This is a genomic window from Telluria sp. ZB4P34, assembly GCF_059686055.1.
Map to the genome: position 1 here is coordinate 1 of NZ_JCASIF010000025.1, position 44,432 is coordinate 44,432.

Here is a 44,432-nt window from a genome sequence, read left to right on the forward strand (position 1 = left end):
CGCAGCAAAGAAAATGTCCGCTCAAAAGCGCGTTAGCTCGCGCTAACCTGGGCAACCAAGCGGACATTTCAACTTTGCCAGAAGCGGACATTTCAACTTTGCCTTTACAGGGTGGGCAGGTTCCCTGCCCACGCGGTGATAGCCGGCGCCTGAGTTACTGCAATGGCGCTGGTATCCGATTACGCCTTGGCTTCCCCGCCCAAGGCTTCAACCACATCCGCCATCAGTTTGGCGAGTTCGCCCGTCATCAGCACGATGTCGTTATCGAAGCGCTCGTCATCGCTATACGTGACCGTTTCGCCTTCCTTGATCACGTCCAGCGGCTTGACGCCCTTGATCGCCAGCGATTCGGTCAGCACGAAGCTGATGCGGTCGTTCCAGGTCATGGCCAGGCGGGTGCACTGCTTGCCGGCGGCGATGTGGCGGCGGATGTCGTCCGGTTCCAGCGTGTGCTTCACGTAGCGCACGGCAGCGCGGCTCTCGCCGGTGGCGCGCAGTTCGGTGTCCTGGTCGATGGTGAAGCCGTAGGGCGCTTCGTCCGCTTCCAGCCAGCCGGTCATCACGGCCACCGGCGAGCGCTGCACGCGCAGCGATTCGAGCGGCATGCGGTCCACTGCTTTCAGCAGCAGCTTGATGACGTCGTCCGCCTTCGACGGGCTGGCGGCATCCACCACCAGCCAGCCGTTGACCGGGTCGATCCAGACCCACACGTTGCTGCGGATCGAGAAGGCGCGCGGCAGCAGTTCGTCGGCCACGCGTTCCTTCAGTTCCTTCATCGCCTTCTTACCCGGCGCGAAACCCTGCTGCTCTTCCAGTTCGGCGGCCTTGGCCTTGGCGACCTGGTTGATGACCGAGCTCGGCAGCAGCTTCTTCTCGGTGCCCAGCATCATCAGCATCTGCTTGTTGACGACATGGACCAGCTTGCCGTTGCCGCGTGGCGAATCCCAGCCCTGGCGCAGCAGTTCATTGCTGCTCGCGGGCGTGAAAGCCTGCGACTGCAGTGCTTCTTCCATCTGTTCCGGGTTGAATGCCCAGGGAGCGGGCAGGCGATAAATCTGGAGATTCTTGAACCACATACGCTGTTATCCGATTGTTTCTAAAAATTCTGGGGAACGACATTCTACGCTGCCGCGCGGAAATTTCGTCCCGCAGGTGGGGGAAAAAATTAATCTATTGCCGGGTCACCAACAAGCTCGACGATGGCGGCGGGTAGCGCATCCTCAAACAGGCGCAGTTGCTCCGCCGTTTCAGTGTCGCTCAGGCGCACGCCCACACCCAGCAGCCGCACCGGACGGCCATGGCGTGCCCAGCCGGTCTCCATCAGCCGCGCATAGGTCGGGATATGTGGCGCATAGCCAACACACTCGACCGTGGTCTGCTGGAAGTCCGAGAACTTGATCTTCACGAAGAGCTTGTTGATGAACTTGTCGGCGCCGTTGCGCTTGATGCGGCCGAGCAGGTGTTCGTAGAGGTCGGGCAGCAGGCGCAGGCAGGCATCCAGGTCGGGCACGTCCGGCGTGTAGGTCTCTTCCGTGCTGATCGACTTGCGCTCGCGCGAGGTGTTCACTTCGCGCTCGTCGATGCCGCGGCACAGCTTGTGCAGCCGGTAGCCGAAGCTGCCGAAATGCTCGGTCAGACGCTCGATGCTCCAGCTACGCATGTCGGCGCAGGTCTGCAGGCCGAGCCGGTTCATCTTCTCGGCTGTCACCTTGCCCACGCCGTACAGCTTTTTCACCGGCAGCGCGGCAACGAAGGCGTCCACCTCGTCCGGGCGCACCAGGAACAGGCCGTCCGGCTTGTTCCAGTCGCTGGCGATCTTGGCCACAAACTTGTTCGGCGCCACCCCGGCCGAGGCGGTGATGCCGACGGTCTCGACAATGCGCTGCCGGATTTCCTGCGCGATCAGGGTGGCGCTGCCCTTGCAGTGGGGCGAATCGCTGACGTCGAGGTAGGCCTCGTCGAGCGAGAGCGGCTCCACCAGTTCGGTGTAGTCGGCATAGATATCCATGATCTGGCGCGAGGCGATGCGGTACTTTTCCATCGCCGGCGGAATCACCAGCAGCTGCGGGCACAGTTTCATGGCCTGGGCCGTGGCCATGGCCGAATGGATGCCGTAGCGGCGCGCCTCGTAGTTGCAGGTGGCGACCACGCCGCGCTGGTCGGGACGTCCGCCGACCGCGAGCGGACGCCCGCGCAGCGACGGGTCGTCGCGCATCTCGACCGATGCGTAGAAGCAGTCGCAATCGCAGTGGATGATTTTACGGAGCGGAGCGTTCACGTGACGGCGGAGCCGACTACTGTAATTGCATACAGTATCCGTGGAAAGTGGAAATACTGCAAGCCGTAGGGTGGTCGGCTCTGCCGACCGCGCGTTCAACGCACTGTTGCGTTGTGGCAGCACATAATCTGTTTGAACGCGCGGCCGGCGAAGCCGACCACCCTACAAAACCAATTTGCCGGCGTCGCCACTAAAAAAGAACGCGCGGCATGCCGCGCGTTCCCGGATGAAGACGGCGCAGGGGAGCCGCGCCGCTTCGTCCTGAACTTACCAGTTGGTCTTCAGCGTGTACTTGCCGCTGGTCGAGCCGGTGCCGCCGCTGTAGTACACGACGCGCACGTAGCGGATCGACGCAGTGGTGCCGGTATTGGCCGAGCTCACGCTGTCGGCGGCGCCGGCGCCGTTTTCGCTACGGCCCAGCAGGCTACCCGCGCTGTTGTAGACGTACAGGTCGTAGTCCGAAGTCGAGTTCGGGGTCAAGGTCGCGCTCAGGGTCTTGCCTGCCGGCAGATCGACACGGAAGTAATCCGTATCGGTCGAGCTGCCCATGACGCCGTTCACGGTGGTGCCGGCGGTCGAGACCAGGTCGGCCGTGCCCGTGGTGTTGTTCGACTCGCTTTCGTTGATGGTCGGAGCGGTCGGCGTGGTGGCGCCGCCGATCGCCGCATTCACCGCCGCGGTCGCGTCCACGATGCCGGTGCCGCAGCCCGAGCAGGTCGCCGGGAAGGTGCGCGCGGTCGACTTCAGCATGCTCTCTACCTGGTCCGGGGTCAGGGTCGACTTGGCCGCGAACATCAGCGCGGCCACGCCGGCCACGTGCGGGGTCGCCATCGAGGTGCCCTGATAGCCGGCGTAGTTGTCCGAACCCGGCGACGACGTGCCCGAGTTCAGGGTCGAGATCACGCTGAAGCTGCCGTCGCCGCCGGGCGCCGCCACGTCCACCAGAGTGCCGTAGTTCGAGTACGACGCACGGCCGCCGGTCTTGCCGGTGGCCGCCACGGCGATGACGCCGGAGCAGTTCGCCGGGCTGGCATTGCTGACATTCATGTTGTCGTTGCCGGCTGCCACCACCACGACGGAACCGCGCGAACGGGCGCCGTTGATCGCGGTCTGGGTGGTGGCGTCGCAGGCGCCGGTGCCGCCCAGCGACAGGTTCAGCACCTTGGCGCGGTTGGCATTGGCCGGCACGCCGGTCACGGCGCCGCCCGAGGACCAGGTGATCGCGTCGGCGATGTCGGAGGTGTAGCCGCCGCACTTGCCGAGCACGCGCACTGGAACCATCTTGGCGTTGTACGCCACGCCGGACACGCCCAGGCTATTGTTGGTCTTGGCGGCAACGGTACCGGCCACGTGGGTGCCGTGCCAGCTCGAGCCCGAGGCCGGCGAGCCGGCGCCGCATTCGCCCGCGGCCACCCAGTCGCCCGGGTCGCTCGGATCGCTGTCGCGGCCGTTGCCGTCGTTGCCGATGGTGGCGCTGCTGATGAAGTCATAGCCCGGCAGGTGCTGGCCGCTGAGGTCCGCGTGCGGACGGTAGCCGGTGTCGATCACGGCCACGACCACCCCCAGGCCGGTCGACTTGTCCCAGGCGGTCGGCAAGCGCAGGCCGCCGGTGGCGTCAGTGTAGTGCCACTGCTGGGCATAATAGGGGTCGTTCGCCGTCGCCATGTGGGTCATGATGCGGTCCGGCTCGGCGTATTCGATGTCCGGGTCGCGCGCCATCATTTCGGCGGCCAGTTTCTGGATTTCTTGCAGGTGCTTGCGGCCATTGAGTTTCAACACATGGGCGCCGGTCGAGATCACGTGGCTTTCGGCGACGGTCATGCCGAATTCCTGGCCTGCACGATCAAGCTTCGCCTTGCGCTCGGCCTTCAAGGCTGCCTTGGCGGCCTTGGCTGCGCCCTTGCTGGCCGGCGCCGTGTCCTTGTACTTCACGATGATACGGTCAGTTTCAACAATGAACTTCTGCTCGGCCGCGCCAGCCGTGGCCGCCACGAGGGCGAGCGAGATTGCAGCGCACATCTTCAACATTGCAGGATGCATCGAATGCGATTGCTTCATGTTTCTTCCTTGTTTAGTGTTTTCCGTCAGGCGAAATGCGCCTCGCCTGTGTCGTTGGTTTCCGGTCATTGCCGGTGCCGTCTGTACGCGGCGAAAAGCAGCGTAATACGAAAGGAAGAGATCGTGCGTGACAATTCGATACAATTTCGGCGTATTCACAACACCGAATTGCACCGCTATTGCAGAAACATGTTTTCTTCGGCGAAACGTTAAACCAGGCAAATAACGTAAGCCACAAATGTGTTGACGTAAGTCAAGCTGCTTTATTCCTGGATAATGTAGAGCTTGCTACGATTGCCGGCGGCAATAAAAAGCTTCTTCACGGATGAGCGGGAAGCACGCCTGAAAGGAACAAAGAAGAGCTCGTGGCCTCGCGTTACCTGCCCAACTACCTGGGCTGGCGCCGCGCGCTCGATGACGACCGGGTGAGTACCGCAGAGCAATTGCTGCGCATTGCGATCGGGATCATCAAGAGATAACGCTGACAGAACCATTCGTTTCGCAAGCTCATGACAACACATCGGTTTCGATGACGATGGCGCGCACATCGTTGACATTGGTGCGGGTCGGTCCGGTCACGACCAGCTGCCCGAGCGCGCTGAAGAAGCCGTAGCCGTCGTTATCCGCCAGGTGCGCGCGCGCATCCAGTCCCTGGGCGCGGGCGCGCGCCAGCGTCCCCGGCGCCAGCCAGGCGCCGGCATTGTCCTCGGTGCCGTCGATGCCGTCGGTATCGACGGCGATCGCATGCACGCCGGGCAGGCCGTCGAGCGCCACCGCGAGGGCCAGCAGGAACTCGGCGTTGCGCCCTCCCCTGCCCCGGCCGCGCACTGTCACGCCCGTTTCGCCCCCGGACAGCAGGACGCAGGGCGCCGCCAGCGGCTGGCCGTGCCGTACGACCTGGCGCACGATGCCGGCATGCACCAGTGCGACCTCGCGCGCTTCTCCTTCCATGCTGGACGACAGGATCAGCGGCGCATAGCCGGCGGCGCGGGCGGCGCCGGCGGCCGCATCGAGGGCGTGCTGGGCGGTGGCGATGACGCGGGTGGCGTTGCGCGCCAGGCGCGGATCATCCGGCAGCGGCGCCGCCAGCCTTGGGTCGGCGAGCACGGCGCGCACCCCGTCCGGCACGGGGATGCCGTATTTCTCTAGGATGGCGAGCGCATCGAGACCGCGACTGCCGTCGGGCACGGTCGGCCCCGAGGCCACCACGGCCGGATCGTCGCCCGGCACGTCCGACACCACCAGGGTCAGCACCCGCGCCGGATGGCAGGCCAGGGCCAGCCGCCCGCCCTTGATGGCGGACAGGTGGCGCCGCACGCGGTTGATTTCCGCGATGGGCGCGCCGCAGCGCAGCAGTGCGCGGTTGAGCGCGCGTTTTTCCTCGAAGCTGATGCCGGGCGCCGGCAGCGACATCAATGCCGAACCGCCTCCCGACATGAGGCACAGCACCAGGTCGTCCGGCCCCAGCCCGGCGGCCATCTGCAGCATGCGCCGCGCCGCGTCCTCGCCGGCCGCATCCGGCAGCGGATGGCCGGCCTCGATCACCTCGATGTGCCGGGTAGGCGCGCCATGCCCATAGCGGGTCACCACCAGCCCCTCAAGCGACCCCTGTGGCCCCTGCCAGTGACGCTCGACCGCCTCGGCCATGCGCGCGGCCGCCTTGCCGGCGCCCAGCACCAGGGTGCGTCCCTTCGGCGGGGGCGGCAGGTGCGGTGCGATGAGGCGATACGGATCGGCGGCGGCCAGGGCGGCGCCGAACAGGTTCAGCAGCAGCGGATGGGCGTCGGGCATGGTCGGTCCTCGTCCGGGATAAGCCGTGATCTTTGCACAAAAGCGCCGGACCAGTGGAAAACCGGCCATTCCGCCCCTTCAATTTTTTTTGAAAAACCCTTGCACACCTCGAATCCCAGCCTCTATAATTCGGGCCTCTTCGGACGCAATGACAAGCGTCGGACGGAAAACCTCTGAATAGAGTATCGGGCGCTTAGCTCAGTTGGTAGAGCGGATCCCTTACAAGGATTAGGTCGGGAGTTCGAGCCTCTCAGCGCCCACCAAGCGATTCAGCAGGTTGATCGAAGTAATGATCAGATTAAACGGAGCGGTAGTTCAGTTGGTTAGAATACCGGCCTGTCACGCCGGGGGTCGCGGGTTCGAGCCCCGTCCGCTCCGCCAGAAACAAAGGAAAGGGTCCGAGAAGTCGGACCCTTTTTCTTTTCTATCAGAGCATTCGCCCCTGCGGGCGAATGCGGGCCGTGGGCTCGAAGGGATTCGCTTGCAAGCGAATCCGCGGCCGGCGGAACGTCGGCTAGCCCCGTCCGCTTTGCGGACCTCAAAGAAGAATGGCCCGACCAAGTCGGGCCATTCTTCTTTGCATTTCAGGTTTTAAAAGTCAGGCCCGCCGCTGCAACGCCCTCCCCGCCTCCACCCGATCCCTCCCCCCGCTCTTCGCCATATACAAGGCATGATCCGCCCTCGCCAACGCCATCCCCAGCGTCTCGTTCGGATCCATCACCACCACCCCCACGCTCACCGTCATCGTATACGGCGTCCCGCTGGTAATCACGACCGCCTCGCGCACCGCCATCCGCAGCCGCTCCGCCGCCTGCAAGGCGCCGCCCAGGTCCGTCCCCGGCAACACCATCGCGAACTCTTCGCCCCCGAGCCGCCCGATGGTTTCATGCGCGCGCAAGGTCTCGCGCGCAGTGCGGGCAAACACCGCCAGCGCCTCGTCGCCGGTGGCATGGCCAAAGCGGTCATTGATCTGCTTGAAGTGATCGATGTCCATCATGGCCAGCGCCAGCGGCTGGCGCTGGCGCACTGCAGCCTGGCATGCCGTCTCGGCGCGCTCCAGGAAAGCATGGCGGTTCGGCAGCCCGGTCAGGCTGTCGGTGGTGGCCAGGCGCGCCATGTCGGCATCGTCCTTCTGTTTGCACAAGAGCAGGAAGCCGAAGCCGTTGACGATCATCAGGAGGTAACCGGCGAGGTAGGCCGCCTCCTGGGCGCCGTGCTGGCCCAGCGGGATGTCGCTCCCCAGTCCGCTGGCTGCCCACAGCGCCACCGACAACGCGAACACGGCATCGTTCACGCCGATGATGCGCTGCAGGAGCGTGGCGCGGCGCCGCGGGCGCAACAGGATCCAGGCCATGGCCGCCGCGAACAGGGCAAGCACGCCGGCCACCAGCGCGGTGAGATACGCCGCCGGTGCGCCGGCGCTGCCGGCCGCCAGTACGATGGCCAGCGCCAGCGCGGACACCGGCAGCAGCACCCGCTGCCAGCGTTCGAAACCGAAGAACAGGCAATAGGCGGCCACTTCGAGCGATACCGCCAGCACCCAGCCGGCGCCTTCGAAGCCATGCAGGGCCGGAATGCCGAGATACGGCCGGGACCAGCCCAGCAGCTGGCACAGGCCCATGCCGCAACGCGCCCACATCCACAGGCGCAGCCCCGGACTGGCCGCGCCGCCATGGGTATAGCCCGCCATCAGCACGGCAAAGGCAAGATTGCCGACGCCGAGCGCCAGCATGAAAGAGGGGATGTCGATCACTTGCCTGTTCCTATGGATGAGCCACTACTGGCGGGGCGCGATAATGCAACGAGTTAATTTTTATTGCCGTAGAGAATTATCTTATCCCGTTTTTCTGATGAGGCATGCACAATTGAACAGACACCGGGCAAGCATGGATGAAGTACAACACTTTTTGAAACGACACTTCTCCGACACAGTTTTTGATGCACAGCAGCACATGATGGCGGATAATCATCAGACAACATACCAACGCACCGTTCTGGAGCAATCGTGATTTTCGGTTTCCTCAAGCCGCCCAAGATGTCGCCGCGCCTGCACCGGCTGAAGAACTCGGCGCTGTTTTCCGCGCTGACCCCCCTGGAACTGAAAATCGTCGACGGGCTGCTGCACGAGCGACACTACCTGACCGATGAAATCGTTTTTGACGAAGGCGAGGAAGGCCAGGCGCTGTACCTGATCATGAGCGGCCGGGTGGTCATCAACAAGCAGCACCAAGGCAGCAACCAGGTCGTGGCCGAGCTCGAACCAGGCAGCTTCTTCGGCGACCTGGCCCTGCTCGACAACTCGCCGCGCAACGCCCAGGCGCGCGCCATGGAACCCTGCGAGATGGCGGTGTTCTTCCGCGCCGACTTCCTCGGGCTGCTGGAAACCGACGCCGTGATCGGCTACAAGATCTCGCTGGCGCTGGCGCGCCACATCGGCCTGCGCCTGCGCGAATGGATGGGTACCGGCCGTCCCCAGCTGGAAGCCCTATGAACCGCAGCGAACGGGCCGGTCCGGTCGTCTGGACCGGGATCATCGCGGCCACCTGCGTGCTGCTGCTGGTGGTGCAGCAGATGCTGTGGCTGGCCCTGCCTTTCCTCTTCGGCGGGGTGCTGCACTACATCCTGGTCGGGCCCATGCAGCGCCTGGTGCGCGCGGGTCATAGTCGCAATGCCGCCGCGATGCTGGTCTGCCTGGGCTTCTTCGCCTTCCTCACGCTGGCCCTGACGGCCGCCTTCTCGTGGAGCCGCGGGCCGGAAGAAGACTCGTGGGAAAAGACGGTCGGGCTCTACCTCGACGGCGGCATCGCTTTCGTGCACAACACCATGACACTGCTGGAGAAGAAGTTCCCGCTGCTGGCCGAGATGCACCTGACCTCGACCGTGAACGGCATCTTCCGCACCCACACCGACAACTTCGCCGAGAAGCACCTGGGCGAGATCCTGGTGGCGGTGGCGACCTGGGTGCCATCGCTGCTGCTGGCGCCCTTCCTCACCTTCTTCTTCCTGCGCGACGGCCTGCGCTTCAAGAAATTCCTGGCGCGCGCGGTGCCGAACGCCTATTTCGAGCGCGCCCTTTACCTGCTGCACGAAGTGAACCAGACCGCGCGCCGCTACTTCGAAGGCCTGCTCAAGCTGACCGTGCTCGACACGGCCGTGCTGGCGCTCGGGCTGTGGACGATCGGGGTCTCGTCTCCCCTGCTGCTCGGCCTGATATCGGCGGTGCTGGCCTGGGTGCCCTTCGTCGGTTCGGTGGTGGGCTGCGTGCTGGTGGTGATCGTCGCCTCGACCGACGCGCCCAGCAATCCCTTTATCGCCTACGGCGCCATCGGCGTGTTCGTGCTGGTGCGCCTGCTGGACGACTTCGTGTTCATGCCGCTGACCCTGGGACGCAGCATCCGCGTGCATCCCCTGGTGACGGTCCTGATGATCTTCATCGGCGGCGCGCTGGCCGGGGTGGTAGGGCTGATGCTGGTGCTGCCGCTGCTGGGCGTGGTGATGGTCGTCGGCGAGACACTGGGGCGCCTCGTAACCAATCCGCGCCTGCGCGCGCGCCACCGTTATGCGCGGGCGCTGCGCACGCGCCAGGCCAGCGTGGACCTCGATATCGCACGCGAAAGGCGCGGCGCGCCGACGCCGAACGCCGGTTTATGACGAAATCGTAACGGTCTACGTCGCTACACCGGGGTCAGGTCTGACAATCGGACACAGCCTCAACAGCACGAATGCAGTGAACCTTTATGTCAAGGCTGAGTTCGTGTCCAAATGTCAGACCTGACCCTGGGGTTCCTGGGGTTCCTGATGCTGGTGCTGCCGCTGCTGGGCGTGGTGATGGTCGTCGGCGAGACACTGGGGCGCCTCGTAACCAATCCGCGCCTGCGCGCGGCACCGTTATGCGCGGGCGCTGCGCGCGCGCCAGGCCAGCGTGGACCTCGATATCGCACGCGAAAGGCGCGGCGCGCCGACGCCGAATGCGGGCTTGTCGCCACACCGGCCAGGCCGGCGCTGGCGTCGCCGGCCTGCTACATTTCGCTATCGTGTAGGAAAATTCTTACACAAGCGTTGCTACACGACATACACTGGTTCGGCATGACGCTGCGCGAGGTGGCGTCCTATTCCAAGAAAGAACGCCATGACCAGTCTTGCCAGTTTCTTCGACAACGTCCGCCTGCCCACGATTTCCGAGGTCGCCCACTCCCTGATCGCCACCCTCGATAACGACAATGCCTCGGCAAAAAGCATCAGCGCCATCATCGCGCGCGACCCGGCCCTTACCGCCAAGCTGATGCGTCTGGCGAACAGCGCACGCTTCGGCTCCAGCCGCAACGTCAGTTCGCTCGATGACGCCATTGCCCTGGCCGGCATGGCGCACATCCGCACGCTGGCCCTGGCCGCCTGCTTTGCCGATGCCTTCCCCAGCATGCCGGGTCTGGATACCGATGAGTTCTGGAAGAGCAGCATGGCCTGCGCCGGCTACGCCAAGTGGCTGGCCAACGGCGCCAATGCCGATGCCGGCGAAGCCTGGCTGGCCGGCATGATCATGCGCCTGGGTGAACTGCTGATCTATCAGGTGGAACCGTCGGCCTTTGCCGAGATCGAACAATTGCCGCACCTGCCGGGTGCGCGTTGGGAACGCGAGCAACGCCTGCTGGGACTGTCGGAAGGCCAGATCACTGCCGAGCTGTGCCGGCGCTGGAACTTCCCGACACGGATCGTGACGGCGGTAGAGCGCTCGTCCGACCCGATGGCGGCCATGCCGTTCTGCAAACTGGCCGGCATCGTGCACCTGGCCAGCCTGCTGGCGGATACGCCGAGCGACGACCCCGCCATCCTGAATACGCTGCCGGAGGCCGTGGTGACTGCGCTGGGCCTGAGCATGGACTGGATGCAGGCGCGCTTCCCGAGCCACGATTCGTTCGCGGCCGCCGCCTGAGCCAGCCGCCCAGCGGCCAATGCGGGATTATAGTAGGGTGGTCGGCTACGCCGACCGCGCGTTCAACTCACGGTTGATCTGCCAAGGCCGCGTTCATGCAAGCACTGTTTGAACGCGTGCTCGGCGAAGCCGAGCACGCTACTTGCGTCCCGCCTTCGGCTTGCTCTTGATGGTCGACAAAATCGAGGGCTTGACCTTCGACGGCGGCGCCATGAACGGCGTCGATGCCGGCTTGCGCTCGCTGCGCTCGGCAGTACGCGCGGCGCGCTTCGGCGCCACTTCGATGGTGCGGCCCTTCGGTACGCCGCCCGGCACGCGCCGGTCTTCGCGCACCATCGAGGCGCCCTCGTCGGACGCCGGCACCAGGTGGCGCTCGCCATTGCCGATCAGGTCGCCCCGGCCCATGCGGCGCAGGCCTTCGCGGATCACCGGCCAGTTCTCCGGATCGTAGTAGCGCAGGAATGCCTTGTGCAGCTTGCGGGTCTTGCCGCTCTTGGCCGTCTCGACGACTTCCGAATCCTCGGTCACCTTCGCCAGCGGGTTCTTGCCCGAGTGGTACATGGTGGTCGCCATCGCCATCGGGGTCGGCGTGAAGGTCTGCACCTGGTCGAGCTTGAAGTTGTTCTTCTTCAGCCACAGGGCCAGGTTCAGCATGTCCTCGTCGGTCGAGCCCGGGTGGGCCGCGATGAAGTAGGGGATCAGGTACTGCTTCTTGCCGGCCTCGAGCGAGTACTTGTCGAACAGGCGCTTGAACTCGTCGTAGGCGCCGATGCCCGGCTTCATCATCTTCGACAGCGTGCCCTGCTCGGTGTGTTCCGGCGCGATCTTCAGCAGGCCGCCCACGTGGTGGGTGACCAGCTCCTTCACGTACTCCGGCGAACGCACGGCGAGGTCGTAGCGCAGCCCGGAACCGATCAGGATCTTCTTGATGCCAGGGATCGCGCGCGCCTTGCGGTAAAGCGAGATCAGCTTGCTGTGGTCGGTGCCCAGGTTGCTGCAGATGGTCGGGTAGACGCAGGACAGGCGGCGGCAGGACTCTTCGATCGTCTTGTCCTTGCAGGCCAGGCGGTACATGTTCGCCGTCGGGCCGCCCAGGTCGGTGATGGTGCCGGCGAAGTTCTTGGTCGTGTCGCGGATCAGTTCGATCTCGCGCAGGATCGAGGGTTCCGAACGGCTCTGGATGATGCGGCCTTCGTGCTCGGTGATCGAGCAGAAGGTGCAGCCGCCGAAGCAGCCGCGCATGATGTTCACGGAATAGCGGATCATTTCCCAGGCCGGGATATGCGCCTTGCCGTAGCTCGGGTGCGGCGCGCGTGCGTAGGCCAGGTCGTAGACGTTGTCCATCTCGTCCATGGCAAGCGGCAGCGGCGGCGCGTTCAGCCACACGTCGCGGTCGCCGTGCTGTTGCACCAGGGCGCGCGCATTGCCCGGGTTCGACTCGAGGTGGAACACGCGCGAGGCGTGCGCATACATCACCGGGTCTTCGCTGACGGTCTCGAAACTCGGCAGGCGCACCACGGTCTTGCGCGCCTTCTCGCGGGCGGCGGCCTGGCGCTCCTCGCGCGTCATGATGACGATCGGCTTCACCACCGGTTCCGGTTGGGCGTTCTCGGTAGCGCAAGCCTTGGTGTCTTCCTGCGCCATGGCGTAGGGGTTCGGGTGCGCGTCGACGCGGCCCGGCACGTCGACGCGGGTCGAGTTGTGCACGCTCCATTCGTCGTCCGGCAGCCAGCCGTGCGGCACCAGGAAGGCGGTGCCGCGCAGGTCGCGGATGCTCTTGATGTTCTCGCCCGCGGCCAGGCGGCGGGTGACGTCCACCAGCGCGCGTTCGGCATTGCCGAAGATGAGCAGGTCGGCCTTCGACTCGAACAGCACCGAGCGGCGCACCTTGTCCGACCAGTAGTCGTAGTGGGCGATGCGGCGCAGCGACGCCTCGATGCTGCCGGCGATGACCGGCACGCCCGGGAAGGCTTCGCGGGCGCGCTGGCAGTACACGGTCACGGCACGGTCCGGGCGCTTGTTGGGCTCGGCATTCGGGGTGTAGGCGTCGTCGGAACGGATCTTGCGGTCGGCCGTGTAGCGGTTGACCATCGAGTCCATGTTGCCGGCGGTAATGCCCCAGTAAAGGTTCGGCTTGCCGAGCGCGCGGAAGGGCTCGACCGAGGTCCAGTCCGGCTGGCTGATGATGCCGACGCGGTAGCCCTGCGCTTCCAGCAGGCGGCCGACCAGCGCCATCCCGAAGCTCGGGTGGTCGATGTAGGCGTCGCCGGTGACCAGGATGATGTCGCACGAATCCCACCCGAGCGTGTCCATTTCGGCACGGGACATCGGGAGGAAGGGCGCGGTCGCAGCGCGGCTGGAGCGCTTGGGGACGCTCGCGAAAAGGTTTACTGGGGAGTTCATTGGCCGGTATTGTACCGGAAAACCATTTTCGGGTCTGCCTCAGACCCAAAAAATGGCTTACTTATCAATGACTTGCTGAGCAGTGAGTGGCTAGATGCCCATGTTGGCGAGCATGCTGCCGAGCTGGCGCAGGCCGGCCGACACGGTCGGGTGCTTCGCATCGAAGCGGGCAGCCAGTTCCTGGGTGTGCGAGGACAGGCCGAAGGTGTTCTCGTCGAGCCGGTTCTCTTCCTCGCGCGCCAGGGCCCGGTCGATGTCGCCGTCGAGCTGGCGCAGCAGGGTTTCCAGTTCGGGATCGACGTTGTCGGTTTCCTGCAACTGGCGGTGCAAGGCCTTCAGGTGCGCTTTCAGGTTCGCATCGCGCTCGTTCGCGTTGTCGTACTCGTTCTCGTTCAGCATGTCGCTCTCGCTAGTTGGTAAAGCGGGTGTCGAGGTACAGCGCCTCGACCTGCTCGCGCGCCCATGGGGTGCGACGCAAAAACTTCAGGCTCGACTTGATGCTCGGGTCTTTCTGGAAACAGTTGATGTCGATGCGGCGGCCGAGTCCCTCCCAGCCGTAGTGCTCGACGAGGCGGGTTAACAGGGATTCTAAGGTAATACCGTGCAGGGATTGAACACTCATCGCTTGGCTTGGTTTGAAAAAGGGGAAACGTTGCTTCAGCATCGTTTCCCCCGATTTTACGTGAACGTCCATGGGCCGGCCGTATTGCACGGCCGGCACAGCCGGCTTATTCGCCGGTCAAGCCACGGCGCTCGAGCAGCGGCGCTACCCTCGCATCGCGTCCGCTGAAGTTGCGGTACATCTGCATCGCATCGAGCGTGCCGCCGCGCGACAGCAGGGTCTTGCGGAAGTGGTCGCCGTTCTTGCGGGTCAGGCCGCCGTTCTCCTTGAACCAGTTGACGGTGTCGGCGTCCAGCTTCTCGGCCCACAGGTAGCCGTAATAGCCGGCCGAATAACCGCCCGAGAAGGTGTGCGAGAAGTAGGTGGTGCGGTAGCGCGGCGGCACCAGGGCGAAGTCCACTCCTGCCTTCTTCAGCGCGTCAGCCTCGAAGGCCAGCACGTCAGTCGGGATCTGGTTCGGCGACAGCTGGTGCCAGGCCTGGTCCAGCAGGGACGCGGCCAGGTACTCGGTGGTGCGGAAACCTTCGTTGAACTGCTGCGAGGCCTGCACCTTGTCCAGCAATTCCTTCGGCATCGGCGCGCCGGTCTGGTAGTGCTTCGCATAATTCGCCAGCACTTCCGGCCAGACCATCCACATCTCGTTCACCTGCGACGGGAACTCGACGTAGTCGCGCGGCACGCGCGAGCCCGAGAAGCGCGGATACTTCACGTCCGAGAACATGCCGTGCAGGGCGTGACCGAACTCGTGGAAGGTGGTGCGCACTTCGTCGTAGGTCAGCAGGGTGGGCTCGCCGGCGGCCGGCTTGGCGATGTTCAGGTTGTTCGCGATGACCGGTTTGGTCCCCATCAGCTTCGATTGCGGGACCCAGGCATTGGCCCAGGCGCCGCCGCGCTTGGTCGCGCGCGCATACGGATCGAGGGTGAAGATCGCCAGCTGCTTGCCGTCGTGGTCGAACACGTCGAACACGCGCACGTCCGCGTCATAGGTCGGCAGGTCCTTGCGCTCCTTGAAGGTGATGCCGAATTCCTTGGTGGCGGCGAAGAACACGCCGTCCACCAGCACGCGGTTCAGCTCGAAATACGGGCGCAGCTGGTTGCCGTCGAAGGAATACTTGGCGGCGCGCACCTTGTCGCTGTAGAAGGCCCAGTCGTGGGCGGCGGCCTGGAAGCCCCCCCCGGTTTTAGCCGATTCCTGGTCGATCACCTTCTGGATCTCGGCCGCTTCCTTGCGCGCGTTGTTCACCGCCGGCTTGGCGAATTCGGCCAGCAGCCCGTTGACCGCGCCCGTGGTCTTGGCGGTCTGGTCTTCCAGGCTGTAGGCGGCGTGGTTCGGGTAGCCCAGCAGCACGGCGCGCTCGGCGCGCAGCTTGGCCAGCTTGAGCACCACGTCGCGGTTGTCGTACTCGCCGCCGCGCGAGCCGCGCGCCAGCGAGGCTGCCAGCAGCTTCTCGCGGGTGGCGCGGTTGGTCAGCACCGACAGCCCTGCCTGCTGGGTGGTGTTCACGACCGGGATCGCGAACTTGCCGTCCAGGCCGCGCTTCTTGGCCTCGGCGGCGGCGGCGTCGATGGCCTTGTCCGACATGCCGGCCAGCTCGGCGCGGGTATCCACGATCAGGGCCGAGGCATTGGCTTCCTTCAGCACGTTCTGGGCGAACTGGGTCGACAGGGCGGCCAGCTGGCCGTTCATCGCTTTCAGCTTCTGCTTGTCGGCGTCGGACAGCTTGGCGCCGGCGCGTACGAAGTCGGTGTGGTAGCGCTCGACCAGGTACTTGGATTCGGCATCCAGGCCCAGCTTGTTGCGGCGGTCATACAGCGACTTGATGCGCGCGTACAGCTTCGGGTTCAGGCGGATCGCGTCGTTATGTGCCGACAGCTTCGGCGCCAGGTCCTTGGACAGGGCGATCAGGGTGTCGTTGGTGTACGAGCCGGTCAGGGTGCCGAAGGCGGCGCCGACGCGGTTCATGAGCTGGCCGGAACGCTCCATCGCGACGATGGTGTTTTCAAAGGTCGGCGCCGCCTTGTTGTTGGCGATCGCCTCCATCTCCAGGGTTTCCTGGCGCATCGCTTCGGCAAAGGCCGGGGCGAAGTGCTCGTTCTTGATCTTGTCCCAGGCCGGATAGTTGAACGGCAGGGTGCTCGGCCGGGCGAACGGGTTCGAAGCCTCGAGCATCGAAGCGGGAGCGGCGTAGGCCATGCTGGCGCAGGCGCTGGCGGCGGCGACCAGCAGGATATGTGGACGGGTCATGTTATCCCTCGTTGTGGTTGTCATAAAAGCGGGTGGTAACAGCAGAACGGCCGGCGCGCGCGCCGGCCTGCTCGCATCACTTCAAGCCGCGGCGCTCCAGCAGCGGCTCGATGACCGGGTCGCGACCCCGGAAATCGCGGTACATCTGCACCGCATCCATGGTTCCGCCTTTCGACAGCACCATCTTGCGGAAGCGGTCGCCGGCCTTGCGGTTCAGGCCGCCGTTCTCCTTGAACCACTCGCCCGCATCGGCGTCCAGGCGCTCGGCCCACAGGTAGCTGTAGTAGCCGGCCGAGTAGCCGCCCGAGAAAGCGTGCGAGAAGTAAGTCGAGCTGTAGCGCGGCGGGACCGGCGCGAAGTCGAGGCCCGCTTCACGCAGGGCCTGCTCCTCGAAGCGCTTCACGTCCGACGGGATCGCCTTGGAACCGAGCTGGTGCCAGCGCTGGTCGAGTACGGCCGCGGCCAGGTACTCGGTGGTGCGGTAGCCTTCGTTGAAGCGCTGCGAGGCCTGCAGCTTGTCCAGCAGGGCCGATGGCATCGGCGCGCCGGTCTGGTAGTGCTTCGCATAGTTGGCCAGCACTTCCGGCCAGGCCATCCACATCTCGTACACCTGCGACGGCAGCTCGACGTAGTCGCGCGGCACGCTGGTGCCCGAGAAGCGCGGGTACTTCACCTTCGAGAACCAGCCGTGGGTGCCGTGGCCGAGTTCGTGGAAGGTGGTGCGCACTTCGTCCCAGGTGAGCAGGGTCGGCTCGCCCGGCGCCGGCTTGGCCAGGTTCAGGTTGTTGGTAATGACGGGCTTGTGGCCCAGCAGGGTGCTCTGGCTGACCAGGGCGCCCATCCAGGCGCCGCCGCGCTTGTTCGGGCGCGCGTACGGGTCGAGCACGAAGATCGCCAGGTGCTCGCCGTTTTCCTCGAACACATCGTACACGCGCACGTCGGCGTCATAGGTCGGCAGGTCCTTGCGCTCCTTGAAGGTGATGCCCCACAGCTTGTTGGCTGCGAAGAAAGCGCCATCTTCCAGCACGCGGTTCAGTTCGAAGTAGGGCTTGAGCTGGTTCGCATCAAATGCGTACTTGGCGGTGCGTACCTTGTCGCTGTAGAGACCCCAGTCGTAGGCGGCGACCTTGAAGCCGCCCTGGTTCGTGCCGACTTCGGCATCGATCACTTCCTGGATCTCGGCGGCTTCCTTCCTGGCGTTGCGCACGGCCGGCACGGCCAGGTCGGACAGCAGCTTGTTGACGGCGCCGGTGGTCTTTGCGGTCTGGTCTTCGAGCGAATAGGCGGCGTGGCTGCTGTAGCCCAGCAGCTCGGCACGCTCGGCGCGCAGCCTGGCCAGCTGCAGCACGACGTCGCGGTTGTCGAACTCGCCGCCGCGCGAACCGCGCACCATCGACACGGCCAGCAGCTTCTCGCGGGTGGCGCGATTGGTCAGCTGCGACAGCGGGCCCTGCTGGGTGGTGTTCACGACCGGAATCACGAACTTGCCGTCCAGGCCGCGCTTCTTCGCTTCCGCAGCGGCGGCATCGATGACCTTGGCGGGCAGGCCGGCCAGTTCCTCGCGGGTGTCGACCACGAAGGCCGAGGCGTTCACTTCCTTCAGCACGTTCTGGCTGAGCTGGGTCTGCAGGGCGGCCAGCTTGCTGTTGTATTCGCGCAGCTTCTGCTTGTCGGCATCCGACAGCTTGGCGCCGGCGCGCACGAAGTCCTTGTGGTAGCGCTCGATCAGGTAGGTCGACTCGGCGTCCAGGCCCAGCTTGTCGCGCTTGGCGTACAGGGTCTGAATGCGCTGGAACAGCTTCGGGTTCAGGCGGATCGCATCGCCGTGGGCCGCGAGCTTGGGCGCAAGGTCCTTGGCGAGTGCCTGCAGGCTGTCGTTGGTGTAGGAACCGGTCAGGGTGCCGAACACTGCGGACACGCGGTCCAGCAGCTGGCCCGAACGCTCCATCGCGACGATGGTGTTCTCGAAGGTTGGTGCGGCCTTGTTGTTGGCGATGGCGTCGATCTCGAGCGCCTGCTCGCGCATGCCTTCGGCGAAGGCCGGGGCGAAGTGCTCGTTCTTGATCTTGTCGAAGGCCGGGTAGCCGTACTGGAGGGTGCTCGGCTTGGCGAACGGGTTGGACGCATCGAGCGGGGCGGCATAGGCCAGGTTGGCCATCGCAACGCTGGCTGCGATCAGGAGCATACGGGGACGATTCATGGTGTCTCGGTGTTGATTGAAGTACGTTGATACACGCTCGTCCTGCGCCGCCGGGCTTGTGGCCCGGCGGCGCAGGACGTGGCGCAGGAAAGATTCAGTTGCAGGCTCAATTGCCAGCGAGGCCGCGCCGTTCCAGCAGCGGTTCGATGACCGGGTCGCGGCCACGGAAGTTGCGGAACAACTCCATCGCATCGGCGCTCCCGCCGCGCGACAGCAGGGTCTTGCGGAAATGGTCGCCGTTCTTGCGCGACAGGCCGCCGCTCTGGGTGAACCACTGCACCGTGTCGGCGTCGAGCTTCTCGCTCCACAGGTAGGCGTAGTAGCCGGCCGAGTAGCCGCCGTTCATCGAGTGCGAGAAATACGTCGTGCGGTAGCGCGGCGGCACCGGGGCGAAGTCCACGCCCGCATCCTTCAGCGCCCTGGCTTCGAAGGCCAGCACATCCAGCGGGATCTCGGACGGCTTGAGCTGGTGCCAGTGCTGGTCGAGCAGCGAGGCGGCCAGGTACTCGGTGGTCATGTAGCCCTGGTTGAACTTCTTGGAAGCGAGCACCTTGTCCAGAAGTTCTTTCGGCATCGGCGCGCCGGTCTGGTGGTGCTTCGCATAATTGGCCAGCACTTCGGGCCAGGTTGCCCACATCTCGTTGACCTGGGACGGATACTCGACGAAGTCACGCGGCACGTTGGTGCCCGAGAAGTGCGGATATTTCACGTCGGAGAAGATACCGTGCAGCGCGTGGCCGAACTCGTGGAACATCGTGCGCACTTCGTCGTAGGTCAGCAAGGTGGGCTGGCCGGCGGGCGGCTTGGGGATGTTCTGGTGGTTGCCGACCACCGGGCGCCGGCCCAGCAGGTGCGACTGCGACACGTATTCGTTCATCCAGGCGCCGCCCTGCTTGTTGCCGCGTGCGTAAGGGTCGAACAGGAAGATCGCCAGCTGCTTGCCGTCGTGGTCGAACACGTCGAACACGCGCACGTCCGGGTCGTACACCGGCAGGTCCTTGCGTTCCTTGAAGGTGATGCCGTACTCCTTGGTGGCGGCGAAGAATACGCCGTCCACCAGCACGCGGTTCAGCTCGAAGTAGGGGCGCAGCTGGTTCTCGTCGAAGTTGTACTTGGCGGCGCGCACCTTGTCCTGGTACAGCGGCCAATCGTAGCTGGCAAGCTGGAAGCCACCTTTTTCCTTGTCGATCACTTTCTGGATGTCGGCCGCTTCCTTGCGCGCATTGTTCACCGCCGGTTTCGCCAATTCGGCCAGCAGCTTGTTGACGGCGGCCGGGTTCTTGGCCGTTTCCAGCTCCTGCGAATAGGCCGCGTAGTTCGGGTAGCCCAGCAAGGCGGCGCGCTCGGCGCGCAGCCTGGCCAGGCGCAGCACCAGCGGGCGGACATCGAACTCGCCGCCGCGGCTGCCGCGCTTCAGGCTGGCGGCCATCAGGCGCTCGCGCGTCTTGCGCTCCGTGAGCACGGCCAGCGCCGGCTGGCTGCTGGTGTTGACGAGGGCGATGGCAAACTTGCCCTTGTGGCCACGTTTTGCGGCTTCCTCGGCGGCCGCCTTGATCTCGGCCTCCGACAGGCCGGCGAGTTCCGCGCGCGTGTCCACGATCAGCGCCGAGGCATTGGCTTCCTTCAGCACGCGCTGGGAGAAATCGGACTGCAGCGAGGCGATCTCGGCATTGTATTTCTTGAGCTTGTCCTTGTTGGCGGCGGACAGGTTGGCGCCCGCGCGCACGAATTCCTTGTACACGCGATCGAGCAGGTAGCTTGATTCGGCGTCCAGCCCCAGCGAGGCGCGCCTGGCGTGCAGGGTCTTCACGCGCTGGAACAGGGCCGGATTCAGGTAGATCGCATCCATGTGGGCCGCCATCTTCGGCGACATCTCGCGGTCGACGGCATCGAGCACGTCGTTGGTGTTGGCGGTCAGGAGGTTGGAGAATGTCATGGCCACCCGCGCCAGCATCTGGCCGGAGCGCTCCATCGCGACGATGGTGTTGTCGAAAGTCGGCGCCGCCTTGTCCCTGGCAATGGCGTCGATCTCGCGCAGGTGCTCGGCCATGCCGGCGGCGTAGGCCGGCAGGAAGTGCTCGTTCCTGATCTTGTCGAAGGCCGGGTAGTTCAGCGGCAGGCTGCTGGGCCGGGCAAAAGGATTGGACGCTTCGAGGCCTGCCGGTGCGGCAGGCGCAGCGGGAGCAGCAGGAGCAGCAGGAGCAGCAAGCGCGGCAGATGCGGAAACGGCGGCGAGGCTGGCGGCAACGATGAGCAGGTGTGGGCGGTTCATGCGATCTTTCACGGACGCTGAAGGAAGCTGCCGCGCGTGCTCGACAGCCGTTGCGCGACGATCATAGCAGGCTTGATCGCCTGCCGTCACAACAAAACAGAGCGGTATCGCGCATGTATCGGGCATGTATCCGCCATGTATCCGCATGTATCAATCGGGCGTGTTAGCATCGCCGCCTGACCATGGAATCCCTCTTGTCTTCTTCCTATGACGCGATCGTCGTCGGCACCGGCCCCGGCGGCGCCGGCACGGCGCGCGAGCTGGCGCGCGCCGGCGCCCGCGTGCTCGTCCTCGAACAGGGCAGCGCCGCGCCGCTCGCCGGCACCTTGGGCCAGATGGCCACGATGGCGCTGCCGGGCCGCGGCGCCTGGCTGCACCGCGACGCTTCGCTGCTGGTGGCCGGCACGGCCCTGGGCGGCAGTTCGGCGCTGAACTTCGCCACCGCCGCCGAGCCGCCGGGCGCCATGTTCGCGGCGCACGGCATCGACCTGGCGCCGGCTCTTTCCGCGCTGCGCGCCGAACTGCCGCTGGCGCCCCTGCCCGACAACCTGGTCGGCCCGATGGCGGCGCGCATCATGGACGCGGCCCGCGCCGCCGGGGTCGACTGGCGCAAGCTCGACAAGATGATCCGTCCGCAGGCCTGCCGCAGCGGCTGCTGGCGCTGCGTGTACGGCTGCCCTTACGGCGCCAAGTGGAGCGCGCGCGACTTCGTCGACGAGGCATGCCGCCATGGCGCCGTGCTGCTGGACCGCAGCCGCGTGCAGCGCGTGCTGATGGAAGACGGCCGCGCCACTGGCGTGGCGTTCCGGCGCGCGGGCCGCGACCACACGGCGCGCGCGCCGCTGGTGGTACTGGCGGGCGGCGGCATCGGCAGCCCGCGCCTGCTGCACGCCTCCGGCCTGGGCCCGCGCCTGGCGCCCTTCTTCAGCGACCCGGTGGTGGCGGTGATGGGCAGCGTGGACGACATGGATGAAGCCACCGGCGGCGCCGAGGTGCCGATGGCGGCCGGCGCCGGCTTTCCGGACGAGGGCATCGCACTGGCCGACCTGACGCTGCCGCAGCCGATGTACACGGCCTTCGCGCTGCAGGCCGGGCGGGTCGACCGCATCGGGGCGCACCGCCGCACCCTGAGCATCATGGTCAAGATCCGGGACGATATCGGCGGCGCCGTGGGTCCGCGCTGGGTGGACAAGCGCCTGACGCCGGGCGACCGGGCGCGCTTGAGCAAGGGGATCGGGATGGCGCAGGCCATCCTGCGCCAGGCAGGCGCCCACCACGTGTTCGCGACCCACCATTTTGCCGCGCATCCGGGCGGCAGCGTACGGATCGGAGAGGGGGTGGACAGCGAACTGCGCGCCGCGCCGGGACTGTATGTGTGCGACGCCTCGGTGATCCCGCAGCCATGGGGCCTGCCGCCCACGCTCACCCTGCTCTGCCTGGGCAAGCGCCTGGGCGGCATGCTGGCCGCCGCCGCTGCGGCTGGTCCGGTCAGTAGTGAGGCGGCTTCTCGTTGACCGGTCCCTGGCGGCTGGACTGCAGGGTGCGCACATGGTCCACCAGCGAAGCGACCAGGGCTTCGAGCTGGTCGATGCGGCGCCCCTGGCGGTAGATGGTCTCGTTCAAGGTCTCGACCAGGTCTTCCTGGTGCGCGATCTTGATTTCGATGTCGACAAGGCGATCATCAATGCGGTCTTCCTGGCTCATGGCGCCCTCCCGGCATATGCCGGCACATGCCGGCACAAAGCCGGCATTATGACAGGACGGCAGCCGGCCCGTTGAGGACCGCTCAGCCCATCGGGAACTCGATGCCGTCCCTGATCAGGCCGATCACCTGCGCCTGGTTTTCCGGGCTCTCCGAGAAGAAGGCCAGCACTTCGGCGCGCGAGGCCTGCTTCAGGCCGGCGACCCAGAAATCGAAGCCTGCGCCTTCGGCCGGACGGTGCAGCACGTGCGCGTACAGCTTGGTGACGAAGAACTCGTCCGACGGGTCGGTCGAATATTTGGCCTGCGCTTCCTTGTCGGCCAAGAAATACTCCGCAATTTTGTTCAGGGTGAAGTTACCGCTGTCCAGCGCCTGGATCCAGTAGGCCAGGCCGCCCTGGTCTGGCTCGCGATCGAAGGCCGCGCGATACAGGCGGTAGACTGAGCCGGCCACTTCACCCTCGTCGACGTCGAGCGCCACCATGGTGTCCTTGAACTGGATGCGCTCGACGTTGATCAGCTTGTCACTGCCCAGCGCGCCGCTCTTGTCGGTGACGTTCAGGCCGTAGATATCGCGCGCGAGCGTGAAGCCTGCGCGCGCGCCGTCGTACACGACCGTATCGAGGCCGCCCATGGCGTCGACGGCATTGTTGCCGGCGCCCAGGGTGAAGCTGTTGTTCTGGTTATTGCCGGTCCGGTTGAGCGAGCTGTCGATGGTGAATTCCATGCGGCTCAGCGCGCTGGTGGCGTTGTCGGCGATGTCGACCGACACTGCCGCCACCTGGTAGGCGCCGTTCGGCAGGACCAGCGAATCGATCTTCCAGGTGCCGTCCGCCTTGACCACGGTGCGCCCGATCTCGGTGGCGTCGCCGATGCGCACCAGCTGGATCGTGGTGCCGGCTTCGGCCGTGCCGCTGAACACCGGCTGGTTGCCGCCGCCTTCCAGCGTTATCGTCGAGGTCGGCAAGACCGGCGCAGTGGCGTCGACGTGGAAGCTGACCGGGGTGCTGAATTCCGACACGTTGCCAGCGGCATCGGTCGCGGTCGCGCGCAGGGTGTGGTTGAGGCCGTCATTAAGGCCATCCTTGGTCACGCCGGAGAACAGGCCGCTGGCATCGGCCTGCAGTTCGGCCACCAGCACCGTACCTTCATAGACGCGCACAACGGCATTCGCTTCGGCTTGCCCGGTGATGAGCGGCTTGTTGCCGGCCGTGTAGCCGGCGGCGTTCTTCGATACCGACATGGTCGGCGCGGCCGGCGGGGTCACATCGACCACCAGCTGGGAGCGCTGGAACATCCCGTCGTTGAACCTGAACTGCTCGACATTGGTGATGGTCGCCGTGCCCAGGGTCGGATGGGCGGCCACCAGGGTGCCGCCGTTGGCGGTTTCGCTGAAGACGTAGTCGCTGCGCAGCCCGCTGAACACGACGGTGTCCTTGCCGGCGCCGCCGTCGATGGTGTCGTAGCCGCCCATGCCTTCGATGGTGTCGTCGCCGGCGTCGCCGACCAGGCGGTCGGTCCCGGTGGTGCCGGTGATGTAGCGCCCGCCCGCGGTCGAGTTGAGACCAAGCGCGCCGCGCAGGCCGTCGCCGCCGTAGATCCAGTTCAGGGCAGCGATATCGTATGGACTGAAGGCGCTGTAGGGGCCGCCGGAATCGGTGTACGACATGATCGTGTTGGCCGTGTTGTCCTGGCCGGTCGGCAGGACGATGTCGTCGTGATCGTCGTGGAACGGGTGCTTCAGGCCCAGCGCATGGCCCAGCTCATGCAGCAGGGTCTGGTAACCCTCCGTACCCTTTGCAAGATTACTGTTCTGCGTCATCCATTCGCGGCTGTCCAGGTACACATAGGCATCCGCCGAGTAGCTGCTGAGCACGTTACCAGCGCTATAGGAATAGCTGCTCTGCCAGCTGCACAGGCCCGAGGTCTGCGCGCCTTCGATATCCAGGTAGGCCAGGTGGATCTGGGCATCGGTGCCGACCGTGGTTTCCACGAACTTGATGCCGGTGACCTGCTGCAGGTAGTTGAAGGCGACCCGCGCCGCGGCCTGCTGCTCGGCACTGAAGACCTGCTGTCCGGTCACCGCCTTGCCGGTCGCCGAATCGACCTCGTTACCCGAGGTGATCGAGAAGGTGAAGTACAGCGTATTGGCCGTGATGCCGGTCAGGTAGTTCCAGTCAGGGCCGATGTCGAGCAGGGCGTCGATGTGGTTCAGATTGGACAGTGGGGTCGTGGTAAGGTCGGAGACGGTTGCCATGCTTGCAATTGGAAGGTGGATGCGGCACGAATGAGCTCGCTTTCCGGAAAGTATTTCCTGCGGAACAAACGAAGTCAAATAAGAATTTCAATCGTGCGCAGGTATTGGCATTTGAACAAGGCTCATGCGCAACGCATAGGGATGGTCTTTATGCTTTCGGCATGGCCAGCAGGGCCTTCAGGTTCGCCAGCCTTTCCCTGGGGCTGAGCACCTCGGTTTCCTTGGGCGGGGCGTCGCCGACGTCGAGCGCCATCTCCTTGATGAAGCGCGACGGCTCGCAATGCACCAGTTCGCCGGCACGCTTGCGCTTCTTGCACCAGGTCAGGCGCAAGGTGCGCTGGGCGCGCGTGATGCCCACGTACATCAGGCGGCGTTCTTCCTGGATGCGTGCGGCGATGATTTCCACCGGCGCATCCGGGTCGCCCTTGTGCGGCAGGATGCCCTCTTCCACCCCCACCAGGAACACGTGCGGGTACTCCAGGCCTTTCGAGGCGTGCAGGGTGGACATGCGCACGGCATCCTGTTCCTCGTCCTGGCCTTCCAGCATCGACATCAGGGCGACCATCTGGGTCAGTTCCAGCAGGTTCTTTTCTTCGCCGTCGCGGTCGCGCCCGCCCCGGCCGCGCTCCTTCAGCCAGTTGGTGAACTCGAGCACGTTCTGCCACTTGGCCTGGGCCGCGCGGTCGTCGAAGCTCTCGTACAGGTAGTGCTCGTAGTTCATCTCCTTCATCATGTCATCCAGCACCTCGGCGGCGTTGTCGCCGCTGCCCGAGGGGCCGGGGCGGGTGGCGCGGTCTTCCAGGTCCAGCATGAAGCGGCAGAAGTCGCGCAGCGGCCCCAGCTGGCGCTCGGCCAGTTTCGCCTCCAGTCCACCCTTGCGCGCCGCCTCGAACAGCGAGCAGTTCCACTGCTTGGAGAATTCGCCCAGCGTTTCCAGCGTGGCCATGCCGACCCCGCGCTTGGGCGTGGTGACAGCGCGGATGAAGGCCGGGTCGTCGTCCTGGTTCGCGATCAGGCGCAGGTAGGCGATGATGTCCTTGATTTCGGCCTTGTCGAAGAAGCTCTGGCCGCCCGACATGGTGTAGGGGATGCGCTCCTTGCGCAGCGCCTGCTCGATGACGCGCGACTGGTGGTTGCCGCGGTACAGGATGGCGTAGTCGGTCCACTTGTTCTTGCGCTGGAAGTGGTCGGCCGAGATCATGATCGCCACCTGCTCGGCTTCCTGCTCGTCGCTCTGCATGCCCAGCACCTCGATCGGCTCGCCCAGGCCATGCTCGGACCACAGCGATTTCTCGAACAGCTTGGGGTTGTTGCCGATGACGGCATTGGCCGCCTGCAGGATGCGCGTGGTGGAGCGGTAGTTCTGTTCGAGCTTGATCACCTGCAGGTCGGGGAAGTCGACCTGCAGGGTCTTGAGGTTTTCGACCGAGGCGCCGCGCCAGGCGTAGATCGCCTGGTCGTCGTCGCCCACGGCCGTGAACATCGGTTTTTTACCGAGTCCCGTCACCAGGAGCTTGACCAGCTCGTACTGGCAGGTATTGGTGTCCTGGTATTCGTCCATGAGCAGGTAGCGCAGGCGGCGCTGCCAGCGGTCGCGGATCGATTCGTTGTTGCGGAACAGCTCCACCGGCAGGCGGATCAGGTCGTCGAAGTCCACCGCCTGGTAAGCCTGCAGGGTGGCCAGGTAGCTGCGGTAGACGCGCGCCGACATGGCTTCGTCTTCGTCCTTGGCATGGCGGATCGCGTCTTCCGGGTCGACCAGCCCGTTCTTCCACAGCGAGATGGCGTTCTGGATGCGGCGGATTTCCTGTTTATCGGTGGTCAGCGCCAGGTCGGACACGACGGTGTAGCAGTCGTCGCTGTCCATGATCGAGAACTTGTCTTTCAGGCCGACGCCGGCCGCTTCCTGGCGCAGGATCTTCACCCCCAGCGAGTGGAAGGTGGAGACCGTCAATTGCTTGGCCTGCTTGGGCTGCTTCAGCAGTTTGGCGATGCGCTCCTGCATCTCGAGGGCCGCCTTGTTGGTAAAAGTCAGGGCGGCGATCGTGCGCGGGTCGTAGCCGCGGTCTTCGATCATGTAGGCGATCTTCTGCGTAATGACGCGCGTCTTGCCCGAGCCGGCGCCGGCCAGCACCAGGCATGGGCCGTCGAGATAAAGCACGGCTTCGCTTTGCGGCCCGTTGAGGCCGAATTTTGGTGCGTTGGACATGGGAAGATTCCTGCAGGATGGCCGGGTATTGTAAGGCTGAGTTCGGGCCTGCGCCAAACATGATCCGCCAAAACTTCGTCCGCTGCCTTGTTTGCAACAAGCGGGTGCGCATCGGCCATTATGGTCCATCTGACTGGGTGCATAGTCAGCACAGCGAAATGCATGCCATGGCCTGTAGGGGTGGTCCGATCCAGTGGACCGGACCACGCTCTGCCGACCGCGCGTTCAGCTCCGGCATGCGATACGACGGCGCTTGCACCTGTCGGACGCGCGGTCGGCGAAGCCGACCACCCTACGGAATCACTGTCCGTGCATAGTTAAAAAGACGCTAGGCCAGCAGTGCGACCGCCTTGACCTGAGCCCATACTTCGAGGCCGGGACGTATCTCGAGCTCGCGCCGCGAACGCTCCGAAATGCGGGCCAGCAGCGGCGCCCCGCCCATGCGCATTTGCACCAGCACGTGGCCCGGCGTGTCGGTGGCGGCGGTGGCCGTCACGACGGCGGGCAGGAGGTTGACGATGCTGCTGCGCCGCGGCCGCTCGAGCGCGATGCTGACGTCGCGCGCATGGATGCGGCAGCGCAGTCGGCTTCCCACCGGCTCGCTGCGGCGCCCGACGAACAGCGTCCCGCCCTCGAACGCCAGGCGCGACAGCTCGTCTTCCTCGTGCCCGTCCAGCACGGTGTCCAGCACGACCCCGGTATCGTCGGCGAAGGCCGGCGGCAGGTCGGCGCGGGCGAGCGTGTCGGTGAGCGGGCCGCTTGCCACGACCCGTCCGGCGTCGAGCAGCACCAGGTGGTCGGCCAGGCGCGCCACTTCGTCCGGCGCGTGGCTGACGTAGATGATGGGAATGGACAGCTCGTCGTGCATGCGCTCCAGGTAGGGCAGGATTTCCTGCCTGCGCTTGAGGTCGAGCGCGGCAAGCGGCTCGTCCATGAGCAGCAGGCGCGGCGAGGACAGCAGGGCCCGGGCGATCGCGACCCGCTGGCGTTCGCCGCCGGACAGGCTCGCCGGCTTGCGCTCGAGTAGCGGCTCGATGCCGAGCATGACGGCCACCGGCGCCAGTTCGAAGCGGCGCTCGGCGCTGGCGACCCGCTTCAGGCCGAATTCCAGGTTGCCGCGCACGCTCAGGTGGGGGAACAGGCTCGCTTCCTGGAACACGTAGCCCAGGGCGCGCCGGTGGGTCGGCACGAAGATCTTGCGCGCCTCGTCCTGCCACACTTCGCCGTCCAGCGCCACATACCCGCCCGGTGCGCGCTCCAGGCCGGCGATCGCACGCAGGCAGGTGGTCTTGCCCGAGCCCGAGGGACCGAACAGGGCGCTCACGCCGCGCCCGGGCAGGACCAGGTCGACATCCAGCAGGAAGCCGCCGCGGTCGATGCGGAACCTGGCGCGGATCTCGTTCATCCCTTGCTGCCTTTCAGGACCGGCGGGTTGAAGGTGTACAAGGCCAGCAGGACCAGGAAGCTGAACACGAGCATGCCACCGGCCAGCCAATGCGCCTGCGCATATTCCATCGCTTCGACGTGGTCGTAGATCTGCACCGACACGACGCGGGTCTTGTCCGGGATGTTCCCGCCGATCATCAGGATTACGCCGAATTCGCCGATGGTATGGGCGAAGCCGAGCACGGCGCCGGACAGGAAACCGGGGCGCGCCAGCGGCACCACGACCGACCAGAAGCTGTCCCATGGGCCGGCCCGCAGGCTGGCCGCCGCTTCCAGCGGGCGCTCGCCGATCGCTTCGAAGGCGTTCTGCAGGGGCTGGATCACGAAGGGCATGGAATAGAAGACCGAGCCGATGACCAGGCCGGGGAAGGTGAACGGCAGGGTGCCGAGGCCGAGGGCCTCGGTGGCGCGGCCGACAGGACCGTTCGGCCCCATGGCGACCAGCAGGTAAAAGCCGAGGACGGTCGGCGGCAGGACCAGGGGCAGGGCCACGATCGCGCCGACCACGCTTTTCATGCGCGAGCGCGTGCGCGCCAGCCACCAGGCAACCGGCGTGCCGAGGATCAGCAACAACAGGGTGACGGTCGATGCCAGCTTGAGCGTCAGCCATACGGCTGCAAGGTTGTGGTCGGTCATGCCAGGCTACAGTACGTAGCCGAAGGACCGGATGATGGCCCTGGCCTTGTCCGACCTCAGGTAATCGACCAGGGCCCCGGCCGCCGGGTTGGCGCGCCCTTTCGCGAGGACCAGCGCATCCTGGCGGATCGGTTCATGCAGGCCGGCAGGCACGATCCAGCCCGAACCCGAGGCGATCCGGCAGTCCCTGGCCACCTGCGACAGCGCGACGAACCCGAGCTGGGCATTGCCCGTGCTGACGAACTGGTGGGTTTGCGCGATGTTCTCGCCCTGTACCAGCCTGGCCTGCACGGCATCGGACAGGTTCAGCTTTTTCAGCACCGCGACCGCAGCCGCGCCATAGGGCGCGGTCTTCGGGTTGGCAATGGCGATGTGCTTGACATCCCCCTTCCTCAAGACCTCCGCTTTCGCATCGACGTAGCCGGGCCGGGCCGACCACAGGACCAGCCTGCCGACCGCATAGGTGAACCGTGTGCCGGGTACTGCCCGCCCTTCCCTTTCCAGCCGGGCCGGGGTCTCGTCATCCGCGGCGAGCAGGACCTCGAAAGGAGCCCCGTTGCCGATCTGCGCATAGAACTTGCCCGTGGAGCCGAATGCCAGCCTGGCGCGGTGGCCGGTGTCCTTCTCGAATGCGACCGCGATCTCCTGCATCGGGGCCATGAAATTGGCAGCCACCGCCACCTGCACCTCGCCCGCCTGCACGGCCGATGCGCATGCCATGGCCAGGACCAGGCTGGAAACAGTTTTCATGACACTCCCCGACAATATCCTTATCCCCGAGAGTATAGCGAACACCCGGACGGGGATGGGCCCGGCGACGCCGGGGCGCACAATCGGGTACCATCGCACCCTTGTATCCGGCCTGGCAGCATCGGGCGCCACGGCCTTTTTTGGACTACATCATGAAATTTGAACACCTCATCCAGATCAACGACCCGCTCAACCCGCTCATCGACACCATCTCGATCGAACAGCTGTGGCGCGGACTGGTGCTGCGCGCCGAATCGCCCACCCTGTTCGTCCCCCACCTGGACGAATGCACGATCGGCGAACGCAGCAGCGGCAGCGGCACGGGCAGTTTCAAGCGCCGCCTGCGCTACGGCGACCTCGTGATCGACGACGTCGTGCACATGACGCCGCTGAAGGAAGTACGGTTCGAGGTGCCGGCGCAGGGCGAGATCGCCGCGTCCAGCCTGACAATGGCAATCGAAGCGCCGGGCGACGCCGTGCTGCTGGTGCGTTTCAGCTATGACGACGGCCAGGGCGAACATACCGACCCGGCCAACGCCATGTACGACGACTTCAAGCGCTCGGCCTACCAGGAAGCCGACATCGACACCGTGCGCATCCTGCGCCAGCTCGCGGGCGCGGGCAAGCTGGATGCCAGCTACCTTAATTAAGTTTTGCTAATCTTTTTTGGAGATGGTTAAGCGCACCTGATGTTATGCCTGGCGCGGGCGGCCTGGGGCCAGTGCGCTGTCGACAATTCTTACAGTAATGTCTCGCAAAAACCTCTGCCCGGCATGGGCGGATGAGTCAAATTGTTACATTTCTGGACATTGAAAATTCCAAAACTGCCGTCACCCGAGTCAAAGGGGGACAGCAATGAAATCAGCATTGATTTTGGAAAACAACCACACCGAGCGTGACAGGTTGAAAAAAATTCTTCGATGGCTGGGCTACGTGGCCGCGCCGGCACGCACACCCGAGGAAGCGCTCAAGGTGGCCGACGCCATCCATTTCGACATCATCGTCACCGGCACCGCCGTCACGCCGAACGACAGGCGCACCCTGACGAGCGAACTGAAGCGGCTGGCGCCGAAGGCGCCCATCGTGCTGCTGGCAAGCGAAGGCAAGGAATACGTGGACGCGCGCGCCGGCCGATTCCCATGCGTGAGCGCCGTACTGAAGCGGCCGACGACCATGGACAGCCTGAGGCGGATCATCCAGTTCGGCGCCGATGGCTTCGGCCTGCAGCCGGCATGCCTTCCGCCCGCCCAGGAACGCCGGCGCAGGGTAGCGTAAGCCTGCCCTGCGCTCAGGTCCCCGGCTCGGTATCCGCGGGGTCGATCTCGCTCTCGCCCTTGGCCAGGGCATGGGCCAGGTCGCGCAGGGCGGTGCGCACGCCTTCTTCGATCACCGGGTGGTAGAAGGGCATCTCCAGCATCTGGTCCACGGTCATGCGCATCTGGCAGGCCCAGGACAGCGTATGCGCCAGGTGCTCGGCGCGCGGCGCGATCATCTCGGCGCCCAGGAAGCGGCGCGAGCCGTATTCCGCATACACGCGCAGCATTCCCTTGTTCTGCAACATCACCCTGCTGCGGCCCTGGTTCGCAAACGATACCGATCCGACCGCGAACTTGCGCTTGCGTCCTTCGCACAGGCTGCGGTAGCTGGCGCCCAGGGTGGCGATGTTCGGTTCCGTGAACGCCACCGCAATCGGCGTGCGGCGCAGGCCCGGGCGCACATCCGGGTAGCGTCCTGCGTTGTCGCCGGCAAGCTTGCCGTGGTCGGCCGCGTCGTGCAGCAGCGGGCGCTCGTCGTTGGCGTCGCCGGCGATAAAGATATGGCTGGTTCCGCACTGCATGGTGCGGACGTCGAAGACCGGGATGCCATCCGGTCCCCGCTCCAGCCCGGTGTGTTCGAGCCCGATGTCGTGCACGTTGGGCGTGCGGCCGGCCGCCATCAGCACGTACTGGAAGCGCTCGGTCTTTTCCTCGCCCAGGGCATCGCTGACGCTCAAGACCACTTCATCGCCCTCCTGCACTGCGCCGATCACCTTCGACTGGAACTGGATGTCGAGCTCCTCGGTGAGCACGCGGGTGGCGCTCCTGAGCACTTCCGGGTCGCTCAAGTGGGCGATGCTGCCGCCGCGCGCGAACAGCTTCACGCGCACGCCGAGGCGGTGCAGGGCCTGGCCCAGTTCCAGGCCGATCACGCCGGTGCCGATCACGGCCACCGACTTCGGCAGATCGTCCCAATAGAAGACGTCATCGGAGGTGACGATGCCGGGACCGACGTTCTCCAGCGCCGGCAGGCGCAGCGGCGTGGAGCCGGTGGCGATCACGATGCTTCCGGCGGTGATCGCGGTATGCCCGTCGACCTGGAGCGCATGCGGCCCGGTGAAGCGCGCATGGCCGCGCAGTTTATCTTCCTCCGGGAAGGAGTCGACGCCTTCCAGCACGAAGCCGACGAAGCGGTCGCGCTCGCGCCGCACGCGCTCCATCACGGCGCGCCCGTCGATGCGGACCTCGCCCGCGTGCACGCCGAAGGGCGCGCTGTGCTGCATCGCATGGGCGCTTTCCGCAGCTGCAATCAACAGCTTGCTCGGCATGCAGCCGACCCGTGCGCAGGTCGTGCCGTAATGGCCGCCCTCGATGACCACCACCCGCGCGCCCTGCGCCTTTGCCGCCCGATAGGCCGTCATGCCGGCGGTGCCGGTGCCGATGATGGCGACGTCCACGTCCAGTTCGTTCATCGTGTTCTCCGCATTGACTCGACTTGTGATGCCGAAACGATACGCGATTTTCAGCCGTGCCGCCGGAACCGGGCCAATGTGCCACCATCCTCCCGTCTTGATCCGGAGTGAGCATGCTGGAAACGATCAGGGATTTGCTGCAGCCGCCCCCGGGCATGGCCTTCGATTTCAGCCAGCCGGCGGGAGAGCCGGCGCTGGCCCCACGCGATGGCGTCGCGTGGCAGGTATTCGCCAACCCCGTCGCCCTGTTCGTGGGCGGGGTGGCGGCGGTACTGCTCGAACTGAGCGAACCGTCGGTGCGCACCGGCGTGTGGGAACACAGCGGCTTCCGGCGCGATCCCGGCATGCGCCTGCGGCGCACCGGCTTCGCGGCCATGATGACCGTCTACGGCCCGCGCCCGGCGGCGGAACAGCTGATCGCGCGCGTGGTGCGCATGCATGGCCGGGTCAGCGGCCATACGCCGGACGGCCTGCCCTTTTACGCCAACGATCCGCGCCTGCTCGACTGGGTGCAGGCGACCGCCACCTTCGGCTTCGCCGAGGCCTACCATCGCTACGTGCGGCCGCTGTCGGCGCGCGCGAAGGATGCCGTGTTTGCCGAAGGCGAACCCGCAGCCCGTCTTTATGGCGCGCTCGGGGCGCCGCGCAGCTGGGCCGGGTGGGAAGCCTTGCTGGCCGGGACCGCACCATACCTGCAAGGCTCGGACATCCTGGCCGACTTTCTGCAGATCATGCTGGACACGCCACTGCTGCCGGCGCCGATGCGTCCCCTGCAGCGGCTGCTCGTGCGCGCTGCCGTGCAGATCGTCCCCGAACCAGTGCGTTCGCTGCCGCAGCTGCGTGGCGGCGGCCTGCGCCCCGGCGAAACGATGCTCGTGCGCGCGCTTGCCCGCAGCAGCGACTTGCTGCCGCTGGGCGACACGCCGCCGGTCCAGGCCGCGCGGCGCATGGCAGCTGTCAACAGCAGCGGCTAAGCTAGTTTCGCGCCGGAACGACATATTTCTTGTCGAAAAACTTTACACCCGCCGAGCGCATCCGATTATGCGGTCCGTTAAGTTATTGTTTACTAGAAACTATTTCCAAATGGCATAAAACTTGCTTGTAGTTACGTATTGCTGGCTTACTCTGTAGAAGTGATCCGCATTCAGAAGTACCAAGAATAGAACATAAAAAAATTCTTCAAATCTAGGGAACTATCATGAAAAAATTTTTTGCAGCATTGGCAGTCGTTGCTGCGCTGAGCCCTTTCAGCGCAGCCCAAGGCGCCACTATCGTCTCCGGCAACACCATCGACATGAGCGAAGCCGATTGGACTAAAACACTCAGCTTCGACAAGTTCGACACGCGCAAAGGCAAGCTCACCTCCGTTACCTTCGACCTGAGCGGCTTCATCGAAGGCAGCGGAAGTGCTGAGAACAAGAACCCGACCCCTGCCAACGTCACCCTGAGCCTGGGTTCACGGCTGGAATTGTTTCGCCCAAATGGCGATAGCCTGGTCGTCACCAATCCTCTCTTCACCAAAAAGCTGACCTTGGGCGCCTTCGATGGCACGAACGACCTCTCGGGATCGTCGAGCGGTACAACCGGTCTCGTCTCGGCCAGCAAGTCGGACTTTTTCGTCACCAACAGCGCCGACGATTTTGCACTGTTCGCTGCCCTGGGTGGCGGCATCATCGATCTCGATCTGATTTCGGAAAGCACGTCGCGCGCTTCCGGTTCCGGCAATCTCGCTTCCGAGTTCTCTACTGCAGCATCGGCCACGGTCACGGTCACCTATACCTTTACCGAAGCGGTCGCCGAAATTCCTGAGCCGGCCAGCCTGGCAACGATGTTCGCCGGCCTCGGCCTGATCGCCGCCCTGCGCCGCCGCAAGGGCAAGCAGGCGTAAAACGCCGACGCCCTTCGGACGTCGACACGACGCCGGCTGCCGGGACCACCCCGGCAGCCGGCGTTTTTCTTAGGCGAATGATTATCCAGCTCAGATATCGAGCGGATCGACTTCGAGCGACCAGCGCACCCGCGACTTCATGCCGCGCAAGATCTCGACCCACTCGCGCAGGAAGGCCTGCAGCGCGGGACGCGAGCCCGATTCCACCAGCAATTGCGCGCGGTCGACATTGTGCACGCGCGTCATCGTCATCGGGATCGGATCGTTGATCATCACCGACTCGAAGGCCAGGCTGTCGCGCGCCGCTTCCAGGAAGGCGATGGCGTCGGCCAGCGCGGGCGCTTCCGCGCGCAGCAGCGCCTGGTACATGTAGGGCGGCAGGCCGGCCTGGCGGCGCTCCTCCAGCAGGCTGCCGGCGAAGCGGTCGTAGTCGTGGCGCATGACGGCGCCGTACAGCGGGTGGCTGGCGTAGCGCGTCTGCACCAGCACCTCCGACGCCGCGCCGGCCCGCCCGGCGCGGCCCGCCACCTGCATCAGCTGCGCGAACAGGCGCTCGCTGGCGCGGTAGTCCTGCGAGAACAGCGCCGTGTCCGGGTTGAGGATGCCGACCAGGGTCAGCTTCTTGAAATCGTGGCCCTTGGCGACCATTTGCGTGCCGACCAGGATATCCACCTCGCCCCGGTGCACGGTGTCGAAGGCCACCTGCGCGCTGCCCTTCAGGCGCGTGGAATCGGCGTCGATGCGCAGGATGCGCGCTTCCGGGAACATCGCCTGCAGGCCTTCCTCGATGCGCTGGGTGCCGCGCCCGAGCGGCTGCAGGTCGACGTTGCCGCAGGTCGGGCAGTGGCGCGGGATGCGCAGCTCCAGGCTGCAGTGGTGGCAGCGCAGCCGGTGTTCTGGCCGGTGCAGCACCATGAAGGCGGTGCAGCGGGTGCAGTTGCTGATCCAGCCGCAGGCGTCGCAGCAGATCACCGGGGCATAGCCGCGCCGGTTGAGGAACAGCAGCGACTGTTCGCCGCGGTCCAGGCGTCCGCGCAGCGCGGCGATCAGGGCGCCGGTGAGGCCGTCCTTCGGGCGGTCGCGCTCCATGTCGACCAGCTTCACGGTGGGCAGTACGGCGTCGCGCACGGCGCGCTCGCGCAGTTCCAGCTTGCGGTAGCGGCCCGATTGCGCGTGGTGCCAGCTCTCCAGCGAAGGCGTAGCCGAGCCGAGCACGATCGGGATGCCCAGCTGGTGCGCGCGCCACACGGCCAGGTCGCGCGCCGAGTAGCGCAGGCCTTCCTGCTGCTTGTACGACGGGTCGTGTTCTTCGTCGATGACGATGAGCTTGAGGTTCGGCAGCGATGACAGGATGGCCAGGCGGGTGCCCAGCACGATGCGCGCCCGGCCTTCGTGGGCGGCCAGCCAGTGCAGCATGCGCTCGCCCTCGGACAGGCTGCTGTGCAGCGTCGCCAGCATCACGCCGGGAAAGCGCGCGCGGATATTCCCTTCCAGCTGCGGGGTCAGGTTGATCTCGGGGACCAAAACCAGGATCTGGGCTCCGGCATCGCGCGCCAGCACCTGGGCGCAGGCCTGCAGGTACACCTCGGTCTTGCCGCTGCCTGTGACGCCGTACAGCAGGATCGGGGTGAAGCCCAGCGCCCCGCCGATGCCGTTCGCCGCTTCCTGCTGGGCCGGATTCAGCACCGGCATGCCGGAAGGCGTCGGGTCGTGCGGGGCCGCTTCCCTGGCCAGTTTTTTCAGCGCGCGGTCGAGGGCCACGGTCTTGGGCACGCGCAGGTTCTTGGGCAGGCCCGGCAAGGCTACCTCGCCCAGCGGGCGCTGGTAGTAGTCGGCAGCGAAGCGCGCCAGCCCCAGCCAGCGCTCGGGCAGCGGGGACAGCTGGCTGCGCACCGCGATCGCATCCTTCAGCTTGTCGGGCGGGACACCGGTCTCTCCCTTGACGGCCACGATCACGCCCACCACTTCGCGCCGCGCGAACGGCACCAGCACCAGCTGGCCGACCACCGGCTCCTCGCCCGGTGCGCAGGTCCAGCGGTAGTCGAAGCAGCTGTTGAGCGGCGTATCGAGCGCGACCTCGAGGAAGCAGTGTGCCATTCCAACCTTTGTTGATAAGCGCTAGGCCTGTGGAAAACTTTGTGAATAGCGCGGTACTTGACCGGGTCCGAGGTTTACGTTAGATCAACTCGAATCCGGTGATTCGCTGAAACTACAATAAAAATCTTTTTAAAATCAATTACTTGCAGAATTAGAGTTATCCCTGTTAACAAGCCGGGCTGGAATCGCCTTGCTGTGCATAACTGCACATGTGCAACGGGAAAACTCGCTGCGGTGCACCAGAATCTTCACACCTTACTTGAAGAGTTGAGCTAAGTCCGCGTAAACGCAGCACTTTTCCCAGCTCAGCAGTCTGCCTGTTGATAACTTTGTGAACAATGGGCAGGAAGCGAGGACAATTTACCTGTTACCAGCCTGCCCCACTGTGTATACCTACAGTTCACTGTTTAAAAAACTCATAATAATCATTGGCTTAGCTAGTTTCACGCTTGGCAAAGATGTCCACAGGAATAAATTCAGTGTTTGACGAACTTGTGAACAAGTGTGATTTTGCTGCGGCAACGGGGCACTTGCCGGATCCGCCGATCCCCACAGAAGAGCTCACAGGCGGACCTTGGGCGGCGCGTGCTCAGGCCGCGCGCTGCTTGCGGCTGAAGCCGTGCACGGCCTCGACCATGGCCGTCACCGATTCCGGCGGCGTGAACTGGGAAATGCCATGGCCGAGGTTGAACACATGGCCATGGCCGCTCGCGGGCTTGCCGTAGGCGCTGAGGGAACGCTCGACCTCGACGCGGATCTGCTCCGGCGCGGCGAACAGGATGGCGGGATCGAGGTTGCCCTGCAGCGCCACGCGGTCGCCGACCAGCGCGCGCGCCTTGCCCAGGTTGACGGTCCAGTCCAGGCCCAGCGCGTCGGCGCCGATGCCGGCCATTTCGTCCAGCCACAGTCCGCCGCCCTTGGTGAACACGATCGCCGGGATCCGGACCCCATCCTTCTCGCGTTGCAGCTGGGCCAGCACCTGCCGCATGTACTGCAGCGAAAACGTCTGGTAGGCGCCATCGGCCAGCGCGCCGCCCCAGGAATCGAAAATCATCACGGCCTGGGCGCCGGCGTCGATCTGGGCGTTCAGGTATTGGCTGACTGCGCGGGCATTGGTGTCCAGGATGTGGTGCATCAGGTCCGGGCGCTGGTACATCATCTTCTTGATGGTGTGGAATTCCTTGGAACCGCCGCCTTCGACCATGTAGCAGGCCAGCGTCCACGGGCTGCCCGAGAAGCCGATCAGGGGCACGCGGCCGTTGATGGCGGTGCGGATCTGGGTCACCGCCTTGAAGACATAGTCGAGCGACGCCATATCCGGCACCTGGAGGGCGCGCACCGCCTCTTCCGTACGCAGCGGGCGCTCGAACTTCGGGCCCTCGCCGTCGGCGAAATACAGGCCCAGGCCCATCGCATCCGGCACGGTCAGGATGTCCGAGAACAGGATCGACGCGTCCAGCGGGTAGCGGTCGAGCGGCTGCAGCGTGACCTCGGTGGCAAAATCCGGATTCTTCGCCAGCCCCAGGAAGGAACCGGCCCGCTCGCGCGTGGCGCGGTATTCCGGCAGGTAGCGGCCCGCCTGGCGCATCAGCCACACCGGGGTGTACTCGGTCGGCTGGCGCAGCAGCGCACGCAGGAAGGTGTCGTTCTGGAGCGGGGCGAATTGTGGCATGGCTGGCAATCGAATGCGGAGGGAAAACCTCTATTATCGCATCCTTGGGGCTGCTCTTATAATGCGTTTCTAGTGTCGATTCCGACGATGAAAGAACCTGTCATGACCAAACAGCAAGCCCCCTGCGGCGCCTGGGCATCCCCGATCACCGCCTCCGTCGTCGCGGCCGGCGCCACGCCGCTGTCCTCGCTGGTGCTGGACGGCGCCGACCTGTACTGGCTGGAAGGCCGGGCCAGCGAAGCCGGACGCTCGACCCTCATGGGCAGCCGCGGCGAACTGACGCCGGCGCCCTTCAACGTGCGCAGCAAGGTGCATGAGTATGGCGGCGGCGCCTGCACGGTCGCCGGCGGCGTCGCCTGGTTCTCGCATCACGCCGACAACCGACTGTACCGCCTCGAAGCCGGCGCGCCGCCGGCGCCGGTGACGCTCGAGGACAACAAGCAGCGCTACGCCGACTTCGTGGTCGATACGCAGCGCCAGCGCCTGGTATCGGTGCGCGAAGACCATTCGGCCGGCGGCCACTACCCCGAGAACACGATCGCCGCCATCGGCTTCGACGGCCGCGAGACCGTGCTGGTGGACGGCAACGATTTCTATGCCGCCCCGCGCATCTCGCCGGATGGCCGCCGGCTGGCCTGGCTGTGCTGGGACCATCCGCGCATGCCCTGGGAAGGCACGGAGCTGTGGCTGGCCGACATCCTGGAAGACGGCAGCCTGGCCAATGGCCGCCTGGTGGCGGGCGGACCGCAGGAATCGGTCTGCCAGCCGGAATGGTCGCCGGGCGGCGTGCTGCACTTCGTGTCCGACCGCAGCGGCTGGTGGAATTTGTACCGCTTCGACCAGGGCGTGGTGGAAGCGCTGTGCCCGCGCGCAGCGGAATTCGGCGGACCGCTGTGGACCTTCGGCGGCTCGCTGTACGGTTTCCGCTCCGATGACGAGATTGTCTGTGCCTATACCGAAGGCGGCGTGAGCAAACTGGCGCGCCTGCGCAATGGCCAGCTCGCCGACGTGCCCACGCCCTATGAAGAAATCCGCGAACTGCGCGTGAATGCGCACACGGTCGCGCTGCTGGGCGGCGCGCCGACAGTCGCACTGGAACTGGCGCGGATTGTTCTCGACCCTGACTCGGACGGAGGCCGGCACGCGGTGCTGGCCCGCTCGATCGCGCAGCTGCCGGAAGCAGGCTACCTCTCGGTGCCGCGCGCGATCAGCTACCCGAGTGCGAACGGCCGCACTGCGTACGCCTTCCACTACCCGCCGGCCAATGCCGGCTTTGCCCCCTCGGCGGGCGAATTGCCGCCCCTGATCGTCATCGGCCACGGCGGCCCGACCGGCATGGCGTCCAGCACCCTGAAACTCGCCACCCAGTTCTGGACCAGCCGCGGTTTCGCCGTGCTCGACGTGAACTACGGCGGCAGCACCGGCTTCGGCCGCGCCTACCGCGACCTGCTCAAGGGCCAGTGGGGCGTAGTCGACGTGGAAGACTGCGTGCTTGGTGCGCGCCACCTGGCCGAACAGGGTCTGGTGGATCCCGCGCGCCTGCTGGTGCGCGGCAGCAGCGCCGGCGGCCTGACCACGCTCTGCGCGCTGGCCTTCCACGACGTGTTCAAGGCGGGCGCCTGCTACTACGGCGTGTCCGACCTGGCCGGGCTGGATGCCGATTCGCACAAGTTCGAGTCGCACTACAACCAGTACCTGATCGCCCCGCCGGAGCGCGCCGAACAGGTCTACCGTGAGCGTTCGCCGATCCACCACACGGACAAACTGCAGCGTCCGATGATCTTCTTCCAGGGCCTGGACGACATGGTGGTGCCGCCGCAGCAGTCCGAGACCATGGTGGAGGCGCTGCGCGCGCGCCATGTGCCGGTGGCCTACCTCACCCTGGCGGGCGAAGGCCATGGCTTCCGCAAGGCCGAAAGCGTGGTCAAGACGCTGGAGTCCGAGCTGGTGTTCTACCTGCGCGTCTTTCACATTCCCGTACCAGCCGGCCTGCCGGCGGTGGAGATCGAGAACCTGCCTGCATGAGATTGTCGGAACTGGACGCGGGCGAAGGGGCGATCCTGTCCCTGCTGGCGCTGGCCGGCGAGCCGATGGGCCGCCAGCGCATCCTCGAACACCTGATGGCCGCCGGCCTGCCCCTGCCGCCCGAACAATGGGCGGCCGAGCTGGCGCGCCTGCGCGAGGCCGGGCTGGTCGCCGATGCGGGCGAGCGCGGTCTCGCGATCGCACCGCATGCCGTCTGGCCGGCGCTCGAGCATGCCCTGTCCGGCGATCTGTTCGCCGGCCTGCGCGCGGCCTATGAGCGGGTCACGCCGCTGCGCCGCGACTGGCAGGGCACGCCGGTCCTGCGCAGCTACCGCCAGGGACTGGCCCTGCTGCGCATGGCCTTGCTGGCGGGCGAAACCGGCAGTGCGGTGACGCCTTTGCTGGCCGCCTGCCTGCGCTGCCACGAGGCCTCTTACCTGCACCCGCTGGTCGAGGTCTGCGCCCGCCCCTTCGAGCCGGCCCTGCTGGCGCGCATCGATCCCGCGCTGCGCGACGGCGTGCTGGCCGTGCTGGTCCAGCACGCGCAGCGCGAACCCGGCCTGGCGCCCGCCATCCGGGCCGCCGCCGAAGCCCATGCGGCCGGGGGCGACCCCTCGATCGCGCTGCGCACCGCGCTCGGCGAACACCTGATCCTGTGCGGCCGCCTGGACGACGCATCGGCGCTGTTGCTGGATGTCGCCGACGCGGCCGGCCTGTTCCTGCACAATGTGATCGCCCTGCTGCGCGACGACGGCGAGCTCGCCCTCCCAGCCATCGAGACGGCGCTCAAGGCGCTGCGCCGCGAGACCGGCAAGCGCAAGGCCATCTTCGACGGCATCGGCGCCCATCTATATCTGGCCGCGCTCCTGCGCAGCAAGCAGCCGGCCCAGTTGAAACTGGCCGACGCCTGGCTCGACATCGCCACCCGCGCGGTGCAGCGGCCGGAGACCGCCGTGGTGTTCCAGCTCAGCATGCTGCAGGAGATCCGGCGCGGTACCGTCGACGCCGAGGTGCTGGCCTCGCGCAGCTGGGAGATGGCGCTCGAACCCTTCACCTTCCGCGCGCTGATGCACCACTGGCTCGGCCTGCCGCAATTGCAGGGCAAGCGCAAGGACATCGAGGACATGCTGGCGCAGTCCGAGCGCGCCGGCTTCGACCTGCTGTCGGCCCAGCTGGCCGGCCTGCTGGGGCAGCTGGGCGGTCCAGGCGCCGTCAGCCACGAAGCACGCGCCGCCGAACTGCGGCGCCGCCACCGTTTTACCGACCTGACCCACTGGTTCGAGCGCGAGGAACCGTGGGAACGCCAGCTCAATGCCCTGATCAACCTGCAGCCGGCCCTGAACCAGGAAGTGGTGCGCGAATCGCGCCTGGTGTGGATGATCCGCTACGACGCGCACATGGGCGTGCAGGAGCTGGAGCCGCGCGAGCAGAAGCGCGACGCCCAGGGCGGCTGGAGCCGCGGCCGCGCCATCGGCCTGAAGCGCCTCGCCGAGGACGCGCCGAATCTCGACTTCCTCACCGCCCAGGACGTGCAGGCCGTGGCGACCATTGCCGGCCGCCGCTACTATGGCAGCACCGGCATCCGCTTCGAGTTCGAGCGCGACAAGGCGCTCGCCGCCCTGGTCGGCCATCCGCTGCTGTTCTGGATGGATTCCCCGGCCACGCGGGTCGAACTCCTGCCGGGCGAGCCCGAGCTGCACGTCAAGGCGCGCGGCGCCAAGGTGACGATCTCGCTGCATCCCAACCCGGACGAACAGGACGGCGAGGTGATTGTCACGCGCGAGACCCCGACCCGCCTGCGGCTGGTGCGCGTCAACGACGAACACCGCCGCATCGCCGCCATCGTCGGCGAGGGTCTGGACGTGCCGGTGGAAGCCGAGCGCCGCGTGCTGCGCGCGATCAGTGCGATCTCGTCCATCGTCACCGTGCAGTCGGACATCGGCGCCAATCCCGACGACATCGAACAGGTAGCGGCCGATCCGCGCCTGCACCTGCACCTGCGTCCCTATCAGCAGGGCATGAGCATGCAAATCCTGGTGCGTCCGCTGGACAATGGCGCCTATTACTCGCCGGGCAGCGGCGCGGAAAGAGTCATCGCCGACGTCGCCGGCATCCGCACCGAGGCCAGGCGCGACCTGAACGCCGAACGCGAGGCCGAGCGCCAGCTGGTAGGCGCCTGCCATGCGCTCGAACACGGGGAGCTCGAGCACGGCGAATGGCTGCTGGGCCAGCCCCTCCTGTGCCTGGAACTGGTGGACGAACTGCGCAAGCTCGATCCGGCAAAGGTGGTGGTGGCGTGGCCGGAAGGTGAAACATTCCGCGTGTCGAAGCGCGCCACCTCGAAATCGGTGCGCATCCAGATCCGGCGCGACCGCGACTGGTTCGCGGCCAGCGGGGAGATCGTGATCGACGAGGGGCGCGTGCTGGACCTGCGCTCGCTGCTGGAACGCCTGCGCGAAGGGAAGAGCCGCTTCGTGGCGCTGGGCGACAACGAATATCTGGCCCTGAGCGACGAGCTGCACCGGCGCCTGATGGAACTGAGCGACTACGGGACCATGCAGGGCGACGAACTGCGCCTGCATCCGCTGGCCAGCTTCTCGCTGGCGGAACTGGCGCGGGAGGCAGGACAAGCAAGCGGCGACGCCGCCTGGCGCAAGCACCTGCAGCGCATCGCCGACAGCGAAGCCTTCACGCCAGCGTTGCCGTCGACCCTGCAGGCGGAGCTGCGCGACTACCAGCGCGAAGGTTTCGAATGGCTGGGGCGCCTGGCGCATTGGGGCGTGGGCGCCTGCCTGGCCGACGACATGGGACTCGGCAAGACCTTGCAGGCGCTGGCCCTGCTGCTCACGCGCGCACCGGATGGTCCGGCGCTGGTGGTGGCGCCGACCTCGGTGTGCCTGAACTGGATCGCCGAAGCCGAGCGCTTCGCGCCGACCCTGAACCTGAAGCTGTTCGGGCCGGGCGAGCGCGCCGCGATGCTGGACGACGCGGGACCGTTCGACGTGGTGGTGGCAAGCTACGGCCTGCTGCAGCTGGAAGCGCCGCGGTTCGCCGGAAAGCACTGGCACAGCGTCGTGCTCGACGAAGCCCAGGCCATCAAGAACATGCACACCAAGCGCTCGCAGGCCGTGATGGCCTTGAAAAGCGACTTCCGCATGGCGGCCACCGGCACGCCGCTGGAGAACCACCTGGGCGAACTGTGGAACCTGTTCAGGTTCATCAATCCGGGCCTGCTGGGCAGCGCCGACCAGTTCCAGCTGCGCTTTGCAGGGCCGATCGAGAAAGCCCAGGACAAACGCGCCGAAGCCGGCGCGCGAAGCCGCTTGCGCCGGCTCACCCAACCCTTCATCCTGCGCCGCACCAAGGCGCAGGTGCTCACCGAGCTGCCGTCGCGCACCGAGATCGTGGTGCCGGTCGAACTGACCCAGGAAGAAAGCGCGCTGTACGAATCGCTGCGCCGCGATGCGCTCGACAAGCTGGCTGCACTGGAAGCGCCGGAAAGCCAGAAGTCGATCGAGATCCTGGCCGAGATGATGCGGCTGCGCCGCGCCGTCTGCAATCCGGAACTGGTGGCGCCGGGCGCCGGCATCGCGAGCAGCAAGCTGATCGCCTTTGCGCGCCTGGTGGACGGCCTGCTGGAAAACCGCCACAAGGTGCTGGTGTTCAGCCAGTTCGTCGACCACCTCAGCTTGATCCGCAAGTACCTGGACGGCAAGCACATCCCCTACCAGTACCTCGACGGCGCCACGCCGATCCAGGAACGCAAGCGGCGCGTGGACGCCTTCCAGGCCGGCGAGGGCGAACTGTTCCTGATCAGCCTGAAGGCGGGCGGCGTCGGCATCAACCTGACGGCGGCCGACTACGTGATCCACATGGACCCGTGGTGGAACCCGGCGGTGGAAGACCAGGCCTCGGACCGTGCCCACCGCATCGGGCAGCTGCGGCCGGTGACGATCTACCGCCTGGTGGCGCGCGGCACCATCGAGGAAGGCATCGTCGAACTGCACGGCCGCAAGCGCGACCTGGCCGACAGCCTGCTGGAAGGCACCGAGATAGCGGCGCGCATGTCGCCGGGCGAGATGCTGGCGATGCTCAAGCAGGGGCTTTCGTAGGGTGGTCGGCTCTGAACTGACCCCAAATTGTTGGACGTTAAGTCGTTAAGCGCCCATGGCCTGGGTCCTGTACTGTACAGGGCTTTGGCCTTTTAGTTTAAGTTTGATGCGG

The 44,432-nt window shown here is 65.8% G+C and carries 30 protein-coding genes, 2 tRNA genes and 1 pseudogene; 13 read left to right on the forward strand and 20 right to left on the reverse strand.

All coding sequences use genetic code 11. From position 1 onward, the window contains the following. Positions 1-179 precede the first annotated feature (179 nt). The 3 genes from AC56KL_RS22405 to AC56KL_RS22415 form a co-directional block, all read right to left on the reverse strand. Complete coding sequence (locus AC56KL_RS22405) at positions 180-1,076, reverse strand: recombination-associated protein RdgC (protein WP_497182392.1); 897 nt, start codon at positions 1,074-1,076, stop codon at positions 180-182. A gap of 89 nt (positions 1,077-1,165) precedes the next feature. Then, on the reverse strand, positions 1,166-2,278 hold the full coding sequence (dinB, locus tag AC56KL_RS22410) for a DNA polymerase IV (RefSeq protein WP_497182393.1): 1,113 nt from the start codon (positions 2,276-2,278) through the stop codon (positions 1,166-1,168). Between the two features lie 267 nt (positions 2,279-2,545). After that, the gene (locus AC56KL_RS22415) at positions 2,546-4,336 is read right to left on the reverse strand and encodes a S8 family peptidase (protein ID WP_497182394.1); all 1,791 of its coding nucleotides are present in this window, start codon (positions 4,334-4,336) and stop codon (positions 2,546-2,548) included. A 365-nt stretch (positions 4,337-4,701) separates the two neighbouring features. Between AC56KL_RS22415 and AC56KL_RS22420 the strand changes: the two are divergent. After that, positions 4,702-4,815: pseudogene (locus AC56KL_RS22420) on the forward strand (IS1595 family transposase); the annotation flags it as partial. Positions 4,816-4,843: 28 nt separating this feature from the next. Here AC56KL_RS22420 and AC56KL_RS22425 read toward each other — a convergent pair. Then, a complete protein-coding gene (locus AC56KL_RS22425; protein WP_497182395.1) occupies positions 4,844-6,127 on the reverse strand; it encodes a glycerate kinase type-2 family protein in 1,284 nt (427 codons plus the stop codon). A gap of 187 nt (positions 6,128-6,314) precedes the next feature. Between AC56KL_RS22425 and AC56KL_RS22430 the strand changes: the two genes are divergently transcribed. Together AC56KL_RS22430 and AC56KL_RS22435 are read left to right on the forward strand one after the other, a co-directional pair. Further along, positions 6,315-6,390: transfer RNA gene (locus tag AC56KL_RS22430), tRNA-Val, on the forward strand. A 41-nt stretch (positions 6,391-6,431) separates the two neighbouring features. Beyond that, positions 6,432-6,508: transfer RNA gene (locus AC56KL_RS22435), tRNA-Asp, on the forward strand. 217 nt (positions 6,509-6,725) lie between these two features. Here the strand turns inward: AC56KL_RS22435 and AC56KL_RS22440 are convergent. After that, positions 6,726-7,880 (reverse strand): GGDEF domain-containing protein, encoded by a 1,155-nt coding sequence (locus AC56KL_RS22440; protein ID WP_497182396.1) that lies wholly within the window; start codon positions 7,878-7,880, stop codon positions 6,726-6,728. A gap of 252 nt (positions 7,881-8,132) precedes the next feature. On the opposite strand from AC56KL_RS22440, the gene AC56KL_RS22445 reads away from it, so the two are divergent. The 3 genes from AC56KL_RS22445 (at position 8,133) to AC56KL_RS22455 (ending at position 11,057) form a co-directional block, all read left to right on the forward strand. After that, positions 8,133-8,618: a cyclic nucleotide-binding domain-containing protein gene (locus tag AC56KL_RS22445; RefSeq protein WP_497182397.1), complete on the forward strand. Its 486-nt coding sequence runs from the start codon at positions 8,133-8,135 to the stop codon at positions 8,616-8,618. Then, on the forward strand, positions 8,615-9,778 hold the full coding sequence (locus AC56KL_RS22450; protein WP_497182398.1) for an AI-2E family transporter: 1,164 nt from the start codon (positions 8,615-8,617) through the stop codon (positions 9,776-9,778). The genes AC56KL_RS22445 and AC56KL_RS22450 overlap by 4 nt, the downstream gene beginning before the upstream one ends. Positions 9,779-10,256: 478 nt before the next feature. Continuing rightward, positions 10,257-11,057, forward strand: coding sequence for an HDOD domain-containing protein (locus tag AC56KL_RS22455; protein ID WP_497182399.1), 801 nt, complete (start codon positions 10,257-10,259; stop codon positions 11,055-11,057). A gap of 138 nt (positions 11,058-11,195) precedes the next feature. On the opposite strand, the gene AC56KL_RS22460 is transcribed toward AC56KL_RS22455, so the two are convergent. The 6 genes from AC56KL_RS22460 to AC56KL_RS22485 all read right to left on the reverse strand — a co-directional run bounded on the left by AC56KL_RS22460 (position 11,196) and on the right by AC56KL_RS22485 (position 20,799). Then, positions 11,196-13,460, reverse strand: a complete 2,265-nt coding sequence (locus AC56KL_RS22460) for a YgiQ family radical SAM protein (RefSeq protein ID WP_497182400.1) — start codon at positions 13,458-13,460, stop codon at positions 11,196-11,198. A gap of 90 nt (positions 13,461-13,550) precedes the next feature. Further along, positions 13,551-13,859 carry a DUF4404 family protein gene (locus tag AC56KL_RS22465; protein ID WP_497182401.1) on the reverse strand — a complete coding sequence of 103 codons (309 nt, stop codon included), beginning with the start codon at positions 13,857-13,859 and terminating at the stop codon, positions 13,551-13,553. A 10-nt stretch (positions 13,860-13,869) separates the two neighbouring features. Next, the gene (locus AC56KL_RS22470) at positions 13,870-14,154 is read right to left on the reverse strand and encodes a VF530 family protein (protein WP_497182402.1); all 285 of its coding nucleotides are present in this window, start codon (positions 14,152-14,154) and stop codon (positions 13,870-13,872) included. A 34-nt stretch (positions 14,155-14,188) separates the two neighbouring features. After that, complete coding sequence (locus AC56KL_RS22475) at positions 14,189-16,327, reverse strand: M3 family metallopeptidase (RefSeq protein ID WP_497182403.1); 2,139 nt, start codon at positions 16,325-16,327, stop codon at positions 14,189-14,191. Positions 16,328-16,403: 76 nt separating this feature from the next. Then, positions 16,404-18,527 (reverse strand): M3 family metallopeptidase, encoded by a 2,124-nt coding sequence (locus AC56KL_RS22480; RefSeq protein ID WP_497182404.1) that lies wholly within the window; start codon positions 18,525-18,527, stop codon positions 16,404-16,406. Between the two features lie 106 nt (positions 18,528-18,633). Then, complete coding sequence (locus tag AC56KL_RS22485) at positions 18,634-20,799, reverse strand: M3 family metallopeptidase (protein ID WP_497182405.1); 2,166 nt, start codon at positions 20,797-20,799, stop codon at positions 18,634-18,636. 194 nt (positions 20,800-20,993) lie between these two features. Here AC56KL_RS22485 and AC56KL_RS22490 point away from each other — a divergent pair, with 194 nt between their 5' ends. Then, positions 20,994-22,313, forward strand: a complete 1,320-nt coding sequence (locus AC56KL_RS22490; protein WP_497182406.1) for an FAD-dependent oxidoreductase — start codon at positions 20,994-20,996, stop codon at positions 22,311-22,313. On the opposite strand, the gene AC56KL_RS22495 is transcribed toward AC56KL_RS22490, so the two are convergent. The 6 genes from AC56KL_RS22495 to modA form a co-directional block, all read right to left on the reverse strand. Then, positions 22,288-22,503 (reverse strand): SlyX family protein, encoded by a 216-nt coding sequence (locus tag AC56KL_RS22495; RefSeq protein WP_497182407.1) that lies wholly within the window; start codon positions 22,501-22,503, stop codon positions 22,288-22,290. The two genes, AC56KL_RS22490 and AC56KL_RS22495, sit on opposite strands and share 26 nt — an antisense overlap. An 82-nt stretch (positions 22,504-22,585) precedes the next feature. Further along, positions 22,586-24,757 carry a DUF4214 domain-containing protein gene (locus tag AC56KL_RS22500; RefSeq protein WP_497182408.1) on the reverse strand — a complete coding sequence of 724 codons (2,172 nt, stop codon included), beginning with the start codon at positions 24,755-24,757 and terminating at the stop codon, positions 22,586-22,588. A 148-nt stretch (positions 24,758-24,905) separates the two neighbouring features. After that, positions 24,906-26,966 carry a UvrD-helicase domain-containing protein gene (locus tag AC56KL_RS22505; RefSeq protein ID WP_497182409.1) on the reverse strand — a complete coding sequence of 687 codons (2,061 nt, stop codon included), beginning with the start codon at positions 26,964-26,966 and terminating at the stop codon, positions 24,906-24,908. 328 nt (positions 26,967-27,294) lie between these two features. Next, the gene (modC, locus tag AC56KL_RS22510; RefSeq protein ID WP_497182410.1) at positions 27,295-28,371 is read right to left on the reverse strand and encodes a molybdenum ABC transporter ATP-binding protein; all 1,077 of its coding nucleotides are present in this window, start codon (positions 28,369-28,371) and stop codon (positions 27,295-27,297) included. Continuing rightward, a complete protein-coding gene (gene modB / locus AC56KL_RS22515; RefSeq protein WP_497182411.1) occupies positions 28,368-29,048 on the reverse strand; it encodes a molybdate ABC transporter permease subunit in 681 nt (226 codons plus the stop codon). The genes modC and modB overlap by 4 nt, the downstream gene beginning before the upstream one ends. A gap of 6 nt (positions 29,049-29,054) precedes the next feature. Next, entirely contained in the window at positions 29,055-29,798 is a 744-nt protein-coding gene (modA, locus tag AC56KL_RS22520; RefSeq protein WP_497182412.1) for a molybdate ABC transporter substrate-binding protein, read from the reverse strand. 152 nt (positions 29,799-29,950) lie between these two features. On the opposite strand from modA, the gene AC56KL_RS22525 reads away from it, so the two are divergent. Beyond that, positions 29,951-30,448 (forward strand): SRPBCC family protein, encoded by a 498-nt coding sequence (locus AC56KL_RS22525; protein ID WP_497182413.1) that lies wholly within the window; start codon positions 29,951-29,953, stop codon positions 30,446-30,448. Positions 30,449-30,653: 205 nt separating this feature from the next. Further along, positions 30,654-31,073, forward strand: a complete 420-nt coding sequence (locus AC56KL_RS22530; protein WP_497182414.1) for a response regulator — start codon at positions 30,654-30,656, stop codon at positions 31,071-31,073. A gap of 13 nt (positions 31,074-31,086) precedes the next feature. On the opposite strand, the gene AC56KL_RS22535 is transcribed toward AC56KL_RS22530, so the two are convergent. Continuing rightward, positions 31,087-32,526: a dihydrolipoyl dehydrogenase gene (locus tag AC56KL_RS22535; protein ID WP_497182415.1), complete on the reverse strand. Its 1,440-nt coding sequence runs from the start codon at positions 32,524-32,526 to the stop codon at positions 31,087-31,089. Between the two features lie 113 nt (positions 32,527-32,639). On the opposite strand from AC56KL_RS22535, the gene AC56KL_RS22540 reads away from it, so the two are divergent. Next, on the forward strand, positions 32,640-33,500 hold the full coding sequence (locus AC56KL_RS22540; RefSeq protein ID WP_497182416.1) for an oxygenase MpaB family protein: 861 nt from the start codon (positions 32,640-32,642) through the stop codon (positions 33,498-33,500). Between the two features lie 224 nt (positions 33,501-33,724). Beyond that, positions 33,725-34,414 (forward strand): choice-of-anchor E domain-containing protein, encoded by a 690-nt coding sequence (locus AC56KL_RS22545; RefSeq protein WP_497182417.1) that lies wholly within the window; start codon positions 33,725-33,727, stop codon positions 34,412-34,414. 90 nt (positions 34,415-34,504) lie between these two features. On the opposite strand, the gene AC56KL_RS22550 is transcribed toward AC56KL_RS22545, so the two are convergent. Further along, a complete protein-coding gene (locus tag AC56KL_RS22550; RefSeq protein ID WP_497182418.1) occupies positions 34,505-36,511 on the reverse strand; it encodes a primosomal protein N' in 2,007 nt (668 codons plus the stop codon). 589 nt (positions 36,512-37,100) lie between these two features. After that, positions 37,101-38,183 carry a uroporphyrinogen decarboxylase gene (hemE, locus tag AC56KL_RS22555; RefSeq protein ID WP_497182419.1) on the reverse strand — a complete coding sequence of 361 codons (1,083 nt, stop codon included), beginning with the start codon at positions 38,181-38,183 and terminating at the stop codon, positions 37,101-37,103. A gap of 102 nt (positions 38,184-38,285) precedes the next feature. On the opposite strand from hemE, the gene AC56KL_RS22560 reads away from it, so the two are divergent. Beyond that, positions 38,286-40,208 (forward strand): S9 family peptidase, encoded by a 1,923-nt coding sequence (locus tag AC56KL_RS22560; protein ID WP_497182420.1) that lies wholly within the window; start codon positions 38,286-38,288, stop codon positions 40,206-40,208. Next, positions 40,205-44,320: a DEAD/DEAH box helicase gene (locus tag AC56KL_RS22565; RefSeq protein WP_497182421.1), complete on the forward strand. Its 4,116-nt coding sequence runs from the start codon at positions 40,205-40,207 to the stop codon at positions 44,318-44,320. The genes AC56KL_RS22560 and AC56KL_RS22565 overlap by 4 nt, the downstream gene beginning before the upstream one ends. Positions 44,321-44,432 lie beyond the last annotated feature (112 nt).

What these genes read in the sequence shown, in the direction of transcription:
- AC56KL_RS22405 (WP_497182392.1), bottom strand. Translation starts at nt 1,076, where the DNA reads ATGTGGTTCAAGAATCTCCAGATTTATCGCCTGCCCGCTCCCTGGGCA.
- AC56KL_RS22415 (WP_497182394.1), bottom strand. Translation starts at nt 4,336, where the DNA reads ATGAAGCAATCGCATTCGATGCATCCTGCAATGTTGAAGATGTGCGCT.
- AC56KL_RS22425 (WP_497182395.1), bottom strand. Translation starts at nt 6,127, where the DNA reads ATGCCCGACGCCCATCCGCTGCTGCTGAACCTGTTCGGCGCCGCCCTG.
- AC56KL_RS22450 (WP_497182398.1), top strand. Translation starts at nt 8,615, where the DNA reads ATGAACCGCAGCGAACGGGCCGGTCCGGTCGTCTGGACCGGGATCATC.
- AC56KL_RS22455 (WP_497182399.1), top strand. Translation starts at nt 10,257, where the DNA reads ATGACCAGTCTTGCCAGTTTCTTCGACAACGTCCGCCTGCCCACGATT.
- AC56KL_RS22460 (WP_497182400.1), bottom strand. Translation starts at nt 13,460, where the DNA reads ATGAACTCCCCAGTAAACCTTTTCGCGAGCGTCCCCAAGCGCTCCAGC.
- AC56KL_RS22465 (WP_497182401.1), bottom strand. Translation starts at nt 13,859, where the DNA reads ATGCTGAACGAGAACGAGTACGACAACGCGAACGAGCGCGATGCGAAC.
- AC56KL_RS22470 (WP_497182402.1), bottom strand. Translation starts at nt 14,154, where the DNA reads ATGGACGTTCACGTAAAATCGGGGGAAACGATGCTGAAGCAACGTTTC.
- AC56KL_RS22475 (WP_497182403.1), bottom strand. Translation starts at nt 16,327, where the DNA reads ATGACCCGTCCACATATCCTGCTGGTCGCCGCCGCCAGCGCCTGCGCC.
- AC56KL_RS22480 (WP_497182404.1), bottom strand. Translation starts at nt 18,527, where the DNA reads ATGAATCGTCCCCGTATGCTCCTGATCGCAGCCAGCGTTGCGATGGCC.
- AC56KL_RS22485 (WP_497182405.1), bottom strand. Translation starts at nt 20,799, where the DNA reads ATGAACCGCCCACACCTGCTCATCGTTGCCGCCAGCCTCGCCGCCGTT.
- AC56KL_RS22495 (WP_497182407.1), bottom strand. Translation starts at nt 22,503, where the DNA reads ATGAGCCAGGAAGACCGCATTGATGATCGCCTTGTCGACATCGAAATC.
- AC56KL_RS22500 (WP_497182408.1), bottom strand. Translation starts at nt 24,757, where the DNA reads ATGGCAACCGTCTCCGACCTTACCACGACCCCACTGTCCAATCTGAAC.
- AC56KL_RS22505 (WP_497182409.1), bottom strand. Translation starts at nt 26,966, where the DNA reads ATGTCCAACGCACCAAAATTCGGCCTCAACGGGCCGCAAAGCGAAGCC.
- modC (WP_497182410.1), bottom strand. Translation starts at nt 28,371, where the DNA reads ATGAACGAGATCCGCGCCAGGTTCCGCATCGACCGCGGCGGCTTCCTG.
- modB (WP_497182411.1), bottom strand. Translation starts at nt 29,048, where the DNA reads ATGACCGACCACAACCTTGCAGCCGTATGGCTGACGCTCAAGCTGGCA.
- modA (WP_497182412.1), bottom strand. Translation starts at nt 29,798, where the DNA reads ATGAAAACTGTTTCCAGCCTGGTCCTGGCCATGGCATGCGCATCGGCC.
- AC56KL_RS22525 (WP_497182413.1), top strand. Translation starts at nt 29,951, where the DNA reads ATGAAATTTGAACACCTCATCCAGATCAACGACCCGCTCAACCCGCTC.
- AC56KL_RS22530 (WP_497182414.1), top strand. Translation starts at nt 30,654, where the DNA reads ATGAAATCAGCATTGATTTTGGAAAACAACCACACCGAGCGTGACAGG.
- AC56KL_RS22535 (WP_497182415.1), bottom strand. Translation starts at nt 32,526, where the DNA reads ATGAACGAACTGGACGTGGACGTCGCCATCATCGGCACCGGCACCGCC.
- AC56KL_RS22540 (WP_497182416.1), top strand. Translation starts at nt 32,640, where the DNA reads ATGCTGGAAACGATCAGGGATTTGCTGCAGCCGCCCCCGGGCATGGCC.
- AC56KL_RS22545 (WP_497182417.1), top strand. Translation starts at nt 33,725, where the DNA reads ATGAAAAAATTTTTTGCAGCATTGGCAGTCGTTGCTGCGCTGAGCCCT.
- AC56KL_RS22550 (WP_497182418.1), bottom strand. Translation starts at nt 36,511, where the DNA reads ATGGCACACTGCTTCCTCGAGGTCGCGCTCGATACGCCGCTCAACAGC.
- hemE (WP_497182419.1), bottom strand. Translation starts at nt 38,183, where the DNA reads ATGCCACAATTCGCCCCGCTCCAGAACGACACCTTCCTGCGTGCGCTG.
- AC56KL_RS22560 (WP_497182420.1), top strand. Translation starts at nt 38,286, where the DNA reads ATGACCAAACAGCAAGCCCCCTGCGGCGCCTGGGCATCCCCGATCACC.
- AC56KL_RS22565 (WP_497182421.1), top strand. Translation starts at nt 40,205, where the DNA reads ATGAGATTGTCGGAACTGGACGCGGGCGAAGGGGCGATCCTGTCCCTG.